General features: G+C 66.8%; 56 protein-coding genes and 1 pseudogene (1 of these 57 only partly in view). 27 read left to right on the top strand and 30 right to left on the bottom strand.

What is annotated here, in order from left to right; all coding sequences use genetic code 11:
• Positions 1-82: 82 nt before the first annotated feature.
• The 8 genes from DXK94_RS04050 to DXK94_RS04015 form a co-directional block, all read right to left on the bottom strand.
• Positions 83-430 carry a DUF5655 domain-containing protein gene (locus DXK94_RS04050; protein ID WP_181884729.1) on the bottom strand — a complete coding sequence of 116 codons (348 nt, stop codon included), beginning with the start codon at positions 428-430 and terminating at the stop codon, positions 83-85.
• Between the two features lie 38 nt (positions 431-468).
• Positions 469-1116, bottom strand: coding sequence for a uracil-DNA glycosylase (locus DXK94_RS04045; protein WP_115523920.1), 648 nt, complete (start codon positions 1114-1116; stop codon positions 469-471).
• Positions 1117-1202: 86 nt separating this feature from the next.
• Complete coding sequence (locus DXK94_RS04040; RefSeq protein WP_115523919.1) at positions 1203-2183, bottom strand: aldo/keto reductase; 981 nt, start codon at positions 2181-2183, stop codon at positions 1203-1205.
• Between the two features lie 87 nt (positions 2184-2270).
• A complete protein-coding gene (locus DXK94_RS04035) occupies positions 2271-5102 on the bottom strand; it encodes a molybdopterin-dependent oxidoreductase (RefSeq protein ID WP_115523918.1) in 2832 nt (943 codons plus the stop codon).
• A gap of 2 nt (positions 5103-5104) precedes the next feature.
• Positions 5105-6043: an FAD binding domain-containing protein gene (locus DXK94_RS04030; protein WP_115523917.1), complete on the bottom strand. Its 939-nt coding sequence runs from the start codon at positions 6041-6043 to the stop codon at positions 5105-5107.
• A complete protein-coding gene (locus DXK94_RS04025; protein WP_115523916.1) occupies positions 6034-7293 on the bottom strand; it encodes an XdhC family protein in 1260 nt (419 codons plus the stop codon). Before DXK94_RS04025 ends, DXK94_RS04030 begins: the two co-directional genes overlap by 10 nt.
• Positions 7294-7459: 166 nt before the next feature.
• Positions 7460-8980 (bottom strand): NCS2 family permease, encoded by a 1521-nt coding sequence (locus DXK94_RS04020; RefSeq protein ID WP_079598868.1) that lies wholly within the window; start codon positions 8978-8980, stop codon positions 7460-7462.
• A 15-nt stretch (positions 8981-8995) separates the two neighbouring features.
• The gene (locus tag DXK94_RS04015) at positions 8996-9490 is read right to left on the bottom strand and encodes a nucleoside deaminase (protein WP_079598867.1); all 495 of its coding nucleotides are present in this window, start codon (positions 9488-9490) and stop codon (positions 8996-8998) included.
• Positions 9491-9893: 403 nt separating this feature from the next.
• On the opposite strand from DXK94_RS04015, the gene DXK94_RS04010 reads away from it, so the two are divergent.
• Positions 9894-11267, top strand: a complete 1374-nt coding sequence (locus DXK94_RS04010) for an 8-oxoguanine deaminase (protein WP_115523915.1) — start codon at positions 9894-9896, stop codon at positions 11265-11267.
• Positions 11268-11312: 45 nt separating this feature from the next.
• Positions 11313-12545, top strand: a complete 1233-nt coding sequence (gene ligD / locus DXK94_RS04005; protein ID WP_115523914.1) for a non-homologous end-joining DNA ligase — start codon at positions 11313-11315, stop codon at positions 12543-12545.
• A 15-nt stretch (positions 12546-12560) separates the two neighbouring features.
• On the opposite strand, the gene DXK94_RS04000 is transcribed toward ligD, so the two are convergent.
• A complete protein-coding gene (locus DXK94_RS04000; protein ID WP_079598864.1) occupies positions 12561-12746 on the bottom strand; it encodes a hypothetical protein in 186 nt (61 codons plus the stop codon).
• 350 nt (positions 12747-13096) lie between these two features.
• Here DXK94_RS04000 and pucL point away from each other — a divergent pair, with 350 nt between their 5' ends.
• Positions 13097-14005: a factor-independent urate hydroxylase gene (gene pucL / locus DXK94_RS03995; RefSeq protein ID WP_079598863.1), complete on the top strand. Its 909-nt coding sequence runs from the start codon at positions 13097-13099 to the stop codon at positions 14003-14005.
• Positions 14006-14145: 140 nt separating this feature from the next.
• Entirely contained in the window at positions 14146-15651 is a 1506-nt protein-coding gene (locus DXK94_RS03990; protein WP_079598862.1) for a nucleobase:cation symporter-2 family protein, read from the top strand.
• An 89-nt stretch (positions 15652-15740) separates the two neighbouring features.
• Here DXK94_RS03990 and DXK94_RS03985 read toward each other — a convergent pair whose 3' ends face one another.
• The gene (locus DXK94_RS03985; RefSeq protein ID WP_079598861.1) at positions 15741-16496 is read right to left on the bottom strand and encodes an IclR family transcriptional regulator; all 756 of its coding nucleotides are present in this window, start codon (positions 16494-16496) and stop codon (positions 15741-15743) included.
• A gap of 209 nt (positions 16497-16705) precedes the next feature.
• Between DXK94_RS03985 and DXK94_RS03980 the strand changes: the two genes are divergently transcribed.
• From DXK94_RS03980 to DXK94_RS03960, 5 genes are all read left to right on the top strand, one after another.
• On the top strand, positions 16706-18160 hold the full coding sequence (locus tag DXK94_RS03980; protein ID WP_079598860.1) for an NAD-dependent malic enzyme: 1455 nt from the start codon (positions 16706-16708) through the stop codon (positions 18158-18160).
• Positions 18161-18198: 38 nt separating this feature from the next.
• Positions 18199-19797: a malate synthase A gene (gene aceB, locus DXK94_RS03975; RefSeq protein WP_115523913.1), complete on the top strand. Its 1599-nt coding sequence runs from the start codon at positions 18199-18201 to the stop codon at positions 19795-19797.
• A 3-nt stretch (positions 19798-19800) separates the two neighbouring features.
• Complete coding sequence (locus DXK94_RS03970; RefSeq protein ID WP_115523912.1) at positions 19801-21078, top strand: DUF6986 family protein; 1278 nt, start codon at positions 19801-19803, stop codon at positions 21076-21078.
• A gap of 15 nt (positions 21079-21093) precedes the next feature.
• The gene (locus tag DXK94_RS03965) at positions 21094-21906 is read left to right on the top strand and encodes a bifunctional allantoicase/(S)-ureidoglycine aminohydrolase (protein WP_079598857.1); all 813 of its coding nucleotides are present in this window, start codon (positions 21094-21096) and stop codon (positions 21904-21906) included.
• Positions 21907-22014: 108 nt separating this feature from the next.
• Positions 22015-23166, top strand: a complete 1152-nt coding sequence (locus tag DXK94_RS03960) for a serine hydrolase (protein ID WP_115523911.1) — start codon at positions 22015-22017, stop codon at positions 23164-23166.
• Positions 23167-23192: 26 nt separating this feature from the next.
• Here the strand turns inward: DXK94_RS03960 and DXK94_RS03955 are convergent, their stop codons facing one another.
• Complete coding sequence (locus DXK94_RS03955; protein WP_115523966.1) at positions 23193-24374, bottom strand: zinc-dependent alcohol dehydrogenase; 1182 nt, start codon at positions 24372-24374, stop codon at positions 23193-23195.
• Between the two features lie 170 nt (positions 24375-24544).
• On the opposite strand from DXK94_RS03955, the gene DXK94_RS03950 reads away from it, so the two are divergent.
• On the top strand, positions 24545-24793 hold the full coding sequence (locus DXK94_RS03950; RefSeq protein ID WP_079598854.1) for a hypothetical protein: 249 nt from the start codon (positions 24545-24547) through the stop codon (positions 24791-24793).
• Between the two features lie 15 nt (positions 24794-24808).
• Here DXK94_RS03950 and DXK94_RS03945 read toward each other — a convergent pair whose 3' ends face one another.
• The 3 genes from DXK94_RS03945 to DXK94_RS03935 form a co-directional block, all read right to left on the bottom strand.
• Positions 24809-25519: an HAD family hydrolase gene (locus tag DXK94_RS03945; protein WP_115523910.1), complete on the bottom strand. Its 711-nt coding sequence runs from the start codon at positions 25517-25519 to the stop codon at positions 24809-24811.
• Positions 25519-25809 carry a hypothetical protein gene (locus tag DXK94_RS03940; protein WP_079598852.1) on the bottom strand — a complete coding sequence of 97 codons (291 nt, stop codon included), beginning with the start codon at positions 25807-25809 and terminating at the stop codon, positions 25519-25521. The genes DXK94_RS03945 and DXK94_RS03940 overlap by 1 nt, the downstream gene beginning before the upstream one ends.
• 117 nt (positions 25810-25926) lie before the next feature.
• Positions 25927-27735, bottom strand: coding sequence for a glycoside hydrolase family 15 protein (locus DXK94_RS03935; protein ID WP_115523909.1), 1809 nt, complete (start codon positions 27733-27735; stop codon positions 25927-25929).
• 59 nt (positions 27736-27794) lie between these two features.
• Here DXK94_RS03935 and DXK94_RS03930 point away from each other — a divergent pair, with 59 nt between their 5' ends.
• Positions 27795-28526: a DUF72 domain-containing protein gene (locus DXK94_RS03930; protein ID WP_115523908.1), complete on the top strand. Its 732-nt coding sequence runs from the start codon at positions 27795-27797 to the stop codon at positions 28524-28526.
• 67 nt (positions 28527-28593) lie between these two features.
• Positions 28594-29700 carry an App1 family protein gene (locus DXK94_RS03925; RefSeq protein ID WP_115523907.1) on the top strand — a complete coding sequence of 369 codons (1107 nt, stop codon included), beginning with the start codon at positions 28594-28596 and terminating at the stop codon, positions 29698-29700.
• Between the two features lie 5 nt (positions 29701-29705).
• On the opposite strand, the gene DXK94_RS03920 is transcribed toward DXK94_RS03925, so the two are convergent.
• Positions 29706-31253 (bottom strand): glycoside hydrolase family 1 protein, encoded by a 1548-nt coding sequence (locus tag DXK94_RS03920; RefSeq protein WP_115523906.1) that lies wholly within the window; start codon positions 31251-31253, stop codon positions 29706-29708.
• 91 nt (positions 31254-31344) lie between these two features.
• Between DXK94_RS03920 and DXK94_RS03915 the strand changes: the two genes are divergently transcribed.
• Entirely contained in the window at positions 31345-32721 is a 1377-nt protein-coding gene (locus DXK94_RS03915; protein WP_115523905.1) for an ATP-binding protein, read from the top strand.
• A gap of 2 nt (positions 32722-32723) precedes the next feature.
• Here the strand turns inward: DXK94_RS03915 and DXK94_RS03910 are convergent, their stop codons facing one another.
• The 3 genes from DXK94_RS03910 to DXK94_RS03900 form a co-directional block, all read right to left on the bottom strand.
• Positions 32724-33101 carry a hypothetical protein gene (locus tag DXK94_RS03910; RefSeq protein ID WP_079598846.1) on the bottom strand — a complete coding sequence of 126 codons (378 nt, stop codon included), beginning with the start codon at positions 33099-33101 and terminating at the stop codon, positions 32724-32726.
• 48 nt (positions 33102-33149) lie between these two features.
• Positions 33150-33473, bottom strand: coding sequence for a J domain-containing protein (locus tag DXK94_RS03905; protein WP_115523965.1), 324 nt, complete (start codon positions 33471-33473; stop codon positions 33150-33152).
• Positions 33474-33554: 81 nt separating this feature from the next.
• Complete coding sequence (locus tag DXK94_RS03900) at positions 33555-33980, bottom strand: Hsp20/alpha crystallin family protein (RefSeq protein ID WP_079598877.1); 426 nt, start codon at positions 33978-33980, stop codon at positions 33555-33557.
• Positions 33981-34120: 140 nt separating this feature from the next.
• Here DXK94_RS03900 and DXK94_RS03895 point away from each other — a divergent pair, with 140 nt between their 5' ends.
• Positions 34121-34441, top strand: a complete 321-nt coding sequence (locus tag DXK94_RS03895) for a MerR family transcriptional regulator (protein ID WP_079598844.1) — start codon at positions 34121-34123, stop codon at positions 34439-34441.
• A 17-nt stretch (positions 34442-34458) separates the two neighbouring features.
• Here DXK94_RS03895 and DXK94_RS03890 read toward each other — a convergent pair whose 3' ends face one another.
• Positions 34459-35280 carry a phosphatase PAP2 family protein gene (locus DXK94_RS03890; RefSeq protein WP_115523904.1) on the bottom strand — a complete coding sequence of 274 codons (822 nt, stop codon included), beginning with the start codon at positions 35278-35280 and terminating at the stop codon, positions 34459-34461.
• A 72-nt stretch (positions 35281-35352) separates the two neighbouring features.
• On the opposite strand from DXK94_RS03890, the gene DXK94_RS03885 reads away from it, so the two are divergent.
• Positions 35353-36465 (top strand): DNA alkylation repair protein, encoded by a 1113-nt coding sequence (locus DXK94_RS03885; protein WP_115523903.1) that lies wholly within the window; start codon positions 35353-35355, stop codon positions 36463-36465.
• Here DXK94_RS03885 and DXK94_RS03880 read toward each other — a convergent pair.
• The 3 genes from DXK94_RS03880 to DXK94_RS03870 form a co-directional block, all read right to left on the bottom strand.
• Complete coding sequence (locus DXK94_RS03880) at positions 36462-38297, bottom strand: S8 family serine peptidase (RefSeq protein ID WP_115523902.1); 1836 nt, start codon at positions 38295-38297, stop codon at positions 36462-36464. The genes DXK94_RS03885 and DXK94_RS03880 overlap by 4 nt on opposite strands.
• 159 nt (positions 38298-38456) lie before the next feature.
• Entirely contained in the window at positions 38457-39305 is an 849-nt protein-coding gene (locus DXK94_RS03875) for an NAD(P)-dependent oxidoreductase (RefSeq protein WP_115523901.1), read from the bottom strand.
• Between the two features lie 33 nt (positions 39306-39338).
• Complete coding sequence (locus tag DXK94_RS03870) at positions 39339-39929, bottom strand: adenylate kinase (RefSeq protein ID WP_115523900.1); 591 nt, start codon at positions 39927-39929, stop codon at positions 39339-39341.
• Positions 39930-40222: 293 nt separating this feature from the next.
• Between DXK94_RS03870 and DXK94_RS03865 the strand changes: the two genes are divergently transcribed.
• Together DXK94_RS03865 and DXK94_RS03860 are read left to right on the top strand one after the other, a co-directional pair.
• Complete coding sequence (locus tag DXK94_RS03865) at positions 40223-40966, top strand: GAF and ANTAR domain-containing protein (protein WP_079598838.1); 744 nt, start codon at positions 40223-40225, stop codon at positions 40964-40966.
• Between the two features lie 91 nt (positions 40967-41057).
• Positions 41058-41465, top strand: a complete 408-nt coding sequence (locus DXK94_RS03860) for a response regulator transcription factor (RefSeq protein WP_115523899.1) — start codon at positions 41058-41060, stop codon at positions 41463-41465.
• A gap of 124 nt (positions 41466-41589) precedes the next feature.
• Here DXK94_RS03860 and DXK94_RS03855 read toward each other — a convergent pair whose 3' ends face one another.
• Positions 41590-42342 (bottom strand): lytic transglycosylase domain-containing protein, encoded by a 753-nt coding sequence (locus DXK94_RS03855; RefSeq protein WP_220272954.1) that lies wholly within the window; start codon positions 42340-42342, stop codon positions 41590-41592.
• A gap of 147 nt (positions 42343-42489) precedes the next feature.
• On the opposite strand from DXK94_RS03855, the gene DXK94_RS03850 reads away from it, so the two are divergent.
• From DXK94_RS03850 to DXK94_RS03840, 3 genes are read left to right on the top strand one after another with little or no spacing between them, the layout of a single operon-like run.
• Positions 42490-43170 carry a DUF4956 domain-containing protein gene (locus DXK94_RS03850; RefSeq protein ID WP_115523897.1) on the top strand — a complete coding sequence of 227 codons (681 nt, stop codon included), beginning with the start codon at positions 42490-42492 and terminating at the stop codon, positions 43168-43170.
• Positions 43167-43952 carry a polyphosphate polymerase domain-containing protein gene (locus DXK94_RS03845; RefSeq protein ID WP_115523896.1) on the top strand — a complete coding sequence of 262 codons (786 nt, stop codon included), beginning with the start codon at positions 43167-43169 and terminating at the stop codon, positions 43950-43952. Before DXK94_RS03850 ends, DXK94_RS03845 begins: the two co-directional genes overlap by 4 nt.
• Before the next feature lie 53 nt (positions 43953-44005).
• Positions 44006-45580 carry a carbohydrate-binding domain-containing protein gene (locus DXK94_RS03840; protein ID WP_115523895.1) on the top strand — a complete coding sequence of 525 codons (1575 nt, stop codon included), beginning with the start codon at positions 44006-44008 and terminating at the stop codon, positions 45578-45580.
• Between the two features lie 59 nt (positions 45581-45639).
• Here DXK94_RS03840 and DXK94_RS03835 read toward each other — a convergent pair whose 3' ends face one another.
• Both DXK94_RS03835 and DXK94_RS03830 read right to left on the bottom strand, forming a co-directional pair.
• Complete coding sequence (locus tag DXK94_RS03835) at positions 45640-46476, bottom strand: alpha/beta fold hydrolase (protein WP_115523894.1); 837 nt, start codon at positions 46474-46476, stop codon at positions 45640-45642.
• Positions 46477-46585: 109 nt separating this feature from the next.
• Positions 46586-46783: a hypothetical protein gene (locus tag DXK94_RS03830; protein ID WP_079598831.1), complete on the bottom strand. Its 198-nt coding sequence runs from the start codon at positions 46781-46783 to the stop codon at positions 46586-46588.
• Positions 46784-46891: 108 nt separating this feature from the next.
• Here DXK94_RS03830 and DXK94_RS03825 point away from each other — a divergent pair.
• Together DXK94_RS03825 and DXK94_RS03820 are read left to right on the top strand one after the other, a co-directional pair.
• Positions 46892-47020 (top strand): annotated as a pseudogene (locus DXK94_RS03825) (transcriptional regulator); the annotation flags it as partial.
• Positions 47017-48096: a cation diffusion facilitator family transporter gene (locus DXK94_RS03820; protein ID WP_115523893.1), complete on the top strand. Its 1080-nt coding sequence runs from the start codon at positions 47017-47019 to the stop codon at positions 48094-48096. The pseudogene DXK94_RS03825 and the gene DXK94_RS03820, both read left to right, overlap by 4 nt.
• 6 nt (positions 48097-48102) lie before the next feature.
• Here the strand turns inward: DXK94_RS03820 and DXK94_RS03815 are convergent, their stop codons facing one another.
• From DXK94_RS03815 to DXK94_RS03805, 3 genes are all read right to left on the bottom strand, one after another.
• On the bottom strand, positions 48103-49287 hold the full coding sequence (locus DXK94_RS03815; RefSeq protein WP_079598829.1) for an acyl-CoA desaturase: 1185 nt from the start codon (positions 49285-49287) through the stop codon (positions 48103-48105).
• Positions 49288-49300: 13 nt separating this feature from the next.
• Positions 49301-50398: a ferredoxin reductase gene (locus tag DXK94_RS03810; protein WP_079598828.1), complete on the bottom strand. Its 1098-nt coding sequence runs from the start codon at positions 50396-50398 to the stop codon at positions 49301-49303.
• Positions 50399-50621: 223 nt separating this feature from the next.
• Positions 50622-51656, bottom strand: coding sequence for an LLM class flavin-dependent oxidoreductase (locus tag DXK94_RS03805; RefSeq protein ID WP_115523892.1), 1035 nt, complete (start codon positions 51654-51656; stop codon positions 50622-50624).
• 75 nt (positions 51657-51731) lie between these two features.
• Here DXK94_RS03805 and DXK94_RS03800 point away from each other — a divergent pair, with 75 nt between their 5' ends.
• From DXK94_RS03800 to DXK94_RS03790, 3 genes are read left to right on the top strand one after another with little or no spacing between them, the layout of a single operon-like run.
• Positions 51732-52070, top strand: coding sequence for a YnfA family protein (locus DXK94_RS03800; protein ID WP_079598826.1), 339 nt, complete (start codon positions 51732-51734; stop codon positions 52068-52070).
• Between the two features lie 25 nt (positions 52071-52095).
• Positions 52096-52500, top strand: a complete 405-nt coding sequence (locus DXK94_RS03795) for a YidH family protein (protein ID WP_115523891.1) — start codon at positions 52096-52098, stop codon at positions 52498-52500.
• Between the two features lie 3 nt (positions 52501-52503).
• The gene (locus tag DXK94_RS03790) at positions 52504-52842 is read left to right on the top strand and encodes a DUF202 domain-containing protein (protein ID WP_115523890.1); all 339 of its coding nucleotides are present in this window, start codon (positions 52504-52506) and stop codon (positions 52840-52842) included.
• 36 nt (positions 52843-52878) lie between these two features.
• On the opposite strand, the gene DXK94_RS03785 is transcribed toward DXK94_RS03790, so the two are convergent.
• Entirely contained in the window at positions 52879-53277 is a 399-nt protein-coding gene (locus DXK94_RS03785; protein ID WP_079598823.1) for a hypothetical protein, read from the bottom strand.
• Between the two features lie 93 nt (positions 53278-53370).
• On the opposite strand from DXK94_RS03785, the gene DXK94_RS03780 reads away from it, so the two are divergent.
• Complete coding sequence (locus DXK94_RS03780; RefSeq protein ID WP_079598822.1) at positions 53371-53607, top strand: DUF2630 family protein; 237 nt, start codon at positions 53371-53373, stop codon at positions 53605-53607.
• A 70-nt stretch (positions 53608-53677) separates the two neighbouring features.
• Here the strand turns inward: DXK94_RS03780 and DXK94_RS03775 are convergent, their stop codons facing one another.
• Complete coding sequence (locus DXK94_RS03775) at positions 53678-54364, bottom strand: DUF2848 domain-containing protein (RefSeq protein ID WP_115523889.1); 687 nt, start codon at positions 54362-54364, stop codon at positions 53678-53680.
• 150 nt (positions 54365-54514) lie between these two features.
• On the opposite strand from DXK94_RS03775, the gene DXK94_RS03770 reads away from it, so the two are divergent.
• Positions 54515-55664, top strand: the 5' portion of a protein-coding gene (locus tag DXK94_RS03770; protein WP_115523888.1) for an MFS transporter. The gene runs 236 nt beyond the window's last position; only the first 1150 of its 1386 coding nucleotides appear in the window; its start codon is at positions 54515-54517; the stop codon falls past the right edge of the window.

Below are 55664 nucleotides of genomic sequence, written 5' to 3'. Positions count from 1 at the left end.
ATGCGAGCTGACTTTAGTTCAAATTCCCTCTGCGCCAGGGTTCGTCGTCACCAGCCGTGGGAGTCCACTGCCAGTTGTTCGATCACCGGTGCTTCCGGCCCCAAGCGGCTGATTCCTCGAACCAGCCGAGTGCGGCCACAGTCTCGATGTCGGCTGCAGTGCGCACGTCGATCTGGTGTGTGTACTTGTCGTGACGAAATCGGATAACACTGCGGAGGAAGGAACCGTGGTGCTCATCCCACATGTCCATGGTCAGAAGCGCTTTGGTCTTCGTGACCGGGGTGAGCCACACGAACTTCCGGGCCGCACCGTAACTCACCTGGGTTCTCGAGAACTCTTCTACGATTTCGTCACCCAGCCCGAGCACGCGGGCGGAAAGAGCATCATAGATCTCCCTAAGGGCGCCGGGAAAAAGCTGTTCTGCATCCACAGTCACCATGGTGGCCCACTACGACAGGATCACTCGCTTCAGGCCGGCATCCCGGCGCTCAGAAGCTGTTCCAGACCTCGCTTGAAACCCGAGCGTCCGCCATGGGAAGGATGCCTCACCTTGGGCACCTCGAGTCCGCTCCGCTGCAGGCTGCGGTGGGCCACGTTGCCCACCGCCACCACGCTTTGGATCTCGAACAAGTCCACCAGTTCCTGCCGGAAAGGCGTCCCAAGGGCTGTTTCCGCCGGGGTCGGAGTCCGATTGGACAGGGGCCGCCCGGGCAGATGCGGATGCCAGGGGAAGGCACTCCACAGGAGGGGCAGGAACTCCAGCTCGGCCAGGACCTGCCACATCACCGTTGCCGTCGGTTCGGCAGGCACACCAGCGGCGTCCGGGGGCAGGACGTAGCCCTTCCCTGGCCCGAACAGACCAAAGCTGTTGGCGGGCCCCGCAAGGATGCTGCGGTTGGTGAATGGCACCCCGGTGATGCGCATTCCCCGGAAACCCGGCGCCTCCCCCACCAGCAGCACCGCCGGCGAGCGGTCCAGCATCTCCGTCAGGTAGATCCCCAGGTTGTCCCGGCGCCGGGCATTTGCGGGGACGCTGTAGTCGAAGAAGTTGGTGCAGGCAGGCCCGGTTTCCGCCGCCGCGAGCCGGTCAACAAAGTCGTGGACGGAGGCAGTCACCGACGTCCTCTTAAAGCTGAGTGCGTAAGAGAGCCGCCCGGGGTCCCCGTGGCGAGCGGAGCGAGGCATGGGGCAGGCGGCGAACGCTACCAGCGGGGGTGGATAACTTCGCGGAAGTAGTGGTCGTAGATCCAGCGGACGCCGCCGTCGAATTCCTCATTAACGGTGACGGCCGCGGCGGCAGCGTTCGCCGCAGCCTGCTCCACGTTGCGGGCGCCCGGAATCACGGTGGTGACGCCGTCCTGCGCGGCAATCCATGCGATGGCGGCCTGCGCGGTGGTTGCGCCGGAGGGGACCAGTTGCTCGAACTCCGCTACGGCCTTCAGGCCCAGCTCGTAGTCCACGCCCGAGAACGTCTCGCCGACGTCGAAGGATTCGCCGTTGCGGTTGTAGTTCCGGTGGTCGTTCTCGGCGAAGGACGTTTCCTTGGAGTACTTCCCGGTCAGCAGGCCGGAGGCGAGCGGTACCCGCGCGATGATGCCCACGCCGGCTGCCTTGGCGGCAGGAAGGACTTCGTCGAGCGGCTTGAGCCGGAAGGCGTTCAGGATGATCTGGACCGAGGCGGTGCCTTCATGCCTGATCGCTTCGAAGGCTTCGTCGGTGCGTTCCACGCTGACGCCGTAGTTGCGGATGGCACCCTCGGCCACCAGGGTGTCCAGGGCGTCGTAAACCTCTGCGTTGCTGTACACGGGGGTGGGCGGGCAGTGCAGCTGGACCAGGTCCAGGGTGTCCGTTCCAAGGTTCTTCCGCGAGCGGTCCACCCACTGGCGGAAGTTGGCCAGCGTGTAGTTTTCCGGCAGCTGGTCCATCCGGCGGCCCATCTTGGTAGCCACGGTGATGTCCAGCCCCGGGTTGTCCGCCAGGAACTTCCCGATGGCCTGCTCGCTCTTGCCGTCCCCGTAGACGTCGGCCGTATCAAAGAAGTTGACGCCCGCTTCCACGGAGGCCGCCAGGATTGCCTGCGCCTGGACAGGGTCGACGTGACCCCAGTCAGCGCCGAGCTGCCAGGTTCCCAGTCCAACGACGGACACATTCCGTCCGGTCTTGCCTAAAATCCGCTGTTCCATCCCCCGACTATATGCAACGATGCAACGCGGGGTCAGCTTAGGCCCGCTGAACGCGCCTAATGGGGCATTTTGTGACCCCGCGTTGGGCTAGGACAGGAGATGCTCCAGCTTCGGCGCCAGCCCGGCCTCCTTGAGTCCCAGGTAGATCTTGTCGCGGGCGATCGGCAGCGAAGAAAAACGCACCCCGGTGGCATTTCGGATAGCGTTCGCCAGGGCCGGCGCCACGGGATTGAAGGGGCTTTCACTCATCGATTTGGCGCCCAGCGGACCCATCGCGTCGTTGGTGTCCGCAAAGTACACCTCGCTGCGGGGGACGTCCGCGAAGGTGGGGATGTGGTACTGCCGCAGGATGTCCGTGGTGACCTTCCCGGCGTCGTTCACCACCACTTCCTCGTACAGCGCGGCACCGATCGCCTGGGCGATGCCGCCTTCGATCTGGCCCCGGCACTGGCGCGGGTTGACCACCACGCCGGCGTCGGCTGCCTGCACGCTCTGCAGGATTTTCAGCTCCCCCGTGCCGCGGTTCACGGCCACCCGGAATCCATGGACGTTGAACGCGACGGAGCGGGGCGTGCCGCCCCAGCGTCCTTCGGCAGCGAGTTCGACGCCGGCATCCGCGGCCGCCTGCGCCAGTTCCGCAAGCGGCACGGGCGTTCCGTCCACAACCAAGTTGTCGCCGTCGAGGACGCAGGCCGCAGCCTGGGTCTGCCGGATACCTGCTGCGAAGGCCCGGATGCGGACGGCCAGCTCCTCGGCCGCCGCCAGGGTGGCCTTTCCAGCCACCACGGTGCCGGCCGAACCGAACGCACCGGTATCGTGCTCGATCAGGTCCGTGTCCGACTGCCGCACCACAACCCGCGAGGCGTCCGTGGACAAGGCAGTGGCCGCGAGCTGGGCATGGACCGTGGTGGTGCCGTTGCCGAATTCGGCGGTCCCGACGTCGGCCTGGTACGTTCCGTCCGGCAGGAGCCGGAGCTTCGAATGGGCGAAGTGGCCGCGCGGCGGCACGGTGTCGATCATGGACAGCGCCGCACCCTCGCCGGTCAGCCAGTCCGGCCCCAGTTCGTCCAGCCCGGCATCCCGGTAGCGTTCCCGTCCCCGGTCCAGCGCATCCCGGACCAGGTCCAGGCACTGGTCCAGCCCATAGCTGCCGTAGTGGACGTCCTCCTCGGGCTGCGGCTGCGTGGACAGCATGCTGTCCCCTTCGCGGACCATGTTCCGGCGGCGGAACTCCAGCGGGTCCATGCCGATCCCCACGGCGAGCTCGTCCATGGCCGATTCGATGGCGAAGATCATCTGGCTCAGCCCGTACCCTCGGAACGCCCCCGCCGGAACGGTGTTGGTGTACATCGCATGGGCGTCCACCTTCTTGTTCGCGCACTTGTACACGGCCAGCGATTCGCCGCAGCCGTGGAACATCACACCCGGGCCGTGGTTGCCGTACGCACCCGTGTTGGTCAGGACGTCCAGCTCCAGCGCGGTGAGGCGCCCGTCGGCGCTGGCGCCGGCGCGAAGCTTGATGGTGAAGGGATGGCGGGTGGTGGTGGCGGTGAACTGTTCGGTCCGGGTGAGCTCCAGCTGGACCGGACGCTGCAGCTTCAGGGCCGCGAGCGCCACCAGGTCCTCGGTGAGGACCTCCTGCTTGCCGCCGAATCCCCCGCCTACCCGGCCGGCAACCACATGCACCTGGTCTTCCTCCAGCCCGAACACCCTGCACAGCGTGCGGCGGACCAGGAACGGGACCTGGCTGGACGTGCGGATTTGGAGCCGGCCATCGCCGTCCACCGATGCGATGGCAGCGTGCGTTTCCAGGGCGACATGCTGGACGCGCTGGGTGCGGTACGTCTGTTCGTGGATGAAGTCGGCGGCAGCGAAGCCTTCGGCCACGCTGCCCAGTTCCGAGTGGAGCTCGGCCACCACGTTCCGGTCCGGCCGCGAGATGCGCGAGGCGGTGCCGTCCTTGCCGGCGTGAACCAGCGGCGCGCCGGGCAGCAGGGCGTCCTGCGGCGTGAAAACGGCGGGCAGCTCCTGGTACTCCACCTCCAGTGCACGGACGCCGGCTTCGGCGGCGCCCACCGATTCGGCTACCACGGCGGCAACCCGCTGCCCGATGAACCTCACCACGTCATCCAGTACGCGGGTATCGTCCGGATCATCGGTGAAGAGCTCGTGCTGGGCGGTGGAGAACAGCTGCGCAGGGGCGTCCTCGTGGGTGAAGACGGCCACCACGCCGGGCACCTTCAGAGCGGCCTCGGTGCTGATGGAGAGGATGCGGGCGGAAGCGTGCGGCGAGCGCAGGATCTTCAGGTGCAGCAGGCCCTGCTGCTGGTCCCGCGGAATGTCGAGGGTGTAGCGGGCGGTGCCGGCGACCATGGCCCGGCTGGCAGGGGCCGGGACGTCGTCGCCCAGCTGCCCGGGTTCGGGATCCGGCTGGCTTTCCCCGGCGATGCCCGAGCCCGGTCCCTGCGGGTCCGGGTGGCCGGCGTGCCCGCAGACGGCATCGGCGATGGCACGGTATCCGGTGCAGCGGCAGAGGTTGCCCTTGAGGTTCCGCGGCAGGTTGTCTTTTTGTTCGTCGTCGAACGTGGCGGCCGTCATGAGCATGCCCGCGGTGCAGAAGCCGCACTGGAAGCCCTGCCGTTCCATGAACTGCTGCTGCACGGGGTGAAGCTGGTCGCCGCTGCCGGACGTGGCCGCCAGGCCCTCGATGGTGGTGACCGCATGTCCTTCGGCCCGTACGGCGGGGTAGATGCAGCTGTGCACGGGCGTGCCGTCCACGTGGACCGTGCAGGCGCCGCAGTCGCCGCCGTCGCAGCCCTTTTTCACGCCAAGGTTCCCTTGCTCGCGGAGGAAGGTCCGCAGGCACTGGCCTGGCCGGGGCGCGGCGTCAGCAGGATTTCCGTTGATCTCGATGGCCATGCTCAGGCCCCTTTCGAACGTGTGGTGTGCCCCGCCGGCTGGCTTAGTGCCGCGGCCGGGGGCAGCCAGAAGTCACCGGATACCGGGAGTCCGGGCGCCCCCTCCGGGGCGGCAAGCTCCGCGCGGATCTCCTCCGCGAGCCGGTAGGTCATGTCCCGCCGCCATACGGGCAGGCCGTGGATGTCGTCGTGGTACAGGTCGTCCGGGATGCTGTCGTCAAGCGCCGCCACAAGTTCGTCGGCGTCCGGAAGCACGCTGAACCGCAGCTGGACGGGCCGTTTGGTGGCGGCGGTGACGGTGAGGACCAACGAAGTGCCGCCGTCGAGCCTTCCGATCAGCAGCACCCCGGACCTGCCGAGGTTGCTCAGCGAGAGGCGGCGGAACGCCGCCCGGGAGGCAAGGGCCGACGCCGGGAGGTGGACGCTGCGGAGCAGCTCGCCGGGTGCCAGGGAGTTGGCGGCGTCACCGGTGATGAAGTCGGCGACCGGCATGGTGCGGCTGGTGCCGCCCGGGCCCAGGATGGTCGCGACGCCGTCGAGGCCAGCGCAGAGTGAGATGACCGGCCCGGCGGGCAGCGAGGTGCAGAGGTTGCCGCCGACGGTGGACATGTTCCACACCTTGAAGGACGCCACAAAGGAATCGCAGCACGGGCGGACCAGGTCCAGGCCCGGCCAGCCCCGGCCGGACACATCCGGGGAAGCGGGGAGGCTGTACAGCTGGGCGATGGTGCAGGTGGCCGCGAGCTCGATGCCGTCATCGGTGACGGTGACCGGCTCCCAGCCTGCGGCGCCGAGGTCCAGGAGGCGTTTGAGCGGTTGCGGGCCAAAGGCGTAGCTGCCGTAAGAGAAGAGGACCGTTCCGCCGGCCAGCCAGGCGTCGCCGTCGCGCCATTGTGCGGGGTCGGTGGTGGGGACCACCGCCTCGATGGTGTTCATGTCCATGCGATCTCCTGGGGAAGTTTGGTTGGCGCGGGCTGCAGGGGTGCCTGATGCGGCGGCTGCTGCGCGGGGTGTTGATGGATGGGGCCGGAGGTCTCGCGGAGCGGAGTGCAGCTCGCGGCGCGGCTGCGGGATGCGATGAGTTCCGCCGTGATGGAGACAGCCACTTCTGCGGGAGTGACGGCGCCCAGGTCCAGGCCGATGGGTGAATGCAGCTGGGCGATCCGCCCGGGCGCGACGCCGGCTGCCAGGAGGTCGTCCACCCGCTGGAGGTGGCTCCGGCGGGACCCCATCGCGCCGACGTAGGCGAGGTCCAGGGCGAGTGCGGTTTCCAGCAGCGGAAGGTCGAATTTGGGGTCGTGGGTGAGGACGGCCGCCACGGTGCGGCTGTCCAGGCGTCCGGCGCCTGATTCGGCTGCCAGGTAGCGGTGCGGCCAGTCCGTCACCACCTGGTCAGCGGCGGCGAAGCGCGGCTGCGACGCGAACGCTGGCCGCGCGTCCACCAGGGTCACGTGGTAGCCCAGCAGTTTGGCGGCCGGAATCAGCGCGGCGCCGAAATCGTTGGCGCCGAACACCAGCATCCGCGGCGGGGCGAGCCGGGATTCCACCAGGATGGCGTCTGCACCCTGATCCCCCTGGGGCCGGTCCCCTTGCAGGCGGTCCGGCAGGCAGCCGCCGGCTCCGGCCCGCCGGACCACCCCGGCGCCGCCGCTGCAGACCAGGGCTTCGACCTGAAGGAGGGACTCTCCCTCAAGAAGTCCGGCCAGTTCCGGCGACGCTGCCGCACGGAAGTTTGCCGGGTCATGGAGTACGACGGCGGCGGCTCCCCTGTTGCCCACGCGGCGTACCAGCGCCACGGGCTGGCCAGAGCCCGCGTCCGCGAGTTGCCGCAGCGCGGTCCGGAGCGGGTGCGGCGCGGTTTCACCGGCCACAGCCGCGGGCACCGGCTCGACATGGATGTCCAGCTCTCCCCCGCAGGTGAGCCCGGCGGCGAAAGCGTCGGCGGAACTGAAACCGAAGGTCTTCCGGCGGGTCCCGCCGTCGTCCATTGCCTCCAGCGCGAGCGCCACCACGGCGCCTTCCACGCAGCCGCCGGAGAGGCTGCCGAGTACGGAGCCTGATGCGGTGATGATCATGGACGTTCCCACCGGCCGCGGCACCGAACCGGTGGCGCCCACGATGGTGGCAACCGCGAACTGTCCGGCCGCACCTCGCTGCGCCCAGGAGTGGAGCGAAGGGATCAGGTCAAGCATGGCGGCACTCCTTCTTCCGCGCGGCGGTGGTGTCCATTGTCGTTCCTATCGGGAGGTTCGGAAAGCAGGGCGTGAATACGCGTGTTGCCCGGGAAGCACTGCCGCTCCGGACACCCGCCCCGGGTGGGGGCGGATGTCCGGGCGCGAACAGCTTGGGGATGGGGTGTCAGGCCCCGAGCAACAGGTTGATGGGTCCGCGGGCGAAGTACACCAGGAACCCGGCGCTGACCACCCACATCAGCGGATGAATCTTTTTGGCCTTGCCGGACGCGGCCCCGATGATGGCCCAGCTGACGAAGCCCACACCGATGCCGTTGGCAATCGAGTAGCTCAGCGGCATGGTCACGATTGTGAGGAACGCCGGCAGGGCCACGCTGAACTTGCTGAATTTGATCTCGCGGATCTGCGCCATCATCATGGCGCCCACCACCACCAGGGCGGCGGCGGCGACCTCGAGCGGCACCACGCTGGTGAGCGGGGTGAGGAACATCGACCCCAGGAACAGCACGCCGGTGACCACGGAGGCCAAGCCGGTGCGGGCACCCTCGCCGATCCCGGCCGCGGAGTCGATGTACACGGTGTTGGAGGAACCGGAGGTGGCTCCGCCGGCCACGGCGCCGATGCCTTCCACGATGAAGGCCGACTTGAGTCGGGGGAACGTGCCGTCCTTGTGGGCCACGCCGGCGCTCTTGGCGAGGCCGGTCATGGTGCCCATGGCGTCGAAGAAGTTGGTGAACACCAGGGTGAAGACCAGCATTGTGGCGGCCAGTCCGCCGATCCTGGCGAACGAACCGAAGAGGTCGAACTGGCCAACGAGTGCCAGGTCCGGCGCCGACACCAGCTGCCCGGAAAGGACCGGGGTGTTCAGGTGCCAGCCGCCGGGGTTGGTGGCGCTGGCCGGGCCGATCTTGAAGATGGCTTCCACGACGGCGGCGAGCACGGTGGTGCCCACGATGCCGATCAGCAGGCCGCCCTGGACCTTGCGTGCCACCAGGATGCCCATGGCCAGGAGGCCGACGACGAAAACCAAGGTGGGCACGGAGGTGATGGAGCCGCCGTCGCCCAGCTGGACGGGGGGCCCGCCCGCCGTGGCCCGGACGAAGCCGGAGTCCACGAAGCCGATGAAGGCGATGAACAGGCCGATGCCCACGGTGATGGCGGCCTTCAGTTCCTTGGGCACGGCCCTGAAGATGGCAGTCCGGGCGCCGGTGACGCCGAACAGCACGATCAGGATGCCGTTGATCACCACCAGGCCCATGGCCTCGGCCCAGGTGACTTCCTGGATCACCGAGACGGCCAGGAAGGAGTTGATGCCGAGGCCGGCTGCGAGGCCGAACGGCAGGTTGGCCACGAGGCCGAAGAGGATGGTCATGACGCCGGCGGTGAGGCCTGTGACGGCGCCTACCTGTGCGGCGGAGAGCCAGCCCCCGGCAACGTCGGTGGGAGCGTTGTCCGCGCTGAATCCGCCGAGGATCAGGGGGTTGAGGATGACGATGTACGCCATGGTGAAGAAGGTGACCAGGCCGCCGCGGAATTCACGGGCCAGCGTGGAACCGCGCTGGGTGATGTGGAAGAAGCGGTCAAGGATGGAGTTCGACGCCGGCGGCCTGGGGGTGCCTGATGCCGGCTGGGGGGTGCGGGGGGATGGAGCCGAATGCTCGTCGTGGGAGGAATCCAGGATGGTCATGGTGAGCCGCCGGGCCTAGTAGTCGATCCTGGATTCGAGCGTGTTCCAGGTGTTGAACGGCTCCAGCGGGGCCGGTGCCTGGGGATCGCCCAGCTCCAGCTTGGATACCGGCATCAGGGAGTCCCTGTCCTGGTTGTTGAAGTATTCATAGAAGACGGCGTCATCGAAACCGACGGAGGCGGCGTCGTGGCGGTCGGCCGCGAAGACCACCCGTTCAACGCGGGCCCAGAGCGCGGAGGCCAGGCACATGGGGCATGGCTCGCAGCTGGTGTAGAGGACGGCGCCGCTGAGGTCGAAGGTGCCGAGTTCGCGGCAGGCGGTGCGGATCGCGGTAACTTCGGCGTGGGCCGTGGGATCGTTGTCCGCAGTGACGCGGTTGACGCCGTCGAACGTTTTGCCGTCCGCGGTAACAATCATGGCGCCGAAGGGGCCGCCGCTGTTCAGGACGTTGGCCGTTGCCAGCCGGATGGATCTGGCCAAAAATTCCTCGGCCGTGACGGTGGTACTCATGATGCGACTTCCTTATTGCCGGGAAGCCTGTTGCCGCTTGCAGGACCAGTAGAACCAGGTGCGACGGTTACCAGGCTTCAGCATGTGCTGTGAAGGTTAAGTTGCGCCTGGTAGATAGCTTCCCGGGGTCCGGGTGCCCGCCTTTGGCAGAATCGAGATTAGCACCGGATTGTGGTCCGCGCCATAGTTTTTTGAAAACTTAATTTCGCGATGTGAAATTCATGTTTCGCGTTCTTCACTGGGCAGGCCGGAGGCGGTCACATTGCGCGGGCGTTGACGCAGGTCAGGCTTGTTCCCTACTCTGATGGCACCCGCCGCTGCCCGCAGCCGCCGGTACCTGGATCAGCAGACAGGGCCTCACTGAGCTGGAATTACCGCACCTGCGCTCAGACAAGGACACTTCATGACCAACCTTCCCGCTCCTGCCGCCGCTCTCCGCCTCTGGATCCGGAATCCACAGGCGGCCTTCACCGCAAACTCCTTGGACGCGTCGGGCGGACTGGTGGTCAGCGGCGGCGTCATCGTCGAGGTGCTTGCCGCGGGGCAACAGCCCTCGGCCCCCTGCCAGCAGACGTTCGAGGCCGGCAACCACGTGCTGCTGCCGGGCCTGATCAACACCCACCACCACTTTTACCAGACCCTCACCCGCGCCTGGGGTCCGGTGGCAAACGCCCCGCTGTTCCCATGGCTGCAGAACCTGTATCCCGTGTGGGCCCGGCTCAAGCCACGCGACCTGGAGCTGGCAGCCACGGTCGCCCTGGCCGAACTGCTGCTCTCCGGCTGCACCACCGCCGCCGACCATCACTACCTCTTTCCGAACGGCCTCGAAGACGCCATCGACATTGAGGTGGAGGCCGTGCGGCGGCTGGGTATGCGCGCCACGCTCACCCGTGGGTCCATGACCTTGGGAACGGACGACGGCGGCCTGCCGCCGCAGTCGACGGTGCAGGCTCCTGAGGTGGTGCTGGCCGACAGCGAACGGCTGGTGGGCCGGTATCACGAGCGCGGCGGGGATGCGGTGATCCAGATTGCCCTGGCCCCCTGCTCGCCGTTTTCGGTGACGAAGGAAATCATGGCCGAAAGCGCTGCCCTGGCGGAGCGGCTGGATGTCCGCCTCCACACCCACCTCGCCGAAACCCTGGATGAGGAGGACTTCTGCCGTGAGATGTTCGGACTGCGGACCGTTGACTACCTGGACAGCGTCGGCTGGCTGACGGACCGCACCTGGCTGGGCCACGGCATCCACTTCAGCGACGCGGAGATCACCCGCCTCGGGGCGGCGGGAACCGCCGTCGCGCATTGCCCTACCTCCAACATGCGGCTGGCGTCCGGGACGGCCCGCGTCCTGGAACTGGAGGACGCGGGAGTTCCGGTGGGGCTGGGAGTGGACGGCTCGGCGTCGAACGATGCCTCCAACATGATCCTCGAGGCCAGGCAGGCACTGTATCTCCAGCGGCTGCGCTATGGGGCGGACGTTCCGGTGGAGCGCGCGCTGGGCTGGGCCACCCGGGGCTCGGCCGCCGTGCTGGGCCGTCCGGAACTGGGCCAGCTGGCGCCGGCGATGCAGGCTGACCTGGCTCTGTTCCGGCTGGATGACCTGCGTTTCTCCGGCAGCCATGATCCCATCGCGGCGCTGCTGCTCTGCGCAGCGGACCGGGCGGACCGGGTGATGGTCGGCGGGCAGTGGCGCGTGGTGGACGGGCAGATTCCGGGCCTGGATATCCCGGGTCTCATCGCCGAGCACTCGTCCGCGGCGCGCAGGTTGGTGAACGGCTGACGTCAGCCACTGTTATGGCTGGTCAGCCGCTGCTAGCGTGGCGGCATGACTCCGTCAAAGACGCCGGCCGAGATCCTGGACATCGAGGGTGTTGAGGTTCGCATCTCCAGCCCGGACAAGCTGGTGTTTCCCGGGCCCGGGCTGACCAAGCTGGACCTGGTGCGCTACTACCTGGCCGTCGCGGAGGGGGCACTGCGCGGCGCGGGCGGCCGGCCGATGGTGCTCAAGCGCTTCCCGAAGGGCATCGGCGAGGAACCGTTCTTCCAGAAGCGCGTGCCCGAGAACCATCCCCCGTTCATCGACACCACCACGCTGCACTACGCCTCCGGGACGTCGGCCGAGGAGGCGGTCATCCGTGACGCGGCGGGCCTGGCGTGGGTCATTAACCTCGGCTGCCTCGACCTCAACCCGCACCCGGTGCGCGCGGAGGACCTTGAGCATCCCGACGAACTGCGGGTGGACCTCGATCCCATGCCGGGGGTGGACTGGTCACAGATCGTGGATGTCGCGTATGTGGCACAGGAAGTGCTCGAGGACGTGGGACTGGTGGGCTGGCCGAAAACCAGCGGGTCGCGGGGACTGCATATCCTGGTGCGCATCGCCCCGGAGTGGTCGTACCGTGAGGTCCGGCTGGCGGCGGAAACCCTTGCGCGGGAGGTTGAGAACCGGGCTCCCGGCCTCGCCACGGCACGGTGGTGGAAGGAGGAGCGCGGCGAGAGCGTGTTCGTCGACTTCAACCAGAACGCGAAGGACCGGACCGTGGCGTCAGCGTACTCGGTCCGGTCCCTGCCGGACGCCCGGGTGTCCACGCCGCTTGCCTGGGACGAGGTCCGCTCCATTCGGCCGGAACAATTCACGGTGACTACCGTGCTGGAGCGGTTCGCCGACGTCGGTGATCCCCACGCCGGCATCGACGCGGCGGTGGGGTCCCTCGAAGGACTCCTCGCCCTGGCAGCCGAGCTTGGTCCTGCAGAGAAAGCTCCGCGCCCGGGTGACGGCTCGGGCCGCCGGCAGTCCACGATGCCGCTGATCGAAGTGGCGCGTACCAGGACCAAGCCGGAAGCCCAGGCGGCGCTCGAGGAGTGGAAGGCCCGGCATGCGGACGTGGTTCCCGCCCTGCACCCGGCGGACGTACTCATTGACGGGATGCGGGGCTCGAGCTCGCTCTGGTACCGGGTGCGGGTGAACCTGCAGCACGTTCCCGAGGCTGAGCGTCCTCCACAGGAGGAGCTTATTGCCGACTACGATCCCTGGGCCGGGAAGGAATGGCCGGGGTAGCTGCCGCCCGCCCTGTTATGGCCGCCGGCCGAAGCCCGGGAGGGCATGGATCCAGCGCGAGAAGCGGCTGGGCTCATGCACCCGGTCTGCCGGCAGGTAGAAGTCCGGGTCCGTGCCGCCCCCGAGGGGAAGGTAGAACTCCGGGACCGAGGGTGCCGCCGCGTTCGCCGGTGCAACCGGCTTCGTGTCCTGCTGGTACATCTGATCCTCCTCCAGAGGTCGCTGCTTGATTTCGTAGATTCCATGAAGTGGAAAATAAGTTTTGCTATACGAAAAGCTTAGGGGGACGTCCCGCTTACCGTCAACGGGTCCGGTCACAAATTGATTTTTGGACTTGTGATGTACACCACCGGTTTGCGGGGGTACGCTGATAGGCAACTCGTGGCGCACGTCACGTAACCTGGGAGCAGCAGGCAGGGTCGTAATGAGCTGGCATCAATGGATGCCGGCTCTTTTTTGTTGGGTCGGCTCCACCGGAAACGCGCTTGTAACACGCGCTTAATTTCAGTGATGGAACCTATGTTCCACATACCGGAAGTTGGGAACAGACCATGAGCAGCAAGATCATCCTCGGCGAAAACCAGTACGGCAAGGCGGAGGTCCGGGTCGTCAAGATCACCCGGGACACGAACCGCCACGAGATCGAGGACCTCAACGTGACCTCGCAGCTGCGGGGCGACTTCGCCGCGGCCCACCTGGAGGGCGACAACGCCCATGTGGTGGCGACGGACACCCAGAAGAACACCATCTACGCCTTCGCCCGCGACGGCGTCGGCTCCCCCGAAGCGTTCCTGCTGCGCCTCGGCGAGCACTTCACGTCCAGCTTCGACTGGGTCACCGGCGGCCGCTGGGAAGCCGAGTCCTACAGCTGGGACCGGATCCAGGCGCACGGCAGCGAACACGACCACTCCTTCGTCCGCAACGGCCAGGAAGTCCGCACCGCCGTCCTGGTCCGCGACGGCGCCACCAGCCACCTGGTCTCCGGGCTCAAGGACCTGACGGTCCTGAAGTCCACCCAGTCCGGCTTCGTCGGTTACCCGAAGGACCGCTACACCACCCTGCCGGAAACCACGGACCGCATCCTTGCCACGGACGTCTCCGCCCGCTGGCGCTTCAAGACCGGAACCGACTTCAGCACCCTGGACTTCAACAAGAGCTACGAGGACGTCAAGGCACTCCTGCTGGAAGGCTTCACGGAGAAGTACTCCCACGCCCTGCAGCAGACCCTGTTCGACATGGGCACCAAGGTCCTTGAGGCCCACAGCGAGATCGACGAGATCAAGTTCTCCATGCCCAACAAGCACCACTTCCTGGTGGACCTCTCACCCTTCGGCCTGGACAACCCGAACGAGGTCTTCTTCGCCGCCGACCGCCCCTACGGCCTGATCGAGGCCACCGTCCAGCGCGACGACGCCGCCCCGGCTCCCGCAGCCTGGTCCGGCATCGCCGGCTTCTGCTAAACCGCACCGCAACCGGTGGTTGAGCCGTCGAAACCCTCGACGGCTCAACCACCGGGCCTTCCCCAAAGTTTTTGCCACACCTGTTAGCCAGACAACGTTAGCCAGACGATGACGTCTGCCATGAACCAAGAAAGTCTGCCATGAACACCAAGAAGAAGCTGGCCGCTGCGGCCGCCGGCAAAAAGCACCAGCAGGCACGCCCGGAGGACCAGCGGCTCCCCATCGCCAGCACCTTCGCCTACGGCTTCCAGCACGTCCTCACCATGTACGGCGGCATCATCGCCCCGCCGCTGATCATCGGCGCCGCCGCGGGCATGAGCTCACAGGACATCGGTTTGCTGATTGCCGCCTGCCTGTTCGTCGGCGGCCTCGCCACCATCCTCCAGACCGTCGGCGTCCGCTTCTTCGGTTCCCAACTCCCCCTGGTCCAGGGTGTCTCCTTCGCCGGCGTCTCCACCATGGTCGCCATCGTGCACGGCGGCGGGGGAATCCAGGCAGTGTTCGGATCGGTCATTGCGGCGTCCCTGATCGGTCTGCTGATCACCCCGCTCTTCTCGAAGATCATCCGGTTCTTCCCGCCGGTGGTCACCGGAACGGTCATCACCACCATTGGCCTGACGCTGATGCCGGTGGCCGCCAACTGGGCCATGGGCGGCAACAACAAGGCCGAAAACTACGGCAGCATGGCCAACATCGGCCTCGCCGCGGCCACCATGGCCATCGTCCTGCTCCTGAGCAAGGTGGGAAGCGCAGCGATCTCCCGGCTGTCCATCCTGCTCGCGATGGTCCTGGGCACCGCGATCGCCTTCGCCTTCGGCATGGCGGACTTCTCCAAGGTTGGCCAGGGCGAGATCGTCGCCTTCCCCACGCCGTTCGCGTTCGGACCGCCGGTGTTCGAGATCGCGGCCATCATCTCCATGCTGATCGTCATCCTGGTGACGCTGACGGAAACCTCCGCGGACATCATCGCCGTGGGCGAGATCGTTGGCACCAAGGTGGACTCCAAGCGGATCGGCGACGGCCTGCGTGCGGACATGCTCTCCAGCGCCATCTCCCCGCTGTTCAACTCCTTCACGCAAAGCGCCTTCGCCCAGAACGTTGGCCTCGTGGCCATCACCGGCGTGAAAAGCCGCTTCGTGGTCAGCGCCGGCGGCCTGATCCTGGTGATCCTCGGCCTGCTGCCCGTGCTTGGCCGGGTGGTCGCAGCGGTGCCCACCCCCGTCCTGGGCGGCGCCGGCGTCGTCCTCTTCGGAACCGTGGCCGCCAGCGGCATCCGCACGCTGTCCAAGGTTGAGTACAAGAACAACATGAACCTGATCATCGTGGCGGCGTCCATCGGATTCGGCATGATCCCCATCGCCGCACCGGCCTTCTACGACCAGTTCCCGTCATGGTTCGGCACCATTTTCCACTCCGGCATCAGCTCCGCCGCCGTGATGGCCATCCTCCTGAACCTGCTGTTCAACCACCTCAAGGCCGGCAACTCGGACAACCAGTCCGTCTTTGTGGCCGGCACCGAGCGCGTGGTCCGGGAAGAGGACCTGAAGTGCCTGGCCGACGGCGACCGCTTTGAAGGCGGCAAGCTCATCGACTGCGACGGCAAGGAAGTCCGGGTCGAGGCCGCGGAAAAGGCGGCAGAGCACTAGCCAGGCAGCCAAATGACGACGGCGGCCCGCTCCGGGAAGGAGGGGCCGCCGTCGTCAGCGTGTTGGCAGGGCCGTTACGGCCAGGGAGGTCAGGTGCGGTTCAGTTCGTCCGAGATTGCCTGGGCGGCCTCGCGCAGGACCGGGACGGCTTTGTCCGCAAAGTGTTCGTCAACCCGGGAGACCGGGCCGGAGACAGAGATTGCGGTGGGCGTGGGAGCGTTGGGCACCGCCATGGCGAAGCACCGGACGCCGAGCTCCTGCTCCTCCTCGTCGATGGAGTACCCGCGTTCGCGGATGAGCTTGAGGTCGGCCAGCAGCTCGTCGATCTCGCCGATGCTCTTGATCGTGGGAGTCGGCATCCCGGCCCGGGTAACGATGCCGCGGACCACATCGTCATCCAGCTGGGCGAGGATGGCCTTCCCGACGCCGGTGGCGTGGGTGTGGGCGCGGCGGCCCACCTCGGTGAACATCCGCATGGAGTGCAGGGAAGGCACCTGGGCCACGTAGATCACCATGTCCGAGTCCAGCACCGCCATGTTGGAGGTTTCGCCCAGCCGGTCCACCAGGGTTTTCAGCTGCGGACGGGCCAGCGCGCCCAACTGCTTGTTGGCCCCTTCGCCCAGCCGGATCAGCCGTGGGCCCAGGGCGTAGCGGCGGTTGGGCAGCTGGCGGATATAGCCAAGTGCCACCAGGGTGCGCAGGAGCCGGTGGATGGTGGGCAGTGGCAGGTCTGTGGACGAGGACAGCTCACTGAGGGTGACGTCGCCGCCCGCATCAGTGATCAGTTCCAGAAGTTCGAAGACGCGCTCAACGGACTGCACGCCTCCAGCGGCTTTTTCAGCCATGTACCAGTCTCCTGTGACTCGGATTCCGACAAGTCTTATCCGCATGGTGAAAAGAAATGCCCTAGTGGTCCCAAGATACAGCACCGCCCCGCCGCGCGCGATGAAACCGCTGGAGGGCTTGTAATTCCACAAAGTAGATAATAATATCCATAATACGAAAACATCCGGACGCGCAAGCCGCCCGGACAAGGCCCAACAGGAGGACATTCATGGCGAACCCCAGCCCCGGAAATTCGATCACCCTGCGCGTGGAAGCACCCTCGAGCTTCAGCGCCACCAGCGAACTGGCCGCGGCGGTCGGTGCTGCCGGCGCCGCGATCACTGCCCTGGATGTCAGCGAGTCCCACCACGAGACGCTCGTGGTCGACGTCACCTGCAACACCACGGACGATGCCCACGCCGAAAGGGTCAAAGACGCGCTGAACGCGCTCGACGGCGTCACCGTCCAGCACGTTTCGGACCGCACCTTCCTGATGCACCTGGGCGGCAAGCTTGAAGTCGTCCCCAAGGTAGCCCTGCGCAACCGCGACGACCTGTCCCGTGCCTACACTCCCGGCGTCGCCCGCGTGTGCCTCGCCATCGCCGAGGACCCGGCAGCCGCCCGCAACCTGACCGTCAAGCGCAACACCATCGCCGTCCTCACCGACGGCTCCGCCGTCCTGGGCCTGGGCAACATCGGCCCGGCTGCCGCCCTGCCGGTCATGGAGGGCAAGGCTGCACTGTTCAAGCAGTTCGCCAACGTTGATGCCTGGCCGGTGTGCCTCGACACGCAGGACACCGAGGAGATCATCATGATCGCCAAGGCCATGGCCCCCGTCTACGGCGGCATCAACCTCGAAGACATCGCCGCACCCCGCTGCTTCGAGATCGAGAACCGGCTCCGCGAGGAACTGGACATCCCGGTGTTCCACGACGACCAGCACGGCACCGCGATCGTCACCCAGGCCGCCCTGGTCAACGCCCTGCGCGTTGTGGGCAAGAAGCTCTCCGAGGTCAGGATCGTTGTCTCCGGCGTGGGCGCCGCCGGCTCCGCCATCATCCAGCTCCTGAAGGCCCAGGGCGCGCAGCACATCATCGCCGCCGGCCGCTCCGGAGCCATCCACGCCGGCGAGAAGTACGACGACGAGCACCGCAGCTGGATTGCCGCGAACACCAACGAAGAAGGCTTCTCCGGCACCCTGCACGATGCACTCAAGGGCGCGGACGTGTTCATCGGCGTCAGCGCCCCGCACGTCATCGGCGAGGAGCAGGTGGCCTCGATGGCAAAGGACGCCATCGTGTTTGCCATGGCCAACCCCACTCCGGAGATCGATCCTGTCATCGCATCCCGGCACGCCGCCGTGGTGGCCACCGGCCGCAGCGACTTCCCCAACCAGATCAACAACGTGCTGGCGTTCCCCGGCTTCTTCCGCGGCCTGCTGGACGCAGGAGCCTCGGACATCACGCCGGACATGCTGGTGGCGGCCGCCGAGGCGATTGCCAACCGGGTGGCTGACGACGAGCTCAATGCCAGTTACATTATCCCCAGCGTCTTCGATCCCCACGTGGCGGCCGACGTTGCTGCAGCTGTGGCCGCGGCCGCACGTTCCGCCAACGTGGCAGCCACGGCCGAACCGGCCGGGGATGCCGCCGCGGTTCCCGTTGCCGCCCTGGCCGGCGCCTGATTCACCGCCCCGCTTCCAGCCAAAGGAAAGGACCAGAAATGGCCATCACAGTCACAGATCCCCGGCCGATCGACCGCGCAGAGGAGATCCTCACCCCCAAGGCGCTGGCGTTCGTGGAGGAGCTTCACACGCGCTTTGCCGGTACCCGCAACGAGCTCCTGGCCGCCCGCGCCGTCAAGCGCCAGCGCGTGGCGGAGACCGGGAAGCTGGACTTCCTGCCGGAAACGCAGGACGTGCGCGACGGCGACTGGAAGGTCGCGCCGGCGCCGGCGGCCCTGCAGGACCGCCGCGTTGAAATGACCGGTCCCGCTTCACCGGCAAAGATGGCCATCAACGCCCTCAACTCGGGTGCCAAGGTGTGGCTTGCGGACCTCGAGGACGCCAGCACGCCCACCTGGGGCAACGTCATCGACGCCATCCTGAACCTCCGTGATGCAGCCCAGGGCACGCTGAGCTACACGTCGGAGGAAGGCAAGGAGTACCGGCTCCGCACGGACGCGCCGCTCGCCGTCGTGGTGGCCCGCCCCCGCGGCTGGCACATGCAGGAAAAGCACATGATCATCGACGGCGCACCTGCCGTGGGTGCCCTGGTGGACTTCGGCCTGCACTTCTTCCATGTGGCCAAGCAGCTGGTCCTCAACGGGCAGGGACCGTACTACTACCTGCCCAAGATGGAAAGCCACCTTGAGGCACGGCTGTGGAACGACGTCTTTGTGTTCGCGCAGGACTACCTTGGCCTGAACCAGGGCACCATCCGCGCCACCGTACTGATCGAGACCATCCCGGCCGCGTTCGAAATGGACGAGATCCTCTACGAACTCCGGGACCACGCCTCAGGCCTTAACGCCGGCCGCTGGGACTACCTCTTCAGCATCATCAAGTACTTCCGGGACGCCGGCGAGGAGTTCGTCCTGCCGGACCGCGCGTCGGTGGCCATGACGGCACCGTTCATGCGTGCCTACACCGAACTGCTGGTCAAGACCTGCCACAAGCGCGGCGCCTTCGCCATGGGCGGCATGGCGGCCGTGATCCCCAACCGCCGCCACCCCGAGGTCACCGAGGCCGCCTTCGCCAAGGTCCGCGCAGACAAGACCCGCGAAGCCAACGACGGGTTCGACGGATCCTGGGTGGCCCACCCGGACCTGGTCCCCACCTGCCGCGAGGTGTTCGACGCCGTCCTCGGCGACAAGCCCAACCAGCTGGACAGGCAGCGCCCGGAGGTCAACGTCACGGCTGAGCAACTGCTGGACGTCACCTCCGCCGAGGGCCAAGTCACCGAGGCCGGACTGCGGCTGAACCTCTACGTCGCCGTTGCCTACACGGCCGTGTGGCTGTCCGGGAACGGTGCCGTTGCCATCCACAACCTCATGGAGGACGCGGCAACCGCCGAGATCTCCCGCTCGCAGGTATGGCAGCAGATCCGGAACAAGTCGGTCCTGGCGGACAGCGGCAACACCGTGACCAAGGAGCTCGTGGAACGGATCCTGGGTGAGGAAACCGAACGGCTCCGCACCGAGGTGGGCGACGAAGCATTCCAGCGCTACTACCAGCCGGCCAGCGGACTGATCGCGGACATCTGCCTCTCGGACGACTACACCGACTTCCTCACCACCCCGGCCTACGAACTGGTGGGCTGAGGCATGGCGGCAACATCCAAGCCCTCACTGTCTCCCGGGGACCTGGCACACATCGACGGTCAGCTGGCCGCGACGGACCGGCTGCTGGAACGGAACTACCCGGGCGACGACGGCTCCCGCCAGCCCGTCCACACCGTCTACGTCCCCGCGGACCGCTTCACGCCGTCGCTCGCGTCCGACTGGGGAGCGGAGGCACAGGCCGCCGTCGCCGCGCACGGCGGTTACGGAAAGCTCGGCGCCCTGCTGGGCCAGGAGCCAGGCCTCGCAGAAGCTGTGGCGTCCCGGGTGGAAGCCAAGCTGGCCAGCGAACCCATCGAGGACCTTCGGCTGGACTTCGAGGACGGCTTCGGGGACAGGGGCGACGACGCCGAGGACGCCGCCGCGGTTGCCGCGGCCTCCGCGGTGGCCGCCGCAGCCGCGGCCGGCTCTGCGCCTCCATTCATCGGCATCCGCTTCAAATGCTTCGAGGCCCCCACCCGGGCCCGCGGACTGCGCACCCTGGACCTCTTCGTCTCCGGCCTGGCCGCCGCCGGCGAACTGCCGGAAGGGCTGGTCCTGACCCTGCCCAAGGTCACCACCGTGGCGCAGGTCCAGGCCATGGACTACGCGGTCTCCCGGCTGGAGGAAGTGCACGGGCTGCCCGCGGGCCGGCTGCGCTTCGAGGTCCAGGTGGAAACGCCGCAGCTGATCCTCGGACCGGAGGGCACCTCCCCCGTGGCCCAGCTGCCGCATGCCGTCCCGGGCCGGATCAGCGGCCTGCACTACGGCACCTACGACTACTCGGCGTCGCTCCAGATTTCCGCCGAGTACCAGTCCATGGAGCACCCGGTGGCCGACTTTGCCAAGGAGGTCATGCAGCTGGCAGTTGCCGGCACGGGCATCCGGCTGTCGGACGGTTCCACCAACATCATCCCGGTGGGCGACAACGTCGAGAACGCCTGGCAGCTGCACGGCCGCTTGGTCCGGCGGTCGCTGGAACGCGGTTACTACCAGGGCTGGGACCTGCACCCCGCCCAGCTGCCCAGCAGGTTCGCGGCCACCTACGCCTTTTACCGGCAGGGCCTTCCGGCCGCCGCTGCACGCCTGCGCAACTACGTGGAGCAGACGGCAGGCGGCGTGATGGACGAACCCGCCACGGCCAGGGCGCTGGCCGCGTTCGTGCTGCGCGGCGTCCAGTGCGGGGCCGTCGGTGCGGACGAAGTGCAGGCGCTGGCCGGCGTCGGACTCCCCCAGCTCACCGGACTGGCGCACCCGCGGCTCGCCACCACTTCCAACTCCTAAGTAAGGATCTCTTCCATGGGCAAGTACTACTCCCCCACCGGCGGACTGCCGCCGCAGACCCACCTGACCACGGAACGGGCCATCGTCACCGAGGCGTACACGGTGATCCCGAAGGGCGTTATGACGGACATCGTCACGTCCAACCTGCCGGGCTTTTCGAACACCCGCTCCTGGATCATCGCCCGCCCCATCTCTGGCTTCGCCACCACGTTCTCGCAGCTGATCGTGGAGATCGGCCCTGGCGGCGGCGCCCCCAAGGCCGAATTCGAGGCCGGCGTGGAAGGCGTCGTCTTCGTGACCCGCGGCAGGGTCAACCTCACCCTCGACGGCGAACTGCACCAGCTGGAGGAAGGCGGCTACGCTTACTTGGCTGCCGGTTCGGAGTGGGGCCTGGAGAACGTTTCCGACGACGTTGTTTCCTTCCACTGGATCCGCAAGGCCTACGAACGCCTGGAGGGGTACGAAGCCAAGTCCTTCGTCACCAACGAAAAGGACGTGGAGCCGACGGCGATGCCGGACACCAACGGCGCCTGGAAGACCACCCGCTTCACGGACTCCAGCGACCTGGCCCACGACATGCAGGTGAACATCGTGACGTTCCAGCCCGGCGGCGTCATCCCGTTCCCGGAAACCCACGTGATGGAGCACGGCCTGTACGTCCTGGAGGGCAAGGCCATGTACCTGCTGAACAACGACTGGGTTGAGGTGGAGGCCGGCGACTTCATGTGGCTGCGCGCCTTCTGCCCGCAGGCCTGCTACGCCGGCGGCCCGGGCGAGTTCCGCTACCTGCTCTACAAGGACATGAACCGGCAGGTCCGCCTCACCTAGCCGCTCCGCCGTCACCCAGTGGTCCCGGCCCAACTGGGTAGCAGTAACTGTCGTTTTGGCGGCTCAAAACGGCAGTTACTGCTACCTGGTTGGGGGAAGAATAGGTCCATGGGTACACACCCGGCCTGCAGGTGGACGCGGATCACTGCCGCCCTGTGCGCAACCCTGCTGGCGGTATCCACTGCGGGCTGCACCGGAGATCCCCCGCCGCCACCGGACCAGGACAAACCCGCTGCCTTCACGCACCTCGAGGCCTTCAGCGCCCGGATGATTGAGGAGGGTGCCCCGGCGGTACTTATTGCCGTCAGGAACGGCGACAGCGCCTGGACCCACGCGGCCGGCGTCCGGAACCTTGAGACCCGGGAACGGGCGACGGTCAGCGATCCCGTCCACGTCGGCGGCATCACCGAGTCGATGGTGGCTGTCTCAGTTGTAAAGCTGGCCGAGGAGGGCAGGCTTGACCTCGATGCCCAGGTCAGCGCCTACCTTCCTGAATTCCGAACGGTGCTGCGTCCCCCCGGGCCCGTCACCGTGCGGCAGCTCCTGACCCATGAATCAGGAATCCCCGATTTCTCCATTCCCTTGCTGGCGTCAGGGAGGTGGGAGGAGACGATGCACCGGCCGCTCACCCTCGAACAGCAGCTGGCTTTGGCCGCCACCGTGCCCTGGCAGGGCAGGCTGGCGAACGTTTTCGACTACTCGCGGTCCAACTACGCGGCCCTCGCCCTCATCGTCCAGCGCCTCCGCGGACAAACGATTGGGCGCGTCCTGGCCGCCGACGTCGCCGGGCCGCTGGGCCTGGAGACCACCCGGCTGGGGAACGGGCACCCACCGCCCGCAATGATCCACGGCTACATCACGGTCGAAGGGAAGCGCGTGGACATGGCCCGGCCGGAGTGGCTCGGGGAACTCCCCTCCGCCGGCGCCGTCTCCACGGTGGAGGAAGTAAACGGGTTCTATGGCGCGCTGCTGGAGGGCAGGCTGCTGGCACCGGAATCAGTAGAGGCCATGAAGGGCAGCTACACGCAGTATTACGGTTTTGCCCTGCGCCGCTGGAATGACACCTGCAACAACCGTTTCTACTATGGCCTTCCCGGGGACGTGGACGGCTACGGCACCATCTCCATGACCAGCGAGGACGGCAGGAAGCAACTGACGGTGTCAGTTGCCTACCCGCCGGCACCGCCCACGCTGGACCTCAACCCGCTGATCCTTGAACTGCAGGACGTCGCCCAGACGGCGTTGAACAGCCTGTGCTGAGGGAGCAGCCGCCCGTCCCTTGAGACTCAGGTACCGGGTTTGAGGACCACCTTGATGCAGCCGTCCTCCTTCTTCTGGAACTTCTCATACAGCGCCGGCGCGCCCTCCAGGCCCGAACGGTGGGTGACCAGGTCCATCACACCCAGCGGATCGGCGTCGTCCTCCACGAGCGGCAGCAGGTGATCGGTCCAGTTCCGCACGTTGCACTGGCCCATCCGCAGCTGGATCTGCTTGTCGAACATGGTGAGCATCGGCATAGGGCTCGCCTGGCCGCCGTACACCCCGCTCAGTGACACGGTCCCGCCGCGCCGCACAGCATTAATGGAGGTGTGCAGTGCTGCCAGCCGATCCACGCCCGCGGTTTCCATCGCCTTCTGCGCCAGCTTGTCCGGCAGCAGCCCCAGTGCCTGGTGCGCGAAGCCGGCGACAGGGGAACCATGCGCTTCCATGCCGACGGCGTCAACGACGGCGTCGGGGCCCCTTCCGGACGTCATGTCCCGCAGTTCGTCCGCAATGGTCTTCGTGTAGTCGAACGTTTCCACCCCGTGCCGGGCGGCCATGTCCCGGCGTTCCGGAACGGGGTCCACGCCCACCACGCGGTAGCCGCGCTGCACGCCGATCCGGCCGGCGAACTGGCCCACGGGTCCCAGCCCGAAGACGGCAAGGGTTCCGCCGGGCGGGACATTGGCGTACTCCACGGCCTGCCACGCTGTGGGAAGGATGTCGGAGAGGAACAGGTAGCGCTCGTCGGGAAGCTCTGTTCCCACTTTTATGGGGCCGTAGTCGGCATGCGGTACGCGCAGGTACTCCGCCTGCCCGCCCGGGACGGAGCCGTATAACTCCGAGTAGCCAAAGAGGGCGGCTCCGGAGCCTTTGTCCTTCACCTGGGTGGTTTCGCACTGGGACTGCAGCCCTTGCGAGCAGAAGTAGCAGTGGCCGCAGGAGATGTTGAAGGGAATGACAACCCGGTCCCCCGGGCGAAGGTTGGTGACCGCGCTTCCCACTTCCTCCACAATGCCCATGGGCTCGTGGCCGATCACGTCGCCCTTGTGCATGTAGGGGCCGAGGACCTCGTACAGGTGCAGGTCCGAGCCGCAGATCGCCGTGGACGTGATCCGGACGATGGCATCGGTGGGCTCCTGGATGACGGGATCCGGTACTTCTTCCACGCTTACCGAGCGTTTTCCTTGCCAGGTCAGTGCTTTCACAGTTTCCCTTTCTCTGGTGCTCATGCAGGAGGGCGGAAGGCCCGTCCTTCGACGCTATCGGCTTCGGCCAGAAAAAGTAAGCAGGCTGATCAAATACTTGTCGTCACGGCCCGCGGCTCCTAGCGTAGGAAGGGCCAGATCCGCACACGCTTGAGTGAAAGAGGAACGTTATGTCGCTCTACCAGCCCGAACCGGTCGAAATCTCCACCCGTATGCGGCCCGGCGAATGGACGGAAGCCAGCCTCGAAGAACTCGTCAACACCTACCGCACCAGGATTGTTGAGATGGGTGCCAGCGCGTCCGACGTTGTGACGGACATCGAACGGAACGACGACGGATCGGTGCGGGTTGCGGTGTCCTGGGACAAACCGGCGAATGCAGGAGACGAGGACGCCGTCACCGGCGGGCAGACCGTCTGAGCCTGCCCGGGGAAGCTAGGGCTGGTCCGCGAGCAGCCGGCCGATGGCGCTTGAGGTCAGGTTGTCCAGGAGGTCACGCGGGCCCTCATAGACTTCGACAGCCCCGGCGTCACGCAGCTTTGTGGCACTGATCCCGCCGCAGGTGACTCCTACCGACGGGATGCCAAGGGCTGCAGCGGCCTTCATGTCCCACACGGCATCCCCAACGAAGACAGCGTTACCGGCCTCCACGCCGATGGCCTCCAGTGCTGCCACCAGGATGTCCGGGGCGGGCTTGCTTTCCTTGGCGTCATTGGCGCTGGTGGCGCCGTCGATATAAGCGTCGGCGTCGAGCGTGGCCTTCATGACCTGCAGGTCCTTCTTCCGTGCGGAGGAGGCGAGCGCAACAGCAAGCCCGCAGGCATGGCACTGGGCCAGCAGGTCCTTGGCGCCGTCGAAGGCGCGCAGGGCGGGCCAGTGGGAGGCGTACAGGGCGCCGTGGCTGGACATGATGTCCCGGTCCGCGTCGCGGTCCCGGTCGGATGGCAGCAGGCTGTCCACCAACCGGTCGCCGCCCATGCCCACATAGTGGTGGATCGACGCCATCGGGATGTCGTAGCCGTGCTGGCGGAAGGCGCCCCACCAGGAAATGGTGTGGATGTAGGACGAGTCGATGAGCGTCCCGTCAACGTCAAAGAGAACCCCCCGGCGCAGTCCGCCAGGGGGTGACATGCGGGTGGGGGCCATCAGCTGACCGCAGCCCGCCGGGCTTCCGGAGCCTTCTTGCGCCGGGCCGCTTCTTCCTTCGGCGTGGCGACGGGACGGACACGCTCCCGGATCACCGTCCCGGCGCCGTCGTGGCTCTTGTCCCGGATGAGGCCCGTACCGGCAATCTCGCGGGCCATCGCCACGCCGGCAGCAGCCGCCCTTTTGGTGGGAAAGGTCACCGAGATGGCCATCAGGTTCCCGGCCCCGTCCATCATCTTGACCCGATAGCCGCCGTCAGGCGCATCCACGAGCTCAAAGTACCCGGCCATATAAATCACTCCTCCGTCGTTTCACGGCGCTGTGCTTCTGGGAGCACTCCCATGAGGTGTTAGTAAGTATACTTATCTATTTCGCGAAGGAGAAGCCACACCCCGGCACGCGCCGCCTCAGCGCGTTTCCGCAGACTCCTGCGGAATGGGGGTATCACTCCGGCGAACCGTATCCTGATGAAGCTCTAAAGCGCTAGTCACAAGCGCGAAGTGGCTGAAGGCTTGAGGTGTGTTGCCCAGCTGGCGGCCGGCTTTGACCGCCCATTCCTCGCTCAGCAGCCCCACATCGTTGCGCAGCTCCAGCAGGCGTTCGAACAGTTGAGTGGACTCTTCGTGCCGGCCCGCGCCAAGCAGGGCTTCCACCAGCCAGAAGGAACACGCCAGGAAGACGCCCTCATCACCCGGCAGCCCGTCGTCGCTCTCGGCCGGACGGTAGCGCAGCACAAACCCGTCCTCCGTGAGCTCGCGCTGGATGGCCTCGATGGTCCCGATGACCCGCGGGTCATCGGGCGGGAGGAAGCCCACCCGCGGAATCAGGAGGAGGCTGGCGTCCAGCTCCGGCCTGCCGTAGGACTGCACGAAGGTATTGCGCGCGGCGTCGAACCCGTTGGCCATAACGTCCCGGTGAATGGTGTCCCGCAGCGTTTCCCAGCGCTCAACAGGCCCGGGAAGCCCGGATTCACGGACACCCTTCACCATCCGGTCCGCGGCAACCCAGGCCATCACCTTGGAGTGCGTGAAGTGCCGGCGCGGGCCGCGCATTTCCCACAGCCCGTTGTCCGGCTGGTCCCAAATGGTTTCGAGGTGCGACATCAGGGTGCACTGGAGGTCCCAGGCCTCATCGGTGTGCTTCAGCAGCGAGTTGCGGGTCAACGCCAGGCAGTCCAGCACTTCGCCCCAAACGTCCAGCTGGAGCTGTTCCGCCGCCCCGTTGCCGATGCGCACCGGCGAGGAGTTCTCGTAACCCTTCAGCCAGGCCAGCTCCATCTCCGGCAGGCGCCGTTCACCGTGGATCCCGTACATGATCTGCAGGTCCGCCGGATCACCGGCCACGGCGCGCAGCAGCCAGTCCCGCCAGGCCGCCGCTTCGGCGGTATACCCGGCGGCCAGGAGTGCCTGAAGCGTCATGGTGGCGTCGCGCAGCCAGCAGTACCGGTAGTCCCAGTTGCGCGGCCCGCCCAGCTGTTCCGGCAGCGATGTGGTGACGGCGGCCACGATACCCCCGGTGGGCGCGTAGGTGAGGGCCTTCAGGGTCACGAGGGAACGCACCACGGCGTCCTGGTATTTCCCCTTCACTGTGCACTGCGAGGCCCAGCCGCGCCAGAAGGCGTACGTGGTGTCCAGGACTTTCTCGGCGTCCACCGTGTGGGGCCGGCCCACGTGGCTGGGTGCCCACGTCAGCACGAACGGGACCCGCTCGCCGGCGCTGACGGTGAAGTCGCTGACGGTGTGCATGTTCTCGCCGTGCAGGGGCGCGGGGGTGACAAAGTAGACGGCGTCCGGACCGGCGATGGCGTGCAGCCCGTGCTTGTCCCTGCGGACCCAGGGAATGATGTGGCCGTAATCGAACCGCAGCGTCAGTTCGCCGTGCATCTTCACTGAGCCGCTGACGCCCTCCACAATGCGGACGATGTCCGCCACGGCGTCCCGGGGCGGCATAAAGTCGATGACGCGCACCGTCCCGTCCGGTGTTTCCCACTCCGTCTCCAGGATCAGGCTCCCGTCCCGGTAGCTCCGCCGGGTGCACGGCCCGCCGTTTTCCGGCGCCAGCAGCCAGCGGCCGGCCTCGGGCGTGTCCAGCAGCGCGTTAAAGCATGCCGGGGAGTCGAAGCGTGGCAGGCAGAGCCAGTCGATGGAGCCTTCCTTGCTCACGAGTGCACCGGTTTGAAGGTCACCAACTACCGCATAATCTTCAATGAGCGCCATGACCTTACATTGCCACAGACGGCTCCGGTCACGGGCACAATTCGATGTAGCCTGCAGGAATGGCAGTCCACATCGGCACCTCAGGCTGGAGCTACGACCACTGGGAGAATGTCCTCTACCCGCCCAGGCTGCCTGCGAGGGACCGCCTGCAGCATTACGTTTCCCGGTTCAGCACCGTTGAACTGAACGCCAGCTTCTACCGCTGGCCCCGCGACAGCACCTTCGCCGGCTGGAACCAGCGCCTGCCCGCCGGTTTCACCATGTCCGTCAAGGCCCCGCGCGGGCTCACGCATGCCAGGAAGCTGTACTCGCCGGAGGTATGGCTGGAGCGCATTGAGCGGTGCTGGCATGAACTGGGCGACAAGAGGGCCGTCCTCCTGGTCCAACTGCCCCCGCAGATGGAGCGCGACGACGCCCGGCTGGACTACTTCCTGGCGGCGGTCCCTTCCTGGATCCGGGTGGCAGTGGAATTCCGGCACCCCACGTGGGACTGCCCGGAGGTGTTCGCCCTTTTGGAGCGGCACCAGGCGGCCTACTGCATCATGAGCGGGGCAAACCTTCCCTGCATCCTGCGCACCACGGCGCCGTTCACGTATGTCCGGCTGCATGGACCCGACCACCAGCACCTTTACGCCGGCTCCTATTCAGACGCGGACATGCACTGGTGGGCGGACCGCATCCGCGGGTGGGAGGGTGACGGCCTGGACGTGTACGCCTATTTCAATAACGACGGCGGCGGCAACGCAGTGCGCAACGCCCAGACCCTGCGCGGGATCCTTGGGCAGGGCTGACGTCATAGAGCACCGTCCACGCTAAGGAGTCTCCTCGCCGGCTGCCGCCCTGTGGCAGAGTGGACCCATGGACAAGGCTCCGCAGAATTCGCCCCAAAACGCAGCGCACCCTCCCCGGCAGGACCTGGACAGCGGGAACGGAGTGTCCGGCAACCAGGTCTTCCGGCTCGCGCACCGGGTCTCCGACACTTTCAACAGTGTCCGGATCCAACTGGCCAAGCGCTGGAAGTTCGTTCCGCAGACCATCGCTTACCAGGGCTACGGATCCACCAGCCAGGTCAGGGTGCTGGGCCGGGTGCTGATGACCCAGAAGCCGCTGCCCGGCAGCAAAGCCGAAAACGAAGCCCGGAACGGCAACCAGAACGTGCGCGGCTGGCGTGCCTTCACCGGTGTGCCGCTGCAGTTCACCGACGTCGAAATCACCATTGGCGATGTGGTCACCCACGTCCAGGCGGACCGCGGCGGCCTGATCGACACAGAGGTGGACGTCCAGCTCACGCCGGGCTGGCACACGGCCGTCCTCAAGGCGGAAGGGACCGAACCTGTCGAAGCACGGATCCGCGTGATCGCACCGGACGTGAAATTCGGCATTGTGTCCGACATCGATGACACCGTGATGGTGACTGCGTTGCCCCGGCCGTTCCTGGCACTGTGGAACACCTTCGTCCTGAGCGAGCGCGCTCGCATGGCCACCCCCGGGATGGCCGTGCTGCTGGACCGGCTGGCCATCGAGCATCCCGACGCTCCGGTCATCTACCTGTCCACCGGCCCCTGGAATGCGGCGCCCACCCTGGCCCGGTTCCTGAACCGCAACATGTACCCTTCCGGTGCCCTGCTGCTGACGGACTGGGGCCTGACACAGGACCGCTGGTTCCGCAGCGGCCAGGACCACAAGCACCGCAACCTGGAACGGCTCAGCAAGGAGTTCCCGGACATGCAGTGGCTTCTGATCGGGGACAACGGCCAGCATGATGAGGCCATCTACTCGGGCTTCGCGTCAGAAAACCCGGACAAGGTTGCGGCCATCGCTATCCGCCAGCTGTCCGTCAGCGAGTCGGTGTTTGCCGGCGGCCATTCCGAGGACGGGGACCACACTGCCTCCAGGGTGCCGTGGATCTACTCCCCGGACGGCGCCGGCATGGCCAAGCAGCTGGCCACACTCGACCTGCTCTAGCCTTCCTACGCGGTGGCACCCAGCGAGGCCACGCCGTCGTCGGGCGCCTCCTCGCCAAAGTCCTCCGAGGCAACCGCCTGGGCTATGGTGGCCCCGGCCGCCGCGGCGAGATCGCGTTCCTCGATGAGTTCCTGCAGCCAGAAGTAGGAGGCCTTCGGCGTCCGCTCCTGGGTCTCGAAGTCCACATGCAGGAGCCCGAACGGCTGGTTGTAGCCGGCGGACCACTCGAAGTTGTCCAGCAGGGACCACACGTAGTAGCCGCGCAGGTCCACCGACTCCGCCACGCCACCGGGCGCCGTAGCCCGAAGAGCCGTTTCCAGGTGGTCCGAAAGGTACTTCAGCCGGCGCTCGTCCGGAATGAACTTGGTATTGGTGGACTTGTCCCGGACAATGATGTCCTCGAAGCTGGCACCGCCCTCGGTGAGGATCACGGGAGGCAGGTTGGGGTACCGCTCCGCCATTTCCTTCAGTGCCACGGCCATGTACTCCGGTTTCACGGGCCAGCCGTAGGACGTGATGTCCGCTTCCGGCCACGTCTCCACGTGGAACGGGGTTCCGCCGCTGCCGGCGGCGCTGAGGTCGCTGCCCATGGCTTCCGCCATGCTGGCCGGGACGGCGCCGCCGCCGGGACCTACCGCCACCTTGGTGGGCATGTAGTAGTTGAGCCCGTAGAAATCCAAGGGCTGGGAGATCAGCGCCATATCCTCCTCGGGGTGGTCGAAGGAGCTGAAGAACTTGGCCGCCCGGATCAGGTCCGGGTACTTGCCGGTCAGCACGGGATCGGCGTAGAGCCGGTTTTGGGCGAGGTCCATCAGCCCGGCGCTGATCCGGTCCAGGGGGTTGATCGAGTTCGGGACCATGGGCGAGTACACGTTGGTCATCCCGATCTCGCCCGGCACGCCGGCCGCACGCAGCGCCTGCACGGCCAGGCCGTGTCCCAGGAGCTGGTGGTGGACCGTGGGGAAGGCGCCCAGGACCAGTTCCTTGCCCGGTGAGTGCAGGCCAAGGGAGTAGCCGTTGGTGCTGACGGTTGCGGGTTCGTTGATGGTGACCCAGCGGGCGACGCGGTCGCCAAAGGCTTCAGCCACGATGGACGCATACTCCCCCAGCCGGTAGGCGGTGTCCCGGTTCATCCAGCCGTCTGCCTCATCCAGCGCCAGGGGTGTGTCCCAGTGGTAGATGGTGGCCATCGGTGAGATTCCGTTGGCCAGCAGCTCGTCCAGGAGGCGGTCGTAGAAGGCCAGGCCTGCGCGGTTGGCCGGTCCCTTGCCCGTTGGCTGGATCCGCGGCCAGGCAAACGAGAACCGGTAGGAATCCACGCCCAGCTGCTTCATGAGGGCAACGTCCTGGGGCATGCGGTGGTAGTGGTCGCAGGCAACCACGGGGCTGTGGTCCTCCACGATGGCGCCGGGCTTTGCGGCGAACACATCCCAGCCGGCGGGCCCGCGGCCGTCCTCATCCAGGGCCCCCTCAATCTGGAAGGCTGCGGTGGCAACTCCAAGCGTGAATCCCGGCGGGATCAGTGCTGCGAGGTCCTTGGCGGTGATGTGCATGGGGCGGGCCTTTTGTTCACGTATGGATAAGTACGTCTCAGGATGGCACACCGTAAGGTTGCTGACGAGTCGCCACTGCTAGGGTCTGGGCATGGATGAAAAACTGGGGAAGTTCATCGACGATTTTGCCGACTTGGTGCAGCTCGCACAGGAAGGACGCCATCAGCGACAGGCGGGAACACAGCTGCTCGACACGCTCACGGAGCACTTGGGAGTGGCCGCGGTGGACCTGGCAATGGTGGAGGAGCAGATTCCGTTCCACCGGTTCGTGGACGCGGACATTGTCCTGGCAGAGCTCGCGGCCCTTGATCCGGACAACAGGCTGGTGGGGATTGGCGGCGGCGGCCAGCGCCATCACGCCTCCCTCAGTGACATGGTGCAGCAGTCCCAGCTTTTCCCGCAGTTTCCGTTGTCCCAGCCGGACTACGTCAATCTGGCGGTCGGTCCGGACACGCAGCGCCAGGCGGTGGGCTTCGGGCTCCGGCTCTTGACGTTCGACGGCGGCAGGTTAGCGGTCCTGCAGCGCGCCGCGGAACCGCGCTCCGGGCGGCAGACGGCATCCCTGGAGGTTGTGGCCGCCGTCCCGGAAACAGGGACCGCGTTCCTTGCCGAATACCGTCGGCGGATGGACAGCCAAAGCGTCCTGAAGGGCCAGGTGATCTCGCTGGCGATGGGCGAGTATGGTCCCAGCAGCGGCGGCGTGACCTTCCACCACCGGCCGCGCCTGGAAGCCGCTGAAGTCATTCTGCCGGCGGGGCTTCTGCAGAAGGTTGCGGACCATACAGTGGGCATTGCCAGGCACCGGGAATCGTTGCGGGCCCACGGGCAGCACCTGAAGCGGGGTGTCCTGCTGTACGGCCCGCCGGGCACGGGAAAGACGCACACGGTGCGGTACCTGCTGGGCCAGAGTACGGGCGCGACGGCGGTCCTCCTCTCGGGCGGTTCGCTCGCCAGGATTTCCGAGGCGGCACGGATGGCCAGGGCGCTGCAGCCTTCCATCGTGGTCCTGGAGGACTGCGACCTGATCGCCGAGGACAGGAGCTTTGACCACGGGCCGCAGCCGCTCCTGTTCGAGGTCCTGGATGCCATGGATGGCCTGGACAACGATGCCGACGTCGCCTTCGTTTTGACGACGAACCGGCCGGACCTGCTGGAACGCGCCCTCGCCCAGCGCCCGGGGCGGGTGGACCTGGCGGTGGAAATTCCCCTCCCCGCACTTCACGAGCGCGTTGCGCTTCTCCGGCTTTACGCCCGCCAGGCGGCGTTCAGCACCGGGGCATTGGAGGCGGCAGCCGAACGCACTGAGGGCACCACCGCTTCCTTTGCCCGGGAACTGGTCCGGCGGGCCGTGGTGGCGGCTGCCCTGGCCAACAGCCCCGTTGGCGATGCACACCTCGCGAAGGCGGTGGAGGAGCTGATGGCGGATGCAGAGTCGCTGACGCGCAGCCTCCTGGGCAGCGGCAGCTAGCGCTACTGCGAGCCGAACAGGAACTCCTTGGCGTGCGCCACGGCCTTGCGGAAGGCATCGTTGCGGAGGGTCGCCAGGTGCTCGGTTTCGCCGTCCGCCGGTTCCAGGTAGCCGGTGTAGCCAGGGCGCAGGACCCAGATGTCTCCGGCCGGCGGGAGGTAGAACACGCCGAAGGACCGCTGCTGCTTATCCTCGGTTGTCCATACCGGCACCACGGCCAGGGCGGCACCGGTGGCCGGGTTGATCCACTGGGCACGCGGCAGCGGCTCCTCATGCGCTTCCGGGTCAAGGAATGGTGCGGTTCCGGCGCCCCACCGCTCCTCAAAGCGTTCGTGGAATGCCGGAATCAGGTGTGAATCGTAGCGTCGCCAGTCGCTCATGCAGTTCTCCGCCTCCTCGCGGTTATTGTTGCCACGCCGCGCAAAAAACTAGGACCAGGGCCCGCTTTCCCAGCGCACGGGGGTAATCCTGATGGTGTGCCCGGAAGTCCCGCCGCGGGTGTGGACCTTCCGGACGGGAATCGCCTGCGGCGCCGACGCCGCCCGCTGCTTGTCGTAGGCCGCCCGCCGCTCCGGATCCCGCAGTATGTTGAACGCCTGCATAATGCGCAGCAGCTCGCCTTCGGGTGCCGTGCCGCCGTCCACATCCGGGTGGTGGCTGCGCATCAGTGCGCGGTAGGCCCGGGATATCTCCTGCTGGCCGGCGTCCGCCCGGACGCGCAGGATTGCGTAGTAATCAGGGGTGTCTGTCATCTCAGCCCTTTCCACTCCGCCGGCGCAGAAGAATGCCGGGTGCGGGCCGTGCCGGGGCACCGCCCGCACCATGCCGCCTCGCTACGTTCCGATCTGCTGCCTCTGGGCCTGCTGCGTCTCGATCTCGATCTTGCGCGGCTTGGCGCGTTCGGCCACGGGAATCCGCAGGGTCAGGACGCCATGGTCGTAGCTTGCTTTGATGTTGTCCGTGTCCAGGGTGTCGCCCAGGATCAGTTGCCGGCTGAAAACACCGCGGGGACGCTCGGCAGCCACCAGCTCAACATTGGGCTGCGTGGGGTCGGAGCGTTCCGCCCGTACGGTGAGGACGTTACGTTCGACATTCAGATCCAGCGAGTCGGTCTTGACGCCCGGAAGGTCAAAGGCCACTACGAACTCGCCGTCTTCCTGCCAGGCGTCCATCGGCATGGCGGCCGGCCGGGCGGCAGTGCCAAAAACCTGCTGCGTGAGCCGGTCCAGCTCACGGAACGGGTCCGTGCGCATCAACATCATGTCCCACTCCTTCAGCTTTTAGGATGTTGGATCAGTACCATATCCGCCCACCGATCTATGGTGGTGGATATAGATTTTTTATAGCACCCGTGGGAAACTTAGGCAAGACCGCGCAACGACGATTTTGGAGAGACGTTATGGCAGACCCCGGAGCAGGACGGGCCGGCCGGCCCGCCAGCGGACATGCGCTCTACGCCATCTCCGTTGCAGCCAAACTGGCAGGAACAGGCCAGCAGAACATCCGGCTCTACGAGAGCAAAGGACTGTTAACACCGTCACGGACGGCCGGCGGCACGCGTCAATACAGCGATGACGACGTCGCAGTGCTGCTGCGTATCGGGGAACTCCTGGACCAAGGACTCAACCTGGCGGGCGTTGCCAAGGTGCTGGAATTGGAGGCAGCCAACATGAGGCTGCACCGTGCCCTGAAGCGCGCCAGATCCAGGCCGCCCGCCTGATACACGCGTTCCGGGCCCTAATCCCCCGGCGAGTCAGCCTTGGACAGTTCCCCAGTGATCCTCTCCCCCGGCACCCTGGCGGTCCGCCACGTATCCACGGCGATCACGCCGCCCAGGATGATCAGGGACAACGAGACCGAAGCGAGGGCGTCGCTGAGCCAGTGGTAGCCCAGGTACAGCCGGCTCAGGGCCGCCAGCACGATTCCCACGCCCGCTCCGACGAAGCCGAGCACGGCGGCCCGCGGGTTCCTGCGCCGCGAGAAGATCAGGAAGGCTCCCACCAGGAGGAAGTCACAGGCCCCCAGGACATGCCCGGAGGGGAACGAGAAAGTGTGGTCGATCCCGAAGAGCATCTGGTCCACCGGCGGGCGTGACCGCCGGACAATCTGGAGGATGATCTGCGAAATGATGACACCGGTGAGCATCGCCGACGCCAGCAGGATGGGCCGCCAGGCGTGCTTGGCGGCGAATCCCCAGACCAGGATGACCACCAGCACAATGATGGGCAGGGCAATGGGGCCAAACACCACGGCAAGGAAGATCATGATCGCCGTGATGGTGTCGGACCGCAGGCCCAGGAGCCAGTCACGGACAGGCCCATCGGCCGCGGACAGCCCATCGGCCTGCACCACGCTGATGAGGGTGGCGATGAAGAGCGCCACCCCCGCAGCCACCAGGATGACCGAAGCACGGTAGAGCGCGCGCCGGTCCCCCGGCTCCAGGTAGCGCTCCTCCACCACGAACTTGTCGTGGAAAGCGCGCCACCGGCCGTTCTTCTTGGCGGTTGTCCCGGAAGCTCTTCCAGAGCCTGACGATTCCTGCTGTCCCACTGTGACCATCCCTGCGCCGTGAAGTTTGCTTAGGGTGAAGATTATCCCGGTTGGCGCCTGCACGGGCGGTAGCCTGACTCCATGGGCGTGATGAATGAACTCATCGATGCGCAGGCGGTGAAAACGCTGTCCGGCATCCTCACGGCGGTTGCGCCCGACGTGACATGGGAACGCACCGCCGCTGCCGCTTCGCTGCTGGGCGATCTCAACCTTCGCGCCCGTACTGATCTTGTTGCCGGCGCCCTGGTGGATGACATCAGAAACAGCCCCGGACGTGGGTATCCGACGGCGGCGGCCAGCTTCCGCGCGGCCCTGCCAGTTCCGGAGTTCACCGGCTGGACCCTGTGGCCGGTTTCCGAGGCAGCTGCCACCCTGTGCCTCGAGTCCGGTTCCAGGCAGGACTTTGATGATGCCCTCGCGCTGCTGACCGAGCTGACGCCCCGGCTCACCGGCGAGTTTGCCATCCGCCGGCTGATCGCCCGGGATCCGGACCGGGCTCTGGCAGCGGTACTGGACTGGACGTCCCATCCGGATGAGCATGTCCGGCGCCTGGCCAGCGAGGGCATCCGGCCATACCTGCCGTGGGCGGTGCGTGTGCCTGCCCTCGTCCAGCGGCCAGAGGCCACCGTCCCCATCCTCGATGCGCTCTACCGCGACCCCTCCGAGTATGTCCGGCGTTCGGTGGCCAACCACCTCAACGATGTTGCCCGGCACGCCCCGGACCTGGTGGTGGCAACCGCCCGGAAATGGCTCGGGGCAGCAGACAACAACACCGGCTGGGTGGTCCGGCACGGCCTCCGCACGCTCGTGAAGAAGGGGCATGCCGGCGCCCTGGAGGTGCTGGGCTTTACGCCGGCGTCCGTGGCGGTTACCGGGCCGCACCTGGACCGGGACGTCCTCACGATTCCCGGGGAACTGACGTTCGCCTTCGAAATCTCCAATACCGGTGCCCGGGATGCGCGGCTTGCGCTTGACTATGTGGTCCACTACCAAAAGGCCAACGGCACCCAGTCCGCCAAGGTCTTCAAAATCTCAACCCTGACTCTGGCGCCGGGCGAGAGCAGGAGCCTCTCCAAGCGCCACGCGTTCCGGCAGATGACCACCCGGGTGCATCATCCCGGCCTGCATGCTTTGGAACTGCAGGTCAACGGTGCCCTGCACGGCCGCACGGAGTTCCGGCTGGAGGCGGGCTAGAACGAGCCGGTGGTGAACTGCCAGGTACGGGTGGCCAGCTGGTTCCCCGCAAGGTCGCGGACGGCTGTTCCGCCGCCTGTCACCGTCACGGTGTATTTGGTCTTGGCGGCCAGTGACTGCTGCGGGTCGAGGATCCACTGGTTCGTGGTGCCGTTCCGGAAGACGGCGGCCGGCACCACCGCGCCGGTGGCTGCGTTCCTCACGGTGAACGTGGTGCCGTTGACGCCCTGGACTGCCTCGTTGAAGGTCACGCTGATGTTGTTGCCGCGGCGCACCAGCAGCGCGTTGCTGCCGGGGGTGGTGCCGGTGACCACCGGGGCCGGGCCCGTCAGGAAGGTCCAGCTGACCGAGGCCAGCGGGGTTCCCGTAGTGCCGCGGATGGCCGAGCTTCCGCCCACCAGCGTTGCGGTATAGGTTGCATCCGCGGCCAGGTTGGCGGAGGGGTCCAGGGTGGCCGTCCGGGTGGTGGCGTTGTAGGTGACGCTGGCGGGGACGGTGGTGCCGGCAGCGTTCTTGAGCACGAACGTTCCTGACGTCAGTCCTTGTACTGCCTCGCTGAAGGTGGCGGTCACGTTGGCGCCGGACGGCACGGACGTGGCATTGGCCCCGGGACTCACGGCACTGACGGTGGGGGCAGGCGCGGGAGCGGGGGTCGGCGCGGGAGCAGGGGCAGGCGCGGGAGCAGCATTCACGGCGCCGGCGTAGAGCAGTCGGTTGGGCGTTCCGCCGGTGGCGCCGGTGACGGCCCCGGACGTTGCACCGGACACCAGGGTTCCCGCAACCTGGGCTGGCGTGAGGGCCGGATTCTGCGACAGCAGCACGGCGGCGGCCCCGGCTGCGTGGGGCGCGGCCATCGAGGTCCCGGACATGGAGGCCGTTGCGGTGGAGGTGGTGTGGAGCGCGGAGGTGATGGCTACGCCCGGGGCGTAGAGGTCCACGCACGTGCCGAAGTTGGAGAAGGAGGCCTGGCGGTCGGCGGAGTCGCTGGCGGCGACGGTGACAGCGCCGGTAACCCGGGCGGGGGAACCGCCGCAGGCATCCACCGCGGAGTTGCCGGCGGCAACCACTGCCGTGACGCCGTCGTTCATCACTGCCTGGATGGCTGCGTCCACCGCGGTGCTCGCGCCGCCGCCCAGGCTGAGGTTGGCCACGGCCGGCACGCCGGCGGGGTGGTTGGCGGCAACCCAGTCAAGTCCTGCCACCACATCGGAGTTGTAGCCGGAGCCGTTGCAGTCGAGGACCCGGACCGGGACCACGGTGGCTGCCTTGGCTACCCCGTAGGTGGCACCCGCCACCGTCCCGGCAACGTGGGTGCCGTGGCCGTTGCAGTCGCCGGAGCCCCTGCCATCGGCCACGGCGGTCCAGCCGGCCGTCACCCTGCCGCCGAAATCGGCGTGCGATGCGAGGACTCCGGTGTCCACGACGTAGGCCGTCACTCCGGCCCCGGCCGCTGTCCAGGAGTAGGAGCCGGAGAGCGGCAGGGGCCGCTGGTCCACCCGGTCCAGGCCCCAGGGCGCGGGCTGCTGCGTTGCGGAAATGCTGACGGGGGCGTCCGCTTCCACTGACAGCACACGGCCGGAGCGGGCAAGAGCCTCTGCCTGGGCAGGATTGGCGGTGACCACGGCGCCGCGCAGCGCGTGTTTGAACGTACGGCCGACGGCGAGGCCCTGCCCGCGCAGGTGGGCAGCCTCAGCATCCACATCGGCATTGGCGGCGTACTGCACGATGTAGCGGCCGGTTGCTCCGGCATCGGCTTTTGGCGCGGCAGCGGCAGGCACGGCGGAAACGGAAAGGGCTACGGCGGAGGCCAGCGCTGCGGCGGCGGGCAGCACAAAGGATGAAGTGCGAATTTTGGGGTCCTTGGTGTGGCGTTGGAGCTGCGGGGGGCGGGGAAATCCACCGCTCTACCAACAGGATAGGAGCCCGGGATGCGCCGCCGGCGGGTCCTTGCAGGATCCTGTGGGAAGCCTTGGGGATTCCTGCGGCCGGGACTATTCCCGGTGGTTCCGCCAGCTGTGTTCCGGCTCGAAGCCCAGCAGGCGCCGGGCCTTGTCGATGGAGAGCATGGTCTCGTGCTCGCCCAGTTCCCGGGTGACCTTCACCTCGGGAAACACCTCGGCCGCGAGGCTTGCGCTCGACCGGCTCATCACAGTGTCCGCATTGGCAATGATGAAGGCTTCAAAGCCCGGCCTGCCGTTCTCCAAAGCCCGCACCACTGCCTGGGCGCCGTCCCTGCCGTCGATGTAGCCCCACAGGTTCCATTTCCGAAGACTCGGGTCAGCATCGAAGGACGGGAACCTGGTGTAGTCCTCCACGTCCATGACGTTCGAGAACCGCAGGCCGACAATGCTTAGTTCCAGGTCCCAGCGTGTGAGTTCCGCTGCCATCTGCTCCTCCAGGTGCTTGACCAGGGAGTAAGTGCTTTCCGGCCGGGCAGGGTATTCCTCGTCCACGGGAATGTAGGGCGGGTCGACGTCGAACGGCAGTCCCAGCACCGTCTCGCTGGAGGCGTACACCACCTTCTTGATGCCTGCCCGGCGGGCAGCCTGGAAGACGTTGTAGGTGGACAGCATGTTGTTCTCGAACGTCGCGGCGTCCGGAAGGATGCCCGGCGCCGGGATGGCACCCAGGTGCACCACGGCGTCGAAACCGCTGTGCCTGTCATCCACGCCCAGCAGGGCATCGAGCACCTGGCCGTAATTGCGCAGGTCCACCACCAGGAGTCCCGGGCTCCGGGTGCCTTCCCGGTCCAGGTTGAGGACCTCGTGGCCGTCGTCGATAAGACGCCGGACAACGTGCCGGCCCAGTTTTCCGCTTCCGCCGGTGACGGCAATTCTCATCAGGAGGTCCTTCTGTTGGAGGGGCGCACCGGCTCAGGCTCCGGTACGGGTGGCCAGGAACTTTTCGACGGCGGCGATCGCCAATGCAGTGATCTCGCCCGGATCGCCGCTGCCGTTCACGGAGACGAGGATTCCCCGGCCGGCATAGACCGAGACAACTTCATGGGTTTCGCGGTGGTAGAGGTCAAGCCGGCGCCGGAACACGTCCACCGTGTCATCCGACCGCCCCTGTTCCTCCGCCCGTTGGCGCATCCGCTGCTCCAGTTCCGCGTCTGGGGCACGCAGTTCAATGACGGCGTCCAGGGCGACTCCCTGGGAGGCGAGCATGTTGTCCAGTTCCATGACCTGGGGAGCGGTACGGGGGTAGCCGTCCAGCAGGAAACCCGACTGGACGTCGCTGTCCAGGAGGCGGTCCTTTACCAGGGCATTGGTGAGGTGGTCCGGGACGAAGTCGCCGCCGTCGAGGTACTCCGCGGCCTGGCTGCCCAGTTCTGTCTGCTGGCTGACGTTGCTGCGGAAGATGTCGCCGGTGGAAACGGCCGGCACGCCGAAGTGCCGGGCAAGGTGCTCGGCCTGCGTCCCCTTGCCCGAGCCTGGCGGACCGATGATGAGCAGTCTGGTCATATTCCTGTCCCTCCATGGCGCAACGGCCGCTGGTTTCCGGGTGCGCCGCCGGCAGCCCCGGCGCCTGCTTCATTCTGCCGGTTAGCCCGGGCCGGCGCCAGCGGCCCGCCCGCCGGGAAGCCATATATGACTCTTTTCCGCGCCCGGGGATGTATATACTTCTGGGTATCGGTTTAGCAGCAGGCCGTTGGAAAGTTCGTCGATCCAGCGACCTTCACCGGCTCCCCGCCTCTTGGGTGGGACGGTTGGGTGTTGCCGGCTCGTTTTGACCTGAACGAATGGCACCAAAACCCGTGGCCAGCGAGTCAACAGCAAAATCCGATACATCCATAGCCGAACACCTGAATGAACTGGTCCTCAACAGCTCTGACGTTGAGGACTTCCTTAACGAACTGGCACAGGTGTCGGCGCGCAACCTCTCCGAGCCCGGAGACGAGATCCTGTGCGCCATCACCCTGCTCCGGAAGCGGAAGGCTGCCACTGTGGCCAGCAGCAGTCCGGAAGCCAAAGCAATCGGCCAGCTCGAGAACGAATTCAGCGAAACACCCAGCATGACGGCCTACACGTCGCAGAAGACCGTAAACGTTCCCGACGTGCAGGACGACGGCCGCTGGCCCGAATACTCCTCCGCCGCCTTCGCCCAGGGTGTCCGCTCCGTCCTGGCACTGCCGTTCGAGCTCGAAGGCGAGACCAAGGCTGCCCTGGTCCTGTACTCGCGCCGCCCCCAGCGCTTCGAAGCCCGCGACCTCGAGTTCGCCGAGGATTACGTCAGCCAGACGTCCCTCGCCCTGCGGCTGGCGGTGCGCTTTGCCCACTACAGTGAGACGGCGGCCAACCTGCGTGCCACCCTGGAATCGCGGACTGTCATCGACATGGCAGTGGGCATCATCATGGCGCAGAACCGGTGCAGCCAGCATGACGCCTTCGAGATCCTGAAGACCGCGTCCAGCACCCGCAATTCAAAGCTGCACGATGTGGCCGCCGCCGTGGTGAACGCCCTGGGCCAGGGCCCGGCCCGCACCCACTACGACGGCTAGCCGGTCCCTCAGCTGCGCAGTTGCTAGCGGTGCACGCGCGAACAAGCCTGCGGGCGGTAGACTGGGGCCAACTTTCTGCCGGGGGGCTTTGATGGAAAACAAACGCGTCTGCCTCGTGGTGGAAGACGACAACGATATCCGTGGACTGATCAGCGTGGTCCTGCAGCGCGCCGGTTTTGACGTGAGGGCTGTTTCCACCGGTGCCGAGGGAATCGCCGCGGCGGCCGACCCTGCCATCGCACTCGTCACCCTGGACCTTGGCCTGCCGGACATGGACGGGCATGTGGTGGCGCGCGCCATCCGCGCGCTGAGCAAGGCTCCCCAGCTCTTCCTCACGGCGAGGTCGGAGGAGGACGATGTGCTGGCCGGCATGGCCTCAGGGGCTGCCGCCTACCTCACCAAGCCCTTTCGCCCGAAGGAGCTCCGGGAGCTCGCACTGCAGTTATGCCCCGCACCCGTTTCACAGGCCCCTCACATATCCGGCAAATCCCTCTGCTAGCCTGGCTGCCGGGAATGGGGTATGGCCCCTCAGCAGCAGAATCCACCCCGTAGGCCTAGCCTCCGCCGCGCGGGACCCGTCGCTGTAGGGGCTGCGCGACGACGCGGCGGGTAGCGCCGCGGATCTACCCGATGCCGGCCGTCGCCTCGGCGTAGGCGGTGGCCTGGTCACGTACCTGCACCAGGTAGGTATCCGACTGGTTGTAGGAGTAGATGGCCCCGGTCCATCCGTTCGCGGTGGTGAGGTCACGGCCGTGGCCGCACAGGTAGCCGGCTGCACTGAGCGCAGCGTCGTCGATGTTGAAGGGATCCGCTATCCCGTCACCGTTTCCGTCCCGCCCCGCAAGCTCCCATGTGGAGGGAATGAACTGCATGGGCCCCACGGCACGGTCCCAGCGTGCGTCGCCGTCCAAGGCTCCGGCATCCGTATCAGCGATGGCGGCGAACCCGTTTCCGTCCAGGCTTGGGCCAACAATGGGTCCGCTGGCTTGTCCTGCGGAGTCCAGGCTTCCACCGCCATAAGCTCCGTGGCGGGATTCGACGAAACCGACGGCCGCCACCGTATTCCAGCCGATGCCGCAGCCCGGGGAGGCCTGGTTGGCCGCGCCGGCCGCAGCCACGTAGGCCCGGAGCGCCCGCGCGGGAATGCCGGTCTGCGCGGCAGCCTCAGCGACCCACTCCGCGTCCGCGTTCCGGGTGATGTTCACGGCCGGGGTGATCCCGGTGGACAGCATTTCAAGTTTCGCCTCCGACCGCGGCGGCGGATCAAGGACCACGCGGGCGTTCGCGCCGGACTGCTGCAGTGCCCAGAACGACAGGGGCGTGATGACGCAGATCGAAAACACGGTGAAGACCAGGAGACGCCTCAGGCGCAGCACGGCGTCACGGGAGACAGTCACGCGTTTGATCCTATCGATCGAAACCCGCCAAACACTCATATTCGCGGCTGGGCTCCGTCACAGCACCCGCACAGCTTGGGCCCGGAAAGTAAAGACCAGCCCACCGAAATCACCCCGGAGAATCCCATGAACTCACTTATTTTCATCGTCGCGGACCTCGCGGCCATCAGCATCCTCACCTTCGCCCTGTACCTGCGCCGTCATCGCCGGCGAGACCTTGTGGTCTCCTATCTGGGCATGAACGTGGGAGTCCTGGCCGTCGCCACCGCTTTGTCCGGCTCGGCGGCCGGCCTGGGCCTGGGGCTTGGCCTCTTCGGCGTCCTGTCCATCATCCGGCTCCGGTCCACCGAACTGGCCCAGCACGAGGTGGCTTACTACTTCTCGGCCCTGGCGCTCGGCCTGATCGCCGGGCTGGGCATCGAGCCCCTGTGGCTGACCGGATCACTGATGGCCCTGATCCTGCTGGTGATGTTCGTGGGAGACCACCCCCGCGTCCTGCCCGCCCACCGCCACCAGACGGTGGTCCTGGACCGGGCCATTGCCGAAGACGGCGAGCTCTACGCCCGGCTCGAGGAAGTGCTGCACGGCAAGGTCCACTCCGCCACCATCTCGGAGCTGGACCTGGTCAACGACAAAACCATCGTGGACGTGCGGTACGCCTACTCCCCCGCGGCCTTCCCCGCCGCGCCGGCCACCGTTTCGGGAATCACGACGGCGGCGCCCGCGGCTCCTGCCTCCCGGCCTGCCCACGCGGCCCCCGCCGCGCCGGCACACTCCCCCGCCCACGCCCACGCAGGTGCGGCATGAGCGCCGCGCCAGCAGCCGCCGTCGGGAACCTGCACCTCCTGCCACCGGTGGGGCTCGACGAGCTCAACGCCGAGGCCGCGCTCCAGACCCGGGTTGACCGGAAGTACGTGGTTCCCACCAGGCTTGCCCGCCAGCTGCTGGACACGTTCAGCACGGGCATGCGGGTACTGGAGATGGATGGCGCCCGCAGCTTCGCCTACGACTCCGTCTACTTCGACACCGCCAATCTGGACAGCTACCTGCTTGCAGCCCATGGTCGGCGCCGCCGCTACAAGATCCGCACCCGGACCTACGTGGACAGCGCGGTGAGCTTCCTGGAGGTCAAGACCGAGGGCGCCCGTGAAGCAACCGTCAAGGAACGCATCCCCTACCACCTTGAAGACCGCGCCCGGCTCACCGCCGAAGGCCTCGACTACGTCCGCGAAACGCTTACTGCCGCCGTGGGCTCGGTGCCCACGGGCACGTTGGAGCCCGTGCTGGAAACCCGGTACCACCGCACCACCCTCTACCTGCCGGAATCCGGCAGCCGGGCCACCATCGATACCGACGTGACCTGGCAGCGCCCGTCGCACGGGTCCTGGGTGCTGGCGGACGCCGTCATCCTGGAAACCAAGTCCGGCTCCACCGCCGGCCCCCTGGACCGCCACCTCTGGGCACATGGCGTCCGGCCTTCCCGGATTTCCAAGTTCGCCACCGGCATGGCAGCCCTCCGTCCCGACCTCCCCGCCAACCGCTGGAACCGGACGCTTCGCCGCAGCCTGGCACTGCGGCCCGCGGCCTAGCTCCAGCTCCCCATCCGGATCGAGCCCCCTCCAACTTCCCGAAGGAACACACCATGAAAAGTCTCCGTACCCACCTCTCCGTCGCCGCCCTGGCCGCCACTATTGCCCTAACCGGGTGCTCCGTGGCGGGCACCGGCGTCTCCGCCATCAGCGGCAGCGGCACATCGTCCACCGCGACCTCCGGCACGGCGCAGGCCGTCTCCCTGGACACCCTCGCCGCCGACACCCACTACGACGCCGATGACCTCACCTGGGATGCGGCCTCCGAAGTAGCCGTGACCTTGGCGGACGGCGCCAGCTCCGTTACCTCGGGTTCATCCGACGCCGTAACGGTCGACGGCGACACCGTCACCATCAGCGCCGCCGGGACCTACCGGCTCAGCGGCTCCCTGTCCGACGGGCAGGTGGTGGTGGCCGCCGGCGAGGAGGATGTGGTGCGCATCATCCTGGACGGCGCCGGCATCACCAGCTCCACCGGTTCACCGTTTGTGGTGCAGAGCGCCAATGAAGCCACCGTCTACCTGGCGGACGGAACCACCAGCTCCCTCAGTGATGCCGCCACCTACGCGGACCAGGGAACTGATGCCCCCAACGCCGCCCTCTACTCCATGGCGGACCTGACCATCGCCGGCACCGGCGCCCTGACCGTGGACGGCAACTACAACGACGGCATCTCCGCCAAGGACGGCCTGGTCCTGGCCGCCGGCACCGTCACCGTGGAGGCGGCGGACGACGGCATCGTGGGCAAGGACTACGCGGTGCTGCTGGACGGCGCCTACCAGGTCAGCGCCGCGGGCGACGGCTTCAAATCCGACAACGAGGAGGACGAGGGCCGCGGCTGGGTCCTGATCAACGGCGGAACCCTCAACGTGGCCGCCGGGGACGACGGCATCAAGGCCTACAACACCCTCACCATCGCCGCCGGCAGCACCACGGTGGAGGAATCGGAGGAAGGCCTGGAGGCCCAGCACATCGTGATGCAGGGCGGCACAGCCACCGTCACGGCCAACGACGACGGCGTGAACGCCTCGGGCGGGTCCGCCACCTCTGCTTCCAGCGGCGGAGGAATGGGCGGCGGCAGCATGGCGGTCGGCGACTACACCGTGGAAGTGACCGGCGGCCTGTTGACCATCAACTCCCAGGGCGACGGCCTTGACTCCAACGGCAACGCAAGCATCTCCGGCGGCACCGTGGTGGTCAACGGCCCCACCAACAGCGGAAACGGTGCCCTCGACGTCAACGGCGAACTGGCCGTCACCGGTGGAACCGTTGCCGCCGCCGGAAGCGCCGGCATGGTGGTTACTCCGGGTGAGTCCTCAACCCAGTCGGGTGTGCAGGTGACGCTGGGCTCGACTGTTCCGGCGGGAGCAGTGATCCAGGTTGCCGACTCCGCCGGCACCGTGGCGGCAGCCTTCGTCACCACCAAGGCAACAGCGTCCCTGGTGTTCTCCTCCGCGGCCATCACCCAAGGTAAGGAGTACACGGTCTACACCGGCGGTACCGCAACCGTGAGCGCAGGCATCGGCGAAGGCTCGCTGGACGGCGCCACCGAACAGGGCACCCTCACCGCCGGCGAGTACACCGCCGAGCAGGGCCCCGGCGGCGGTGGCGGCGGTCCCCGCTGGTAGGAAAGCGCGTCCGGCGACGGCGGCGGATAGCCGCCGTCGCCGTCGTATTTCGCTAACCCTTACTTTGCGAGGAAGCGCAGCAGTGCTTCGTTGACCTCAGCCGCGTGGGTCCACAGCAGGCCGTGCGGGGCACCCTCGATCTCCACATACTCTGCGGTGGGCAGGGCCTTGGCGAACAGGCGTCCGGTGGAATCGATCGGAAGGATGTTGTCCGCGGTCCCGTGGAGGATCAGTGCGGGAACGTCGATCTTGGGGATGTCCTGGCGGAAGTCCGTCAACCAGGTGGGCTGGGCGGCCACGGACGCGGTTGCCCCGGAGCCGGCTGCCAGGTTCCAGCTTGCGTTGACCAGCTCCTGGCTCAGGCGGGGAGTGCCCAGGAAGGTGTCCGAGTTGTAGAAGTTCTTGAAGAATTCGGTGAAGAAGGCGTACCGGTCTGCTGTGACTGCTTCCGTCAGCCCGTCGAAGACCTCCTGCGGGACGCCGTCAGGGTTGTCGTCGGTCTTGAGCAGGAAGGGCTCCAGGGAACCGAGGAAGGCGGCCCGGGCCACGCGGGTCGAACCGTAGTTGGACAGGTAGCGGGCAACCTCGCCCGTACCCATGGAGAAGCCCACCAGCACCACCTCATTCAGGTTCAGGGTGGTCAGCAGCTCGTTAAGGTCGGCAGCGAAGGTGTCGTAGTCGTAGCCTTCGGTGGTCTTGCTGGACTTGCCGAAGCCCCGGCGGTCGTACGTGATGACCCGGTAGCCGGCGTCCAGGAGGGCCGCGGTCTGCTTTTCCCAGGAGGACCCGTCCAGCGGGTAGCCGTGGATCAGGACCACCGGCTGGCCTGAGCCATGGTCCTCGTAGTAAAGCTCGATGTCAGTGCTGTTTTCAGTTCCAACGGTAATGAAAGCCACGCGGCAATTCCTTTCGAGACTGATCGGAGCGGGCGGACGTTCGTGCCCGGCCCGCGCACTCCCTACTCTAGGGCTGTCGCCGTGAAAGGTGCCGCCAGGGCCACCGCTGCTATTGGGACGGCTGCGGGAGCTCGCAGGATATCTGCGGGTTTGCTCCCATGTAGTTCAAGGGTCCGGCAGCGATGGTGAGGACCACCGTGCCTGCCTGCGCGCAGGAACCCGGCGCTCCGCCAAAGTAGCCGCGCTGCCAGGCAGCCACACCGCCGATGATCAGCCATATGACAACAAGTGCTCCAAGGATCCGCATGATTCCTCCAAAGGCCGCGGCGGCTGTGGGTTCAATTATGCGACGGCGGCCGCCGTCACCATAGTGCGGCACGACCCCTGCTTGTGACACTATCTGCGCATGAATGCCGGGACCCGGGTCCTCTACCGGCTGGAGAATGAACACGCCCGGCAGCTGGTGGCCGACGCCATCTTCCAGGCCGAGCACGCACTCGGCGGCCAGCCGGCCCATCACCGGCTTGACGGGGCCAAGCAGTGAGCGGGCAGCCGCGGGAGGCCGGCCAGAAGGCGTCCCACGAACACACCCACGACGACGGGCATCACCAGCACACCCACGCGCACTTGAGACACGACAATGGGCATGACGACGACCACGGGCACGACCACGGACATCATCATCACCGCGGCTTCAAGGGCTGGCTGCTGGAGCTGTTTGTCCCGCACACGCACGATTCAGCGGACTCCATCGACGACGCGATGGAAGCCAGCACCGAGGGCATCCGCGCCCTGAAGATCAGCCTCTTCGTCCTGTTGGCCACCACGGTGCTGCAGTTCGCCGTGGTCCTGTTCAGCGGCTCCGTGGCCCTGCTGGCGGACACCATCCACAACTTTTCGGACGCCCTCACGGCGGTGCCGCTGTGGATTGCGTTCATCCTGGGCAGGAAGGCAGCCACCCGCCGGTACACGTTCGGGTTCGGCAGGGCCGAGGACCTGGCCGGCCTGTTCATCGTGGCGGTGGTGGCCCTCTCGGCAATCGTGGCGGGCTGGCAGTCAGTGAACCGGCTCATCCACCCCCAGCCTCTTCAAAACCTTGGGTGGGTGATGGCGGCCGGAATCATCGGCTTCGCCGGAAACGAGGCGGTTGCCATCTACCGGATCCGGGTGGGCCGCAAGATCGGATCGGCGGCCCTGGTGGCCGACGGCGTCCACGCGCGCACCGACGGTTTCACATCGCTGGCCGTCGTGCTCGGCGCGGCGGGCGTTATGCTCGGATTCCCGCTGGCGGACCCGATTGTTGGGCTGCTGATTTCGGCAGCCATCGTGGTGCTCTTGTGGGGCACGGTCCGCAGCATTGGCCGCCGGCTGATGGACGGCATTGAGCCGAACCTGGTGTCACGCGCCCTCGAGGCCCTGGAAGGAACCCCGGGTGTACTGGCCGTCAAGCGGCTGCAGCTGCGCTGGAACGGCCACCGGCTGCAGGGCACGGCCATAGTTGTGGTTGGGGACGGCAGCCTGTCGGCCGCCGAGGACATCCTGCACCAGGCGGACCACCGGCTGAGGCATGCCCTGCCGAAGCTGGACGACATGGTCCTGTCGCCCAGCTTGCGGCGGTAGCGGGAATCAGGCCTTGGCGGCCTTGCCCGGAAGGGCCAGCTTGAAGACCTTGGCCCAGGACGAGCCCACCTGCTTCAGCAGCGGCCCGGTGGTGTACTTCAGGCCGTAGCGCTGGCAGATCTCCCGAACCCGGGGTGCCACCTCGGCGTACCGGTTGGAGGGCAGGTCCGGGAACAGGTGGTGCTCGATCTGGTGCGACAGGTTTCCAGTCATGGTGTGCATGAACTTGGAGCCGGAGATGTTGGCCGAGCCGATCATCTGGCGGACGTACCAGTCACCGCGGGTCTCCCCTTCGACCATGTCCTCTGTGAAGGTGTCAGTGCCCTCCGGGAAGTGGCCGCAGAAGATCACGGCGTGGGCCCAGACGTTGCGGACGGCGTTGGCAGCGAGCGTGCCGTACAGGGCCTGCTTGCCGGAACCGGTGAGCATGGCAACGGCCGGGGTTGCCGCGTAGTCCTTGGTGAACTGCGTGACAACCTTCTTGCCCAGGGCCTTGAGGTCCTTGAGCAGGGCCTCCTTGGACTTGGTGCCTTCCTTGTACTCGGTCAGCTCGAGGTCATAGATGGCAATGCCCCACTCGAAGACCGGCGCCAGGATGGCGTTGAACAGCGGGTTGGCCAGGTTGATGGGCTTCCACGGCTGCTCCTCGTCCATGCGCAGGAGGTTGTATCCGACGTCGTTGTCCTTGCCCACAACGTTGGTCCAGCGGTGGTGCAGGTCATTGTGGGTGTGCTGCCAGGAGCGCGAGGGGGTAACGAAGTCCCATTCCCACGTCGTGGAGTGGATGTCCGGGTCCCGCATCCAGTCCCACTGGCCGTGCAGGATGTTGTGGCCCAGCTCCATGTTTTCCAGGATCTTGGCAAGGCTGAGCAGGGTGGTTCCGGTGACCCAAGCAGCCTTGTTCTTGCTGACCAGCAGTGCGGCGCGGCCGGAAATCTCCAGCCCGCGCTGGATCTTGATCATGCGGCGGATGTACGCGGCATCTTCCGCGCCGCGCTTTGCCAGGATTTCGTCGCGGATCGCGTCGAGTTCACGGCCGAGCTCCGCCACCTGTTCGTCGCTGAGGTGGGCCGCGGCTGGCGGGCGGACGGTGGGGCTGCCGGATTCGGCAAGCTTTCCGGGGCGCGTCCTTGAGCTCTTGGGTGAACTGCCGCCGGCAGGAGTGACCTTGCTGGGTGTTATTACAGACATACCTTGATGCTCCTCAGATTTCGAGGTTGACGGGTCCGGCGGCTGCCGAGACACACGTTTGGATCAGTTGGCCGGGTTCGCCATGGATTTCCCCGGTACGGAGGTCGCGGACCTGTCCGGACAGGAGCGGGGTGAGGCAGCTGTGGCAGATTCCCATCCGGCAGCCGCTGGGCATCAGCACCCCGGCGTCCTCGCCGACGTCCAGGATGGGGGTGTCGCCGTCAGCTTCCACCTCACGGTCGGACGCTTCGAAGGTGACCAGCCCGCCGTCGTGCCCCACGCCGGCGTCGAAGGTGGTGTTGAAGCGCTCGATCATGAGGTTTCCGGCACTGCCGGCCACCGCGACGTCCGTTCCGGGCGCTGCCGTTGTGAGCGCGGCGCGCTTCCACAGCGCTTCGGCGTCGTCCAGGAAGCTGTCGGGGCCACAGGCGTAGGCCGCGCGTTCCTTCCAGTCCGGGCAGATCTCGTCCAGCTGGGAGGTGTTGGTGAGGTCCATGCGGCCCTGCTCGCCGGTAAACCAGTGGGCAAGCCGGAAGTTGGGGAACTGGTCGGCAAGTTCGGCGAGTTCCTCGCGGAAGAGGCTGTCACCCGGAGTGCGGGCTGAGTGGACCAGCACGACGTCGGCATCCGGACGCCGGGGAACAAGGGTGCGGATCATGGACATCACCGGAGTGATGCCGCTGCCCGCGGTCACCATCAGCAGGGGCCGCGGGTGCTCGGGAAGCACGAAGTCGCCCTGCGGGGGTGCGAGGAAGAGGACGTCGCCGGGTTTGGTGGTGCGCACCAGGGTCCCGGAGACGGCTCCGACGTCGGTCACGGTGATGGCCGGGTCCTTGCCCGCGGGGGCGCTGAGGGAGTAGGACCGCCAGTGGCGGACGCCGTCGAGTTCGACGCCGATGCGCGCCCACTGCCCTGCCAGGTGGGAGTGCCAGCCGCGGCCGGGGCGGAAGAAGATGGTGGCCGACTGCGCGGTTTCCTGAACCACGCGCGTCACCACACCCCGGAGCTGCCGTGCCGAGTAGACGGGGTTGAAAAGCGCGAGGATATCCTCCGGCGCCAAAGGCGTAGTGAGCACAGAGGCCGCCTGGGCCAGCTGTCGTAACCGGATCATGCGATTAAGCCTAGAGCGGCGCGAGCCATAATTCTCTCTCTCCGTCATATGACCGTTCCGCAGTCACGCTGTAATGGTGGCGCTAAGCCCCCAAAGCCGCACTCTAAGAGTAACGGCTGCGGTACGCAGATGGTTCCTCCACAAATCAGTAAGCGTGCTTAGTGTATCTCCGAAGCGCACGGTGCAGGCAATTTTGGCTCCGCATCCGGAATGTTACGGCTGGTCAGGAGCGGGACGGACTCCAGCCCAGCGCCGGGGCGATGTGGCGGGCCACGTTGCCCAGGAGCTTGGCGTTGAATTCCACCCCGAGCTGGTTGGGAACGGTCAGCAGCAGGGTGTCCGCGGCCTGGACGGCGGTGTCCGCGGCGAGCTGTTCCGCCAGCTGGTCCGGCTCGCCCACATAGGTCTTGCCGAACCTGGCGGTGAGCCCGTCGATGATGCCCACCTGGTCCCGGCTGTCGCGCAGGGCGCTGCCCGCGAAATACCGGCTGTCCTCGGCGTCCACGATGGGAAGCACGCTGCGGCTGACCGAAACCCGGGGTACGTGGCTGTGGCCTGCAGCGGACCAGGCGTCCCGGAACAGCTGGATCTGCTCCGCCTGCAATTCGTGGAACGGCACACCCGTGTCCTCGGTCAGCAGCGTGGAACTCATCAGGTTCATGCCCAGTTCCGCGGCCCAGACCGCAGTTTTGCGGCTCCCGGCTCCCCACCAGATGCGTTCGGCAAGGCCGGGTGACTGGGGCTGGACGGGCAGAAGCCCAACGGCACCGCCGGCATAGCGGGGATCAGCTTCAGCCACCCCTGCCCCGCTGATCGCCTTACGGAAGAGCTCCGTGTGCCGGCGGGCCATGTCGGCATCTGTTTCCCCGGCGTCCGGCACGTGGCCGAAAGCCGCGGCTCCGTTGCGCGCAGGCTCGGGTGAACCGCGGCTGATGCCCAGCTGCAGCCGGCCTCCGCTGATCAGGTCCGTTGCCGCCGCTTCCTCCGCCATGTACAACGGGTTTTCGTACCGCATGTCGATAACGCCGGTGCCGATTTCGATCCTGCGGGTGCGTGCTGCAATAGCGGAAAGCAGCGGGAACGGGGAGGCCTGCTGGCGGGCGAAGTGGTGGACGCGGAAAAATGCTCCGTCCACGCCGAGCTCCTCGGCGGCTACCGCCAGCTCGATGCCCTGGAGCAGTGCCTCGCCGGCAGTCCTGGTGCGGGAGCCCTGGCCGGGGCCCCAATGGCCAAATGAGAGGAATCCTATGCGTTCCATACCTGCCCCAACCCGTGTCGCCCTGCCGGCATTCCCGGCTGGCATGATGGCTGCGTGGCTACTCCTGATGAAACGTTGACCATCGGCAAGACTGTCCTGCTGTTCGTGCTGGCGGCAGCGGCGGAGATCGGTGGCGCCTGGCTTGTGTGGCAATCCGTGCGGGAAGGCAAGGACTGGTGGTGGGCCGGGCTGGGCGTCATAGCCCTGGGTGCCTACGGCTTCGTGGCCACACTCCAGCCCGACGCCCATTTTGGCCGGATCCTGGCAGCCTACGGCGGGGTGTTCGTCGCCGGCTCGCTGGCCTGGGGCATGATCTTTGACGGCTTCCGCCCCGACCGGTGGGACGTGGCCGGGTCCCTGATTTGCCTGCTGGGCGTGGCGGTCATCATGTTTGCCCCGCGCGGCGGAAGCTGACGCCGTCCCCAACTAAACTGGCACCGTGACGAACAGGCAGCAGGGACCCGGGGAACCCGTGCCGCCGTCGCGCGGAAAAATCGCCGAGCGCCTGCTGCCGGGCGGGGAGGAACCGGACCCGCGGTTCACCCTCGCCAACGAGCGCACCTTCCTCGCGTGGATCCGAACGTCCCTTGCACTGCTGGCGGGCGGCATCGCCATTGAGGCGTTCACCGCCGACCTGTTCCTGGAGCCGGTCCGCAAGGGACTGGCCGTGGTCCTGCTGCTGCTCGGCATGCTGCTCAGTGCCGGTTCGGCGGTGCGGTGGCTCCGGGTGGAACGCAGCATGCGCAATAAAGCCCCCCTGCCGCTGCCGCTCATTGTGCCCCTCCTCGCCGGGGCAGGGGCCCTGGCGGCCGCCGTCGTCCTGGTCTTTATCCTCTGGCGCTGACGCATGGGAAATTCCCCCCGCCCTGCCGGCCTGCACGGGGATCCGGGCCTCCAGCCGGAGCGGACCACGCTGGCCTGGGGCCGGACCATGATGGCACTGGTAACGGTCAGCGCCATTTTCCTGCGCTGGCTCCCTGCCCACGGGTTCCCCATCCTGCTGCTGTTCGCCGTTTCCGCCGGCGCTGCGCTGGCCATCTACCTCACCCAGCGCCGGCGCTACAGTGCCAGCTCCCGGGGCATCCATCAGGAAAGTGTCGACGCCGACATCACCGCGGTGCTCTGGACGGCCTTTGCGGGGGTGGCGCTGGGAGGCCTGGGCATCGGCGTCGTCCTGGCCGGTTAGGAGCTGGGGTAACCACCAGCTTTAAAGGTTGCGGCGCTAAAACATGGGCAGGACGAAGCCTGCCAGCAGCGCCACTGCCCCGATGGCGGTCAGGGCGCGGCCCAGCAAGGAGGCCGTTTTGCCGGCTTCCTCCGGTGCGGCCATCTGCCACTGGGTGGGACGCTTGGGATGGTAGTAGATAGGAAGTGTGTCGCCCACCGCCAGGTCCTTGATGTCGTGGGGGGACATGGGGGCATGGTGCACCTGGTATTTCCGGTCGAACCAGCGGAAGCCCACGCCCGTGGTGTCGGAGTACACCACCGCCTCGGCCACGTCCCAGGGGTGCACGAAGCGGCGGAGGAACCCCGTGTAGAACAGCAGGCCCAACCCGGCGGGCAGGCACAACCAGGTCAGCATTTCCAGGATTGGACCTGCCATTTCAAGCACAGTGGGCATGAACTTGATGGTACCGCGCAGGGGTGGTGGCTTCTGCACCGACTACGTACGCTGAGGGAACCAAAGTGACCGGTCCGGAGTAAGGGGAAAGTTATGGACGATCAGGATCTTTTGGCGCGTATCCAGGCCCTGGTGGAGGAGGAACATTCACTCCGCGAGGGCTCCGGCGACGGCCAGGCGCCGGACCAGGCCCGGCTCAAGCAGGTAGAGGAAAGCCTGGACCAGTGCTGGGACCTGCTGCGCCAGCGCAGGGCCAAATCGGAGTCCGGCGAGAACCCGAACGAGGCCGAGCCGCGGCCCGTCAGTGAGGTTGAGAACTACAAGCAGTAACCGCCCAACGCCTGCCCGGTCCCGCCGCTTTTACTCCGGCGGGACCGGGCAGGACACCTTTTGATGCGCGTTAGCCGATGGCCTCGGGCATCTGCTCCACTACGTACTGGACGTCCACGGAGAGCCCGGTGACGGGATCGCTCATTTCCACTTTCCAGCTGCGGGCGAACTGGTTCACTCCGCCCGTCATGGCAACTGTGCCTGAAATCAACACCGTTCCGGGCTGGTTGAGGCCGCGTTCTTCAAGCACGCCGAGCCAGTAGTCCGGGGTGAGCAGCGCCTCCAGTGAGCTGTCCTGGATGAGCGTGTCCGGGGTGTCCCTCTCCCCCACCCAGCCCTTCAGCGTGATCCTGTCCAAGTGGTCGCGAACGTCATCCAGCCGCCACGCCTTCCGCCCCAGCACGTCCGGGCTGGCGTTCTTGCTCCATGCCACGCCGTGCACTTCCAGTTCCCGGTCCGTGTGGTCGCAGGCAACGGTCAGCAGCACGCCGTCATCGGTAATCACCAGCGCCCATTCGGCTTCGCCCGACGTCCGCGCGTGCTGCACGCGGACCTCGGACACCTGCTGCGCGAGGTAGGGCGACACCGGGTAGAGGGCGGGCGTGGTGGCGGGACCCGGGACCCCCAACTCCGCCAGTTCAGCGATGTGCGCCTGGACTTCATCCTGCTCGCGGCCTGCGTATCCGGCGTTCAGGAGGTGCTTGACCTCCACTTCCCTGGTGCTGCCATCGGGAAGTTCGAAGCTGAGAACCGTCATGGTGGATCCGTCCTTTTTTCTTGTGCTGCCGGAAAAATTAACAAAGCGGAAACCGGAAAGGGTCGCCAATGTACAACCAGTATGCGTAATGTATACATTTAACGCCAGCGTGACAGGCGTCACCCTTGAAACACTCCCGTGGAGGACAGAATGAGCAACTCCCCAGCTCCGGCACACGGTGCGGCGCCGCACCCGCCCATCCATCCCAAAGGCCTCTACAAGGCCTTTGCTGCCAGCCTCACCGGGACGGCCCTCGAGTGGTACGACTTCGCCGTCTACTCAGCGGCCGCCGCCGTCGTCTTTCCCATCGTTTTCTTCCCCGCCTCCGATCCCCTGACGGGCACCATCCTGGCCTTCTCCACGTACGCCGTGGGCTACGTGTCCCGCCCTGTTGGCGGCATTATTTTCGGCCGCCTGGGCGACCGCATCGGCCGCAAGAGGGTCCTGGTCACCACGCTGATGATCATCGGTGTGGCCACCGTCCTGATCGGCGTCCTGCCGGGGTATGACGCCATCGGCATCACGGCGCCCATCATCCTGGTGCTCCTGCGCTTTGCCCAGGGCGTGGGTGTCGGCGGCGAATGGGGCGGCGCCGTCCTGCTCTCCAGTGAGTACGGCGACCCGCACCGCCGCGGCTTCTGGGCCTCGGCCGCACAGGTGGGACCGCCCGCCGGCAACCTGCTCGCCAACGGCGCCCTCGCAGTCCTGACCCTCATGCTGACCGAGGAACAGTTCCTCGGCTTCGGCTGGCGGATCGCGTTCCTGGTTTCCGCGCTGCTGGTCGCGTTCGGCCTGTGGATCCGGCTGCGGCTGGAGGACACCCCCGTCTTCAAGGCGATCGCGGCCCACGGCGAGCAGCCGCATGCTCCCATCCGCGAAGTCTTCAGCCATGAACTGCGCCCGCTGATCGCCGCCATCCTCTGCCGTGTGGGACCGGACGTGCTGTACGCCCTGTTTACCGTCTTCACCCTGACCTACGGCATCCAGACCCTGGGCTACGAGCGCAACCAGGTCCTCACCGCCGTCCTGATCGGCTCCGCTTTCCAGCTCTTTATGATCCCGCTGGCCGGCGCCGTTTCGGACCGGTTCAACCGCCGCCTGGTCTACGGCGTGGGTGCGGTGGTCGGCGCCGTCTGGACCTTCATCTTCTTCGGCATCCTGGGCGGCGACAACCAGCCCATGCTGATCGTTGGCATCGTCCTGGGGCTCGCGGCACACTCGTTCATGTACGGCCCGCAGGCCGCCTTCATCGTGGAACAGTTCTCCCCCCGGCTGCGTTCCACCGGAAGCTCCCTGGCCT

The organism is Arthrobacter sp. RT-1, from assembly GCF_003367205.1.
Taxonomy (GTDB): Bacteria; Actinomycetota; Actinomycetes; order Actinomycetales; family Micrococcaceae; genus Arthrobacter.
Note: the sequence above shows the minus strand (reverse complement) of the source record. Positions and strands in the feature narration are given on the sequence as shown.

Coding starts and splice junctions, on each gene's coding strand:
- DXK94_RS04040 (WP_115523919.1), bottom strand. CDS start 2,183: ATGGAACAGCGGATTTTAGGCAAGACCGGACGGAATGTGTCCGTCGTT.
- DXK94_RS04035 (WP_115523918.1), bottom strand. CDS start 5,102: ATGGCCATCGAGATCAACGGAAATCCTGCTGACGCCGCGCCCCGGCCA.
- DXK94_RS04030 (WP_115523917.1), bottom strand. CDS start 6,043: ATGGACATGAACACCATCGAGGCGGTGGTCCCCACCACCGACCCCGCA.
- DXK94_RS04025 (WP_115523916.1), bottom strand. CDS start 7,293: ATGCTTGACCTGATCCCTTCGCTCCACTCCTGGGCGCAGCGAGGTGCG.
- DXK94_RS04020 (WP_079598868.1), bottom strand. CDS start 8,980: ATGACCATCCTGGATTCCTCCCACGACGAGCATTCGGCTCCATCCCCC.
- DXK94_RS04015 (WP_079598867.1), bottom strand. CDS start 9,490: ATGAGTACCACCGTCACGGCCGAGGAATTTTTGGCCAGATCCATCCGG.
- DXK94_RS04010 (WP_115523915.1), top strand. CDS start 9,894: ATGACCAACCTTCCCGCTCCTGCCGCCGCTCTCCGCCTCTGGATCCGG.
- ligD (WP_115523914.1), top strand. CDS start 11,313: ATGACTCCGTCAAAGACGCCGGCCGAGATCCTGGACATCGAGGGTGTT.
- DXK94_RS04000 (WP_079598864.1), bottom strand. CDS start 12,746: ATGTACCAGCAGGACACGAAGCCGGTTGCACCGGCGAACGCGGCGGCA.
- pucL (WP_079598863.1), top strand. CDS start 13,097: ATGAGCAGCAAGATCATCCTCGGCGAAAACCAGTACGGCAAGGCGGAG.
- DXK94_RS03990 (WP_079598862.1), top strand. CDS start 14,146: ATGAACACCAAGAAGAAGCTGGCCGCTGCGGCCGCCGGCAAAAAGCAC.
- DXK94_RS03985 (WP_079598861.1), bottom strand. CDS start 16,496: ATGGCTGAAAAAGCCGCTGGAGGCGTGCAGTCCGTTGAGCGCGTCTTC.
- DXK94_RS03980 (WP_079598860.1), top strand. CDS start 16,706: ATGGCGAACCCCAGCCCCGGAAATTCGATCACCCTGCGCGTGGAAGCA.
- aceB (WP_115523913.1), top strand. CDS start 18,199: ATGGCCATCACAGTCACAGATCCCCGGCCGATCGACCGCGCAGAGGAG.
- DXK94_RS03970 (WP_115523912.1), top strand. CDS start 19,801: ATGGCGGCAACATCCAAGCCCTCACTGTCTCCCGGGGACCTGGCACAC.
- DXK94_RS03965 (WP_079598857.1), top strand. CDS start 21,094: ATGGGCAAGTACTACTCCCCCACCGGCGGACTGCCGCCGCAGACCCAC.
- DXK94_RS03960 (WP_115523911.1), top strand. CDS start 22,015: ATGGGTACACACCCGGCCTGCAGGTGGACGCGGATCACTGCCGCCCTG.
- DXK94_RS03950 (WP_079598854.1), top strand. CDS start 24,545: ATGTCGCTCTACCAGCCCGAACCGGTCGAAATCTCCACCCGTATGCGG.
- DXK94_RS03945 (WP_115523910.1), bottom strand. CDS start 25,519: ATGGCCCCCACCCGCATGTCACCCCCTGGCGGACTGCGCCGGGGGGTT.
- DXK94_RS03940 (WP_079598852.1), bottom strand. CDS start 25,809: ATGGCCGGGTACTTTGAGCTCGTGGATGCGCCTGACGGCGGCTATCGG.
- DXK94_RS03935 (WP_115523909.1), bottom strand. CDS start 27,735: ATGGCGCTCATTGAAGATTATGCGGTAGTTGGTGACCTTCAAACCGGT.
- DXK94_RS03930 (WP_115523908.1), top strand. CDS start 27,795: ATGGCAGTCCACATCGGCACCTCAGGCTGGAGCTACGACCACTGGGAG.
- DXK94_RS03925 (WP_115523907.1), top strand. CDS start 28,594: ATGGACAAGGCTCCGCAGAATTCGCCCCAAAACGCAGCGCACCCTCCC.
- DXK94_RS03920 (WP_115523906.1), bottom strand. CDS start 31,253: ATGCACATCACCGCCAAGGACCTCGCAGCACTGATCCCGCCGGGATTC.
- DXK94_RS03915 (WP_115523905.1), top strand. CDS start 31,345: ATGGATGAAAAACTGGGGAAGTTCATCGACGATTTTGCCGACTTGGTG.
- DXK94_RS03910 (WP_079598846.1), bottom strand. CDS start 33,101: ATGAGCGACTGGCGACGCTACGATTCACACCTGATTCCGGCATTCCAC.
- DXK94_RS03905 (WP_115523965.1), bottom strand. CDS start 33,473: ATGACAGACACCCCTGATTACTACGCAATCCTGCGCGTCCGGGCGGAC.
- DXK94_RS03900 (WP_079598877.1), bottom strand. CDS start 33,980: ATGTTGATGCGCACGGACCCGTTCCGTGAGCTGGACCGGCTCACGCAG.
- DXK94_RS03895 (WP_079598844.1), top strand. CDS start 34,121: ATGGCAGACCCCGGAGCAGGACGGGCCGGCCGGCCCGCCAGCGGACAT.
- DXK94_RS03890 (WP_115523904.1), bottom strand. CDS start 35,280: ATGGTCACAGTGGGACAGCAGGAATCGTCAGGCTCTGGAAGAGCTTCC.
- DXK94_RS03885 (WP_115523903.1), top strand. CDS start 35,353: ATGGGCGTGATGAATGAACTCATCGATGCGCAGGCGGTGAAAACGCTG.
- DXK94_RS03875 (WP_115523901.1), bottom strand. CDS start 39,305: ATGAGAATTGCCGTCACCGGCGGAAGCGGAAAACTGGGCCGGCACGTT.
- DXK94_RS03870 (WP_115523900.1), bottom strand. CDS start 39,929: ATGACCAGACTGCTCATCATCGGTCCGCCAGGCTCGGGCAAGGGGACG.
- DXK94_RS03860 (WP_115523899.1), top strand. CDS start 41,058: ATGGAAAACAAACGCGTCTGCCTCGTGGTGGAAGACGACAACGATATC.
- DXK94_RS03850 (WP_115523897.1), top strand. CDS start 42,490: ATGAACTCACTTATTTTCATCGTCGCGGACCTCGCGGCCATCAGCATC.
- DXK94_RS03845 (WP_115523896.1), top strand. CDS start 43,167: ATGAGCGCCGCGCCAGCAGCCGCCGTCGGGAACCTGCACCTCCTGCCA.
- DXK94_RS03840 (WP_115523895.1), top strand. CDS start 44,006: ATGAAAAGTCTCCGTACCCACCTCTCCGTCGCCGCCCTGGCCGCCACT.
- DXK94_RS03830 (WP_079598831.1), bottom strand. CDS start 46,783: ATGCGGATCCTTGGAGCACTTGTTGTCATATGGCTGATCATCGGCGGT.
- DXK94_RS03815 (WP_079598829.1), bottom strand. CDS start 49,287: ATGTCTGTAATAACACCCAGCAAGGTCACTCCTGCCGGCGGCAGTTCA.
- DXK94_RS03810 (WP_079598828.1), bottom strand. CDS start 50,398: ATGATCCGGTTACGACAGCTGGCCCAGGCGGCCTCTGTGCTCACTACG.
- DXK94_RS03805 (WP_115523892.1), bottom strand. CDS start 51,656: ATGGAACGCATAGGATTCCTCTCATTTGGCCATTGGGGCCCCGGCCAG.
- DXK94_RS03790 (WP_115523890.1), top strand. CDS start 52,504: ATGGGAAATTCCCCCCGCCCTGCCGGCCTGCACGGGGATCCGGGCCTC.
- DXK94_RS03785 (WP_079598823.1), bottom strand. CDS start 53,277: ATGCCCACTGTGCTTGAAATGGCAGGTCCAATCCTGGAAATGCTGACC.
- DXK94_RS03780 (WP_079598822.1), top strand. CDS start 53,371: ATGGACGATCAGGATCTTTTGGCGCGTATCCAGGCCCTGGTGGAGGAG.
- DXK94_RS03775 (WP_115523889.1), bottom strand. CDS start 54,364: ATGACGGTTCTCAGCTTCGAACTTCCCGATGGCAGCACCAGGGAAGTG.